Below are 57,671 nucleotides of genomic sequence, written 5' to 3' on the forward strand. Positions count from 1 at the left end.
GGCGTCGCCGTCGACAACGAGCAGGGTCGAGAGCTCGACCGTGTCGCCAACCTTGGCGGTGGGAATCTTGTCAACCTCAACGATGTCGCCGACAGCAACCTTGTGCTGGCGACCACCGCTGCGCACGATGGCGTACACGCGGATCTCTCTCTCACTCGGAACGGATCCCCTGAAGCCAGCCGTTCGCGCAGGCCGAGGCCCGCGACGGTCCGGAAGGATGAGCGGCCTCCCCCGGGGACGGATCCACCGGGAGGGATGTGCTCAGGGGTAGACGCATGGAAACACGCCGAGGGGCAAGGCTACGGGGCCGTGTCCGGGGGGTCAAACCGGCCCCGTCTCCCCTGTCGTGACCGGTGTCCGGTCGGCACCCCGGGAGCGGGCTCCCGCTCCCTCGCGGTACACCGCGGGGGAGGGACGCGGCGCGGAGATCGTATGCTCTGCGGGCAAATCAGCTCTCCGGAAGGCGCCGCACATGAACTACAGGGTCCAGCCCACCGCCCAGGTCGACGAGTCGGCCGAGATCGGTGACGGCAGCAGCGTCTGGGAGCTCGCTCAGATCCGCGAGGGGGCACGGCTCGGCGTGGGCTGCGTGGTGGGCCGCGGCGCCTACGTCGGAACGGGCGTGCGGATCGGCGACAACGTCAAGCTGCAGAACTACGCCCTGGTGTACGAGCCGGCCGAGCTCGGCGACGGCGTCTTCGTCGGCCCCGCGGTGGTCCTCACCAACGACCACAACCCTCGCTCCGTGGACCCCGACGGCAAGCAGAAGCGCGGCGGCGACTGGGAGGCCGTGGGTGTGAAGGTCGCCGAGGGTGCCTCTCTCGGGGCACGGTCCGTCTGCGTCGCGCCGGTACGGATCGGGCGCTGGGCCATGGTCGCGGCAGGTGCCGTCGTGACGAAGGACGTGCCGGACTTCGGGCTGGTCGTAGGCGTGCCAGCCCGCCGGATCGGCTGGGTGGGCCGGTCCGGGGTGAAGCTCGTCGAGCGTGCGGACGAGCCGGGGGTCTGGGAATGTCCGCAGACGGGCACGCTGCACGACGAGACCGACGGCATCCTCACAGAACGCGCCGCCGGGACACTCTGAACCGCGGACGCCCGGGAGGCCCCGGGAAAGCCTGCCCCGGGCCCCCGCGGCCGGGAGCAGCCCGTCGGGACGGCTTCCGGACCACAGCACGCAGGAAGGCCCCACCTTCGACGCGGGCGGGGCCTTCCTGCTGCACCGCGAAAGGGGTCAGCCGCCGATGACGACGCGGCGGACGCCCGCCCAGTTGGCCGGGTCCGTCGTACGACGGCCGTCGACCAGGACGCGGACGTCCGGCAGGTCGGCGGCGGCCAGCTCGCGGTACTCGGCGTGGTCGGCCTGCAGGATCGCGGCGGTGACGGTCTGGCCCTCGTGCGGCACGAGGCCGTGTGCGGTCAGCTCGTCGGCCGTGTACATCGGGTCGGAGACGAACGGCACCGCGCCGCGCGCCTTCAACGCCTCGACCACACCGAACACCCCGGAGAAGGCGGTCTCCTTGACGCCACCGCGGTAGGCGGCGCCCAGCACCAGCACTCCGACACCGTCCAGGTCGCCGTAGGCGGCGGCCAACAGGTCGACGGCGTACTCGGGCATCGCGGCGTTCGCCTCACGGGCCGAGCGCACGACGGTGGCCTCCGGGTCGTTCCACAGGTACATCCGCGGGTAGATCGGGATGCAGTGGCCGCCGACGGCGATACCGGGCTGGTGGATGTGGCTGTACGGCTGGCTGTTGCAGGCCTCGATGACCTTCTTGACGTCGATGTCGTTCTTGTCGGCGAACCGGGCGAACTGGTTGGCCAGACCGATGTTGACGTCGCGGTAGGTGGTCTCGGCGAGCTTGGCGAGCTCGGAGGCCTCCGCCGTGCCGAGGTCCCAGACGCCGTTCGGACGCGGCAGGTCCTCGCGGTCGTCGAAGTCGAGCACGGACTCGTAGAACTCCACACCGCGCTGCGCGGACGCCTCGTCGATGCCGCCCACGAGCTTGGGGTAGCGGCGCAGGTCCGCGAAGACACGGCCGGTCAGTACCCGCTCCGGGGAGAAGACGAGGTGGAAGTCCACGCCCGGGGTGAGGCCGGAGCCCTCGGCGAGCATCGGCGCCCAGCGCGTACGGGTGGTGCCGACGGGCAGCGTGGTCTCGTAGCTGACGAGGGTGCCCGGCTTGAGGCCCGCGGCGATCGCCCTCGTCGCGGAGTCCATCCAGCCGAAGTCCGGCGTGCCCTCGGCGTCCACGAACAGCGGGACGACGACCACGACGGCGTCGGACGCGGCGACGGCGGCCGTCGTGTCGGTCGTCGCGGAGAGGAGGCCCGCGCCCACGGTCTCCTTGAGCTTGACGTCCAGGTCGTGCTCGCCGGGGAACGGCTCGGTGGCCGCGTTGACCAGCTCGACGACCTTGTCGTTGACGTCCGCGCCGATGACCTTGTGGCCCTTGGCTGCGAACTGCACGGCGAGCGGAAGGCCGATCTTGCCGAGCGCGACTACACAGATGTTCATCGGGTTACTTTCCTCTTCAGCCTGGACAGCATGTGGCGCAGCCGCTTGCCCGCACCGGGTTTGATCTCCCACAGAGGGGCCGTCGTGATCACGAGCCGGCCCTTGGGGTTCTGGTTCGCCGACACCCTGTACGGGACGGCCTGCCGCCAGCGGCGGGCCAGGGGCAGTGGTCTGCCGCCGGTCTTCACCGGGATCTCGTACGTCGAGCCCGCCACGTCCACATACACGCGGACGCCGAGCTTCGACTTCGTGGCCTGGACCGGGATCCGGCTACGCACTACCGTCGCCCGGCCGTCCTCGGACACGGCACGGGTGAGCTCTCCCTCGAGGAGGGGGGGCTCCTGCTCCGCCGGCAGCCGGCGTGCGCCGGCCTTGTCCGCGCTCTTCGGCATGGCGCCCTTGGCCAGGCGCACGGTCAGCGATCCGGTGTCGCCGAGGACGCCGATCCGTGCCATGAGAACCAGGTGCAGGTCGTCGCCGGTCTGGTCCCACTCCGCGGCGACCAGTGACGTCCCTTGGGCCAGGCGTCCGGGCACGGCCTCGCCGACCAGCTCGTAGCATCGGTCGGGAAGGCCGAGGGCCTCGTCACGGAAGCCGGGGTACAGCGCGAAGGCCCGGCCGTTCTCGAGGTGGAAGGGTGGGGCGCCCTGCTCGGCCTCCTCGGTGACAGCCCGGATCAGCTCGTCCACGGCACCCGCCCGTGCGAGACAGATCCGCACCCGGCGCTTGACGTCCAGAGAGTCCTTGAGCTCGTCGGTGAGGTACTCGTCGGCGAGCGCGGCGATTCCTTCGCAGACCTCGCGCCGGGTGTCGGCGTCCAAGGCGGGGAAGTCGTCCTGGACGAGCTTCGCCAGCTCCCAGGTGAAGTGCCGCTTGAACAGCGCGTCCCGGTCGGGGCCCGCCTCCACGAGGGAGGCGGCGTGCTTCATGATCGCGGCGGTGCAGCGCAGCCGGGACAGATGGTTGGCCCGGTAGGTGATGTTGCTCGCGTCGCCGCGCTTCACCGCGTAGTAGAAGGTGTAGTCCGAAAGCACCGAGATCTTCCGGGCCCTCACGCACGCCTCGATGGTGAAGGGCTGGTCGCTTCCGACCGGCAGGTCCTCGGGGAACCGCAGCCGGTGCTCCTCGACCAGCGAGCGGCGGAAGAGCTTGGTGTTCGCCAGGGTGAACGGCAGGCTCGAACGGAAGAGGCTGACGTCCGGGTCGTTCTTCTTGTACAGCTTCTGGTGCACGTAACGGCCGTTGGTGCCGACCATCTTGCCGACGACCACGTCGGACTCGTGCTCGTCCGCGTAGGCCACCATCCGCTCCAGGGCTTCCTCACCCAGGTAGTCGTCGGAACCGATGAAGTACACGAACCGGCCGGTGGCCACGTCCAAGGCCCTGTTGCTGGGCGCTGCGGGACCGCCCGAGTTGGCCTGGTGGATGACCTTGACCGTGCCGGGGTAACGCTCGGCGAACCGGTCGAGCTCGGCGCTGCTCCCGTCCGTCGATCCGTCGTCGACCGCCACGATCTCCAGGCGGTCGAGGCCGATGCTCTGGCGCACGAGGGAGTTCAGGCACTCCGTCAGATACGGCATCGTGTTGTAGACGGCCACGACGACTGTGGCATCGGGTCCTCCGGTCATGCCACCACCTGAGCAACTGGCACGGCGGCCTTGCTGCGGGTACCGCCGCCGAGTACGCGGGTGTAGACGCCGTCGAGCACCTCCGCCTGCGCCTCCCAGGTCCACTCGTCGAGCAGTCCGTCGGAGTCGTAGACGTCGCGGTACTTCTTCGGGTCGGCGAGCACGGCCGCGACCGCGCGGACGTAGTCCGCGACGTCCTCCGCCGTGAACACCTCGCCCTGGCCGGTCTGCGCGACCATGTCGCCCATCGTCTTGACGTCGCTGACGACGAACGGGAGACGGGCGTGCGAGTACTCGAAGAACTTCGTGATCAGGGCGATCTCGTGGTTCGGCCAGTGGTGGATCGGGATGACACCCGCGTCCGCCGTGGCCAGGAACGGGACGACCTGGTAGTGCGGCACGTACGGGAGGATGTGCAGCCGGTCCGAGACACCGAGCTCCACGGCCCGCGCGGTCAGCTGGCTCATGTAGTCCGACGTAGGCCGCAGAACGACGAACGCGACGTGCGTCCCGGGCAGCTGCGGCAGCGACTCGACCATGATGTCGAGCCCGCGCTGCGGGGCGGCGGCACCGCTGTAGACGGTGAGCGGTACGTCCGGCCCGATCCCGCACAGTTCACGCAGGTCCGGCACGGGTTCGGCGGCCTGCTCGGGCGAGATCTCCGCGTCGGGCGCGTTCAGCACGACCTCCGGCTTGGCCTTCAGGCCGTGCCGTTCCGCGAGCATCTCGGCGAGGGTCTCGGAGACCGTCGTCACGGCGTCGGCGTACTGCGAGAACTCACGCTCGTAGGCGCACTGCGCGACATGCCACCGCGGGTGCGAGTTCCACGGCTTGATGCCTGGCAGGAACTCATGGGCGTCCCAGACGAGCTTGACGGAGCGGCCCCTGGCCTCCGCCCGCAGCTTCGCCCGCGCGCCCACACCGAGCATGCGGAAGTCGTTGGCGTGGATCAGATCGGGCTGCAGGGAGTCGATGACCTTCCCGTACGCGAGCTCCATGTCCCAGAGTGCCGGGTCGAGCCGGCGCCAGGCCCGGTCGCCCATGGTGCGCAGCCAGAAGGCGGTGGTGAAGCGGTCGAGCGGGGACTGCATGTCCTTGCGACGCTGCTCCAGGGAGTTCGTCTGCTTGACCCGCAGGCCGACCCACTTGCTCATGACGCGCGACACGAGCCGCGAGGGCATCAGCTTGAGCCTGCCGACGGCGGAGCCCTGCCGTCCCGCCTGGATGAGCTGGATGTTCAGCTCGCTCCGCCAGGCCTTCATCCGCTGCTTGCGGTACGCGGCCAGCGGACCCGGCTTGTAGGCGAGCGGCGACCTCAGCACAGCGCGACGGTACTCGTGCCGCCTGCGGTGCATGGGGGTCGGGACGTGGAGCAGCCGCACCTCGGCGTCACCGAGCTGCCAGGACTGTTCCTTCTTCGTCGGGGACTTGCCCAGCAGGACGACGTCCCAGCCGGCCGCGGCCGCGGAACGTGCCTCCTTCTGGACGCGCGAGTCCCCGTTCACGCCGTTGTCGACCAGCATGACGATCTTGCCACGGGAGCCGCGCTGCGCCCCCGCCACCGAACTCTCAACCGCCATGATGAGCGGGCTCTCCTGTCTCAAGAACAATCGTTCGGCCACTCCGGGCCGATTCCAGAACCGAAGCCGCCACCTCAACGGTACGCAGCCCCTGGCGCAGTGTGCAGATGTCCGCCGACTCGCCCCGCACGGCGTCCCGGAAGAGCTCGTGCTCGACGAGCAACGGCTCGCGCTTCGGGATCGCGTAGCGGACCATGTCGCCCTCGGAGACACCGCGGAACGCGCGCAGCGCCTCCCACTCGGTGGTCACCGCCGCGTTCGAGTGGAACGTGAGGTCGGCGGTGAGCGTGTCTGCGATGAAGCAGCCGCGCTCGCCGGTGACCGAGGTGAAGCGCTCCTTGAGCGGGCTCAGCCAGTTGACCAGGTGGTTGACCATGGTGCCGTCGGAGAGCTGGCCCACCGCGGAGACCATGTCCTCGTGCGGGCGGCCGGACTTCGACACGGTGTGGGCCGCGATCGAGGTGTACGTCTGGCCGGTCACCCAGCCCGTCAGGTCGATGTCGTGCGTGGCGAGGTCCTTGACCACGCCGACGTCCGCGATCCGGTGCGGGAACGGGCCCTGCCGGCGGGTGACGACCTGGAAGACGTCACCGAGCTCGCCGGCCTCCAGGCGGCTGCGCAGCGAGAGCAGGGCCGGGTTGCAGCGCTCGATGTGGCCGACGCCGGCCACCAGGCCGCGCGACTCGAAGGCCTCCACGAGGCGGCGGGCGCCCTCGACGGTGTCGGCCAGCGGCTTCTCGATCAGGGCGCAGACACCGGCGTCGGCCAGCTGCAGGCCGACCGTCTCGTGCAGCGCGGTCGGGCAGGCCACGACCGCGTAGTCGACGCCGAGGGCGATGAGCTCCTCGACGGTCGACAGGACGGGGGCGCCCTGCGCCCAGCCGTTCTTGTCGCCCATCGGGTCGACGACGCCGACCAGGGTCACACCTTCGAGTCCGGCGAGCACACGGGCGTGGTGGCGCCCCATGGAACCGAGGCCGACGAGTCCGGCCCGCAGTACGGCGGCGGTCACAGGTTCTCCCCCAGTGCGTTCACGGCGTCGGCGATACGTGCCAACTCACCCTCGCTGAGCGACGGGTGGACGGGCAGCGAGACGACCTCGGCGGCGGCGCTCTCGGTCTCGGGCAGGTCCCAGGTGCGGCCGGCCTTCTGGTCCGGCCCCCAGTAGGGCTTGAGCCGGTGGATCGGGGTCGGGTAGTAGACGGCGTTGCCGACGCCCGCCTCGGTGAGCTTCGCCATCGCGGCGTCGCGGTCGCCCCGCACCCGGATCGTGTACTGGTGGTAGACGTGGTGGGCACCCTCGGCGACCGGCGGCGTCGTCACGCTCGGCGCGATGATGTGCGCGTCGAGGAACGCGGCGTTGGCGCGGCGCTGCTCGGTCCAGCCGCCGAGCTTGGCCAGCTGTACGCGGCCGACGGCTGCGGACACGTCCGTCATGCGCATGTTGGCGCCGACGATCTCGTTGGCGTACCGCTGCTCCATGCCCTGGTTGCGCAGGAGCCGCAGGGTGCGGGCGAGCTCGGCGTCGGCCGTGGTGACCATGCCGCCCTCGAGGGAGTGCATGTTCTTGGTGGGGTAGAAGCTGAACGTTCCGCCTGCGCCGAACGCGCCGACCGGGGTGCCGTTCAGGGCCGCGGCGTGCGCCTGGCAGGCGTCCTCGACGACCGCGAGTCCGTGCTTCTCGGCGATGGGCATGAGCTTGTCCATGGCCGCCGGGTGACCGTAGAGGTGCACCGGCATGATCGCGGCGGTGCGCGGCGTGACGGCGGCCTCGACGGCGGCCGGGTCCAGGCCGTAGCTGCCGGGCTCGATGTCGGCGAACACCACGTCGGCACCGACGAGGCGGACCGCGTTGGCGGAGGCCGCGAAGGAGAAGGACGGGACGATCACCTCGTCGCCCGGGCCGATACCGAGGGCGAGAAGCAGCAGGTGCAGCGCGGAGGTACCGGAGTTGACGGCGACGCAGTGGCGGCCGTCGACCAGCTCGGAGAAGCCCTCCTCGAAGGCCGCGACCTCAGGGCCCTGCACCACACGACCGCTGCGCAGCACGCGTACCGCGGCCTCGATCTCTTCTTCACCGATGACCGGGCGGGCAGCAGGAATCGGCTGCTCGTTGATGCTCGTCATGGACGTCCTCCTTGAACACCGCAAGAGCTCTTAACAGGCAGAGGTCCGGGGCGCGGGACGTCTCACGAGGCCGCGCATAACCCCACCGGCGGAATGCCGACGCCCTACCGAGGAATCTGGGCCCGGTCTGTCCTGAACCGGGTCGGTCACCGACCGTAGTTTCCATCCAGGAACCTCACAGTCAGCGACCGCCGTCACATTATCAGGGATTTCTCAGGTGATTTCGGGGCCGTTAACCCGCTAGTGCATCAGTTCTGAAACAAAGCACGTGTCCCGCTCCGAATGGTTCGGAGCGGGACACGGATCGATGAACAACCGGTGAAGAATCGGTCAGCCGGCCGACGGCCCCGACGTGTCGGACGAAGCCGAAGCCGTCACGGAAGGCGACGACTGCTCGGCCGCGACGGTCTTCTTCGCCGCTGCCTTCTTCGTGGTCGTCTTCTTCGCGGTGGTCTTCTTCGCGACCGTCTTGGCGGCGGTCTTCTTGGTGGCCGCGGTGGCCGCCTTCTTGGCCGTGGCCTTCTTCGCGGTCTTGCGGGCGGCCGTCTTCCTGACCGGTGCCTCCGCCTCGGGAGCCGCGTCGTCCGCCGCCGGGGCGTCGGGCGTGTCGGAGTCGGTGGCCGGCTCGGTCGCGGGGGTGCCCGTGACCACGACGACCGCTGCCTCGTCCGCACCGGCCGGCGAGCCCGCCGGAGCGGTGGCCTTGCGGGTCGCCCGGCGCCGGGCCCGCGGCGGAGCGGCCGGAGCCGGCTCCTCCACCGGAGCTGCCGGAGCCGCCGGGGCCTCGGCCGCCGGAGCCTCCACGACCGGGTCCTCGACCGCGACGGGCTCCGCCGCGGGCCGGGCCGGCTGCACCGGGGGCGTCACGTCGGCCGCCTTGGGCGAGCCCGCCGGGGCGGTCGCCTTCCGGGTGGCCCGGCGGCGCGTACGTGCCGGGGGCGCGGCCTCGGCCTCGGGGGCCGGAGCGGCCTCCGGGGTCTCGACGGCCGCCTCGGTCCGCGGCTCCTCGGCCACGACCGGCTCCGCCTCGGCGACCGGGGCGGGCTCGGCCGCGCGCTCCGGAGCGGGTGCGGTGACCGGAGCCACCGCGGCGGCCTGCGGTGCGCCTGCCGGGGCCGTCGCCTTGCGGGTCGCGCGCCGGCGGCCACGGCCACGGGTCGCCGCGGCCTCGGCCTCGGCCGCGCTGCTGTACAGCTCCTCGTCCACGGCGAACTCCGGCTCGGGCAGCGCGACCGGGGCGGCGGCCTCGGCAGCCACCTCGGCCTCGCTCTCGGCCGGGTGCTCGGCGTGCTCGTGGTCCTCGACGTGCTGGTCGTGCTCGTGCTCCTGGCCCGAGCCGCCGCGTCCGCGCTTCTTGGAGCGCTTGCCGCCGCCACCACCGGTGGTCGTCGGCTGCTCCATGTGGACGATCACACCGCGCCCGTTGCAGTGGACACAGGTCTCGGAGAAGGACTCCAGCAGGCCCTGGCCCACCCGCTTGCGGGTCATCTGGACCAGGCCCAGCGAGGTGACCTCGGCGACCTGGTGCTTCGTACGGTCCCGGCCCAGGCACTCCAGCAGTCGCCGCAGCACCAGGTCCCGGTTGGACTCCAGCACCATGTCGATGAAGTCGACGACGACGATGCCACCGAGGTCGCGCAGCCGGAGCTGGCGCACGATCTCCTCGGCCGCCTCCAGGTTGTTCTTGGTGACGGTCTCCTCGAGGTTGCCGCCCTGGCCGGTGAACTTGCCGGTGTTGACGTCGACGACGACCATCGCCTCGGTCTTGTCGATCACCAGCGAGCCGCCGCTCGGCAGATAGACCTTCCGGTCCAGCGCCTTCATCAGCTGCTCGTCGATCCGGTACGTCGCGAAGACGTCGACCTCGGAGGTCCAGCGCGACAGCCGGTCGGTGAGGTCCGGTGCCACGTGCGAGACGTAGCCGTAGATCGTCTCCCAGGCGTCGTCACCGCTGACGATGACCTTCGAGAAGTCCTCGTTGAAGATGTCGCGGACGACCCTGACGGTCATGTCCGGCTCGCCGTAGAGCAGCGTCGGCGCGTTGGAGCTGCCGCTGTTCCTGGACTTCTTCTGGATCTCTTCCCACTGGCCCTGCAGCCGCTCGACGTCGCGGCGCAGCTCGTCCTCGCTCGCGCCCTCGGCGGCGGTGCGCACGATGACGCCCGCGTCCTCGGGGACGATCTTCTTGAGGATGGTCTTCAGCCGGGCGCGCTCGGTGTCGGGGAGCTTGCGGCTGATGCCGGTCATCGAGCCTTCGGGCACGTAGACCAGGTAGCGGCCGGGCAGCGAGACCTGGCTGGTCAGGCGGGCGCCCTTGTGGCCGATCGGGTCCTTCGTCACCTGGACGAGGACGGACTGGCCGGACTTCAGCGCGGTCTCGATACGGCGCGGCCCGTGGGCCATGCCGAGCGCCTCGAAGTTCACCTCACCGGCGTACAGGACGGCGTTGCGGCCCTTGCCGATGTCGACGAAGGCGGCCTCCATGGACGGCAGTACGTTCTGCACCTTGCCCAGGTAGACGTTGCCGACGTAGCTGGTGGCCTGCTCCTTGTTGACGTAGTGCTCGACGAGCACGTTGTCCTCGAGGACGCCGATCTGGGTGCGCTCGCCGCTCTGGCGGACGACCATGACCCGCTCGACGGCCTCGCGGCGCGCCAGGAACTCGGCCTCGGTGATGATCGGGACGCGGCGGCGGCCCTGCTCGCGGCCTTCGCGGCGGCGCTGCTTCTTGGCCTCCATGCGGGTCGAGCCCTTGATGGACTGGACCTCGTCGAAGCCGGTGCCGGGCTCACGCTCGGCCTCCTTGCGGCGCGGCTCGCGGACCTTGACGACCGTACGCTCCGGGTCGTCGGTGCCCGTGGCGGCTTCCTCGCCCGAGGCGTCCCCGCTGCGACGGCGGCGGCGACGGCGGCGACGGCTGCTGCTGGACCCGGAGGCGGCGGACTCGTGGTCGTCCTCGTCCTCGTCGTCCTGGTCCTGCTCGCCCTCGGAACGGTCCGCGGTGTCGTCGTGCTGCTCGGCGTCGTCCGCGTCGTTGGTCTCACCGCGGCGGCGGCGACGGCCGCCGCGACGGCGGCGGCGGGAGGAGGGACGGTCCCCGTACTCGTCCGTGTCGTCGCCCTCGTGCTCGGCGTCCGTCTCGGAGTCGGCCTCCGCCTCGTGCTCGTCCTCGACGGGCTGCTCGGCGGCGGGAAGGGTGACGGGCGTCGCGGCCGGCTCGGTCTCGACGGCCTCGCCACGACGGCGGCGGCGGCGGCGCGAACCGCCCTGCGGTGCCTCGGCGGCCTCGGGCTCGACGGCATCGGCCTCGGCGACGGGCCCGGGTTCGGCGGCCTGCCGGCTCACGGCCTTGCGCGGGGCGCGCTCGGGGGCCTTCGGCTCCTCGAACTCGTCGTTCTCCTCGTACTGCGATCCGGATCCGGCGGCGGCAGCGGCAGCGGCCGCGGTCTCCGGGGTCTGGAACATCGGCTCGGCGAAGACCGGCGCCTGGAAGACGGCCACGGCGGGGCGCGCGGCGCGGCGGCCCTTGCGGACCGGCTCCTCGACCTTGCCGGTGAACTCCGGGCGGCCCGCGGCGGCGGTGGCACGGCGGCGCTGGCGGCCGCGCGGCGCGGCCTCCTCGACCTCTTCGGTCTCCGCGGCCAGTTCCTCGGCGACGGCGACGGGGAGGCTCTCGCCGGTCTCGGCGGCCTCCTGCTCGGCGATCTCCTCGACGGGCTGCGGGGCACCGGCCGGGGCGGTCGCCTTGCGGGTGGCGCGACGACGTCCACGGGGCGCCTCGGCGGCGGGCACCTCCGCGGCCGGCTCGGCGGCGGTCGTGGTCTCGGCCACGGCCGGGGCTTCGACGGCCTGCGCGGCCTGCGGCGCACCGGCGGGAGCCGAGGCGCGGCGGCGGGCACGGCCGCGCGGAGCGGCGACGGGCTCGACGGCTTCCTCGGCCTCAGTGGTCTCGGCGGCCACAGGGGACTCCGCGACCTCAGGGGCTTCGGCGGGCTCGGCGGCAGCGGCGGGCTCGGCGGCCTCCACCGGCTGCGGGGCACCCGCCGGGGCGGTCGCCTTGCGGGTGGCGCGACGACGTCCACGGGGGGCCTCGGCGACGGGGGCCTCGACGACCTCTCCCGTGGCCGCGGGGCTCTCGGCGGGCACCGTCTCGGCAGCAGGTTCGGCGACTGCCTCGGCGGCCTGCGGCGCACCGGCCGGGGCCGTCGCCTTACGGACCGCACGACGACGCGCACGGACCGGCGGAGCGGCCTCTTCCGTAGCCGCCTCCCCCGTCGCGGTCTCATCCGTGGCCGCGGGGACCTCGGCGGGCGCCGCCACGGCGACCGGCTCGGGCACGGCCTCGGCGGCCTGCGGCGCACCGGCCGGAGCCGTCGCCTTACGGACCGCACGACGACGCGCACGGACCGGCGGGGCCGCCTCGACGGCCTCGGCAGGGGCCTGGGCGCTCTCGGCCTGTACGGCCGGCGCGGCCTCGGTGGCCTCGCCCGGCGCGCCGGTCGGCGGCCCTGCGGGGCGGGAGGCGGCGCGGCGCCTGCGGCGCGGCGGCAGCTTGTCGCCAGGGGTGTTGTCTTCGGTGTTTCCGGCGGTGCCGGACTCGATCTGCTCGGGCATGCGGGCGGTTCTCCCGTCGTGCTCCCGGGCGCCGCGTCTGATTCCGGTCCGGCTCGGTTCGCTCTATGTGGGCGATACCGCCGTCCGGGGCGCGGGCGCCGCACGGGAACTGATGTCTGGCTCGCCGGTTCCGTACGCGTTGACGTACGGCCTGGCGAAAGTCTTATGGGGCGGTGCGCGGCCCGACCCAGGTGGCTCCCGAGTCAGAGGGCTGCGCTACAACGACCGCCTTACGCGGAACCTGCACCTTCCGGCGCCGTCGCGACGGCGGGCCGGTCGGCCGTGGTAATCACAGCCGGGGCCGCGTCGCGGTCAGGCGCGAGCGGGTCGGTCACCGTGCCGGACTCCTCGTCGAAGAGCCCCTGCGCCAGCCTGGTCACCGCTGCGGGGACCGGCGGCGCCAGGTCGGCCACAGCTCGGAGACCGGACAGGACGTCGTCGGGTCGCACGGCAGGTGTCACGTGCCGAACAACCAGCCGCAGTATCGCACAGGGCCTGTCCCCGGACCTATCGGGCTGTGGATCAAGGGCCTGCAGGTCGACGACGGCGGCACGGCTGTCGAAGCTCCGCATGCCGTTCTTCGCGCGGCGCTGGACCTCGACGGTCTCGGCGCCCAGGAATGCGGTGACGGCCTTCTCGGCGTCCTCGACGGTGACACCGTCCAGCCGCATCTCCCAGACGGAGGCGGTCAGCCGGTCGGCGAGACCCGGGGTACGGGCCTCCACCGCGTCGATGATGTCGAGGCCGTCCGGCATCGACGCGTCGAGCAGCTCGCACAGTGTTGCCGGATCCCGCGCCTCGGTGAGGGCGATCTCCAGGAACTCGGCCTCGCTTCCCGTCCCCGTGGGGGCGGCGTTGGCGTACGACACCTTCGGGTGCGGGGTGAAGCCGGCCGAGTAGGCCATGGGCACTTCGGAGCGGCGCAGCGCCCGCTCGAAGGCTCGCTGGAAGTCACGGTGACTGGTGAACCGGAGGCGGCCCCGCTTGGTGTAGCGCAGTCGGATGCGCTGCACCGCCGGTGCGGGCGGCGGGCCTTCGGGCTGTCGCTTGCCCAGTGGTTCTTCTCCTCGGTGCGGGGCGGCCGCGGTGGCGTACCGTCCACGAAGTACAGGGTGCCCCGGGGTGCCGCTCCGGCTCACCCCCGACCGCCGGTTTTGTGGGCGAGCGGGGAGATCTCTGGTGCGGGCGCCGCGCTGGGGACAGTCGTTGTCCTACCCAGGGTACGCGCAGCGGACCCTTCGAGTTCCCGCGCCTCTTCGACCTGCGGCGGTCCCACCAGCGCGCGCCATGCGTCCCGGCGCGCCGTGCGCACGGCGGCGCGGGCCGCGCCCACCGCTCTCCGGGCCGCGCGCCCCGCCTCCAGGACGGCCCGTCCGGTGGGCACCCAGACCGTGTCGCGTACGAAGTGGCCGACGGGCGTGCACACGGCGTGGTAGGCCCAGGTGACCGGCGCGCCGACCAAATACCAGCCCCCGACCGGTGGCGGCGATCCCGCGCCCCAGCCCGAGGAGTGCCCACAGGAAGCCGTGGCCGGCCGGGGTGAGCGCGCGCCGGTACGTCCAGGCGACGGGCAGCACGACCAGGTAGGTGACGAGCAGGTCGAGGGCGGCCCCGGACGGCTTGAGGACGTGACGCCACAGTACGACGGCCGGCCACACCAGCAGGACGGTGAACAGCCCGACGACCGCGGCGGCACCGGCCCGGCCGATCGGGACGAGCACCCTGCGGTAGGCCCACCGCAGACCGTGTCCGGCCGGCGTGAGGACGGCGCCGTACAGCCACACGAGCGGGCCGACGAGGCCGTGGCGCACGACCGGGACGAGGACGTGACGCCACAGTGCGGTCCAGGGCCGCACGAGGACGGCGTGGGCGAGCAGGGCGAGGGCCCGCCCGGCCGGTGCGAACACGGTGTCGTACAGCCACTCCAGGGCGCGTCCCAGCGGACGCAGCAGGGCCCGGTCCAGGATCCGCAGCCCCGCGACGGTGAGGTCCCGGACCATCCGTACGGGCAGGACGAGGACGAGCACGACGATCCGCACCGGGATCCTGATGAGGGTGGTCAGGCAGCCCTCCCCGCCTTCGTACGGCTCGGGTGTCCGGCGTGTGTCCTGGTCCATGCCGTACGGGACGCGAAGGCCCGGCCGGGGGTTTCCCCGGCCGGGCCTTCGTCACCGGGCTGTCACCCGGACGGTCCCTCGTCGCTACTTGACCACGGTGAGCGGCAGGAGCTTCTTGCCGGTCGGGCCGATCTGGATGTCCAGGTCGAGCTGCGGGCACACGCCGCAGTCGAAGCAGGGGGTCCAGCGGCAGTCCTCGACCTCGGTCTCGTCGAGCGAGTCCTGCCAGTCGTCCCAGAGCCAGTCCTTGTCGAGGCCGGAGTCCAGGTGGTCCCAGGGCAGGACCTCCTCGTACGTCCGCTCGCGGGTGGTGTACCAGTCGACGTCCACGCCGAACTCCGGCAGCGTCTTCTCGGCGCTCTTCATCCAGAGGTCGTAGCTGAAGTGCTCGCGCCAGCCGTCGAAGCGGCCGCCCGCCTCGTACACCGCGCGGATGACGGAGCCGACCCGGCGGTCACCGCGCGAGAGCAGGCCCTCGACGATGCCGGGCTTGCCGTCGTGGTAGCGGAAGCCGATGGACCGGCCGTACTTCTTGTCGCCGCGGATCTTGTCGCGGAGCTTGGCGAGCCGGGCGTCGGTCTCCTCGACGCCGAGCTGCGGGGCCCACTGGAACGGGGTGTGCGGCTTGGGCACGAAGCCGCCGATGGAGACGGTGCAGCGGATGTCGTTCTGGCCGGACACCTCGCGGCCCTTGGCGATGACGTTGACCGCCATGTCGCCGATCTGGAGGACGTCCTCGTCGGTCTCGGTGGGCAGGCCGCACATGAAGTACAGCTTCACCTGGCGCCAGCCGTTGCCGTACGCGGTGGCGACCGTACGGATCAGGTCCTCCTCCGAGACCATCTTGTTGATGACCTTGCGCATGCGCTCGGAGCCGCCCTCGGGGGCGAAGGTGAGGCCGGACCTGCGGCCGTTGCGGGTCAGCTCGTTGGCCAGGTCGACGTTGAACGCGTCGACGCGGGTGGAGGGCAGCGAGAGGCCGATCTTGTCCTCGGTGTACCGGTCGGCGAGGCCCTTGGCGATCTCACCGATCTCGGTGTGGTCCGCGGAGGAGAGCGAGAGGAGGCCGACCTCCTCGAAGCCGGTGGCCTTGAGGCCCTTCTCGACCATCTCGCCGATGCCGGTGATGCTTCGCTCCCGCACGGGGCGCGTGATCATGCCGGCCTGGCAGAAACGGCAGCCGCGGGTGCAGCCGCGGAAGATCTCGACGGACATCCGCTCGTGGACGGTCTCGGCGAGGGGCACGAGGGGCTGCTTCGGGTACGGCCATTCGTCGAGGTCCATGACGGTGTGCTTGGACACCCGCCACGGCACACCGGACTTCTTGGGCACGACGCGGCCGATGCGGCCGTCGGGCAGGTACTCGACGTCGTAGAAGCCGGGGACGTAGACGCCCCCGGTCTTCGCGAGGCGGAAGAGCACCTCCTCGCGGCCACCGGGCCGGCCCTCGGCCTTCCAGGCGCGGACGATCTCGGTGATCTCCAGGACGGCCTGCTCGCCGTCGCCGATGACCGCGCAGTCGATGAAGTCCGCGATCGGCTCGGGGTTGAAGGCGGCGTGGCCTCCCGCGAGCACGATCGGGTGATCGACGGTGCGGTCCTTGGACTCCAGCGGGATGCCCGCGAGGTCCAGGGCGGTGAGCATGTTGGTGTAGCCCAGCTCGGTGGAGAAGCTCAGCCCGAACACGTCGAACGCGCCGACGGGTCGGTGGCTGTCCACGGTGAACTGCGGCACCTCGTGCTCGCGCATCAGCTCTTCGAGGTCCGGCCAGACGCTGTACGTGCGCTCGGCGAGGACGCCTTCGCGCTCGTTGAGCACCTCGTACAGGATCATGACGCCCTGGTTGGGAAGTCCGACCTCGTAGGCGTCCGGGTACATGAGTGCCCAGCGGACGTCGCATTCGTCCCACGGCTTGACGGTGGAGTTGAGCTCACCGCCGACGTACTGGATGGGCTTCTGCACATGCGGGAGCAGAGCTTCGAGCTGTGGGAAGACCGACTCGGCAGACATCTGGGGACCTATCTGAGCTGGCAGGGGTGACCATCCAGGTTACCCCGGTGCTCAGCCCTTCAGAGCCGCGCGCAGCGCGGGGTCCGACGCCTCGGCCCACACCTCGGGCAGTTCGCGTTCCCTGTCGGCCGCCGCGGCCTCCTCCTGCCCGTACAGGAGTCCCCAGGTGAAGGCGGACTCCCCCGCCCCGTGGGCCTGGACCGCAAGGGCGCGCAGGGCGTCGCGGGTGACCACGCTGTCCTGGTGGTCACCGAGGACCTTCTGCACCGCCTTGATCCTCTTGGCGAACCTCTTGGCGGGCTTGCCCAGCGCGGGCCCTGCGGCCTCTCCCGCGTACCGGACGCGCTTCGCGGCCTTGCGGGCCTCGTGCATGGCGAGGTCCCGGTCGTGGCCCGGACGCTGCTCCAGTGCGTGGCCGACGCGGGTGGCGAGGCGTTCGTAGTCCTTGAGCACGGCGCGGGGCAGGGCGTTCTCCGGATCCCTGGCGGCGTCGGGCCCGAGGGGCGGGTCGGCCAGGAGGGCGTCGAGGGAGTCCAGGAGTGCCAGGTAGCGGTCCGTGTCGAGCGCGGAGAGGACCCGACGCCGTGCCTCGGCCCTCCCGGACACGGAGGTGAGCGTCAGCCGGGCGCTCACAGGGCCGAGGACCAGGGTGTCCGGCAGCCCGGCAACGTCGGAGCGGAGCCGCGTCTCGAGGACTTCCTGGTCCCGGCCGACCCCGAGCTCACCCGCGAGCCACTTCAGCTCGCCGCGGAGCGGGTCGGTGGCGGCACGGTCGAGGATCCTGCGGTACGTCCTGAACGCGCTGCGGAGCCGACGGGTGGCGACCCGCATGCGGTGCACGGAGTCGGGCAGGTCCCGGCGTACGGCGGGGTCGAGCTCGATGACGGCGGCGACCTGGCGGCGTACGTAGGCGAGTACGTGGTCGCCCGCGTCCTGCGGGGACAGCCTCTTCCTCACCCGCCGCGGCTTCTCCGGTTCCGTCTCGGCCAGCGCCCTGGCCAGCTTGGAGGGTGCCGCCGAGGGCCGTACACCTGCCTTGCGCAGTCGGCGCTCGACGGCGTCGAGGACGGCCGGGTCGCCGTCGTCGGCCAGCTCGACCTCCAGCTCGGCCCAGGCCGAGGTGGTGCCGTGGCCCTCTTCGGTGAGCCGCTCGGCGAGAACCTCGTCGATGCTCAGCTCGGCGAGCAGGGTGCCGTTCTCGTCGAGGAGATGGTGGATGTCACGTGCGGAGAGGATGCGGATGACGGGGGTCACCGGCGTGTTCCGCACACGGGAACGGAGGAGTCCCGCGAGGTCGGGCGGCAGTGCGTCGGCGAGCGGGGCCCGGATCTCGTCGCGGATGCCGGCGGAGACGGGGATCTTCAGGTGCCACCCGGCGTCGCCACCGCCGGTACGACGGCGCAGCGTGAGGGAGTCGGCGGCCAGCCGGAAGTCCTCGGTGTCGTAGTAGACGGCGTCGAGTTCCGTCAGGCCACGGTGCACGACGGACGAGACACCGGCCGCACGGGTCAGGTCCGGCAACCGGGTTTCGGGAGTCGCTTCGTACTTTCGCTCGACCTCACGCTTCGCGTCCGCCATAGGACGAATGTATCCGCGATCGGCACGATCATGCCGGGTCGGACGAATCGCTCAGGCTGTTATCGGTCTCTGCACCCGGATCGACTGGAGCAGTCCGACGGCCACCCACACGGCGAACATCGACGATCCTCCGTACGACACGAACGGCAGCGGAAGGCCCGCCACCGGCATGATGCCGAGTGTCATCCCGATGTTCTCGAAGGACTGGAACGCGAACCAGGCGATGATCCCGGCGGCCACGACCGTCCCGTAGAGCTCCGTCGTCTCGCGGGCGATCCGGCAGGCGCGCCACAGGACGACGCCGAGCAGGACGATGATGAGCCCCGCGCCGAGGAAGCCGAGCTCCTCGCCCGCGACCGTGAAGACGAAGTCGGTCTGCTGTTCGGGCACGAACTGCCCGGTGGTCTGGGAACCCTCGAAGAGTCCCGTCCCGGTGAGTCCGCCGGAGCCGATCGCGATACGGGCCTGGTTGGTGTTGTAGCCGACGCCCGCCGGGTCCAGCGCCGGGTTGGCGAAGGCGGCGAAGCGGGCGATCTGGTAGTCGTCGAGCAGACCGAGCTGCCAGATCGCGACGGCGCCCGTCGTGCCCGCGCCGAGCAGTCCGAAGACCCAGCGGTTGGACGCGCCGGACGCGAGGAGGACGCCGAGCACGATGACCACCATGACCATGACCGAGCCGAGGTCGGGCATCAGCATGACGACCGCCATCGGGATGACCGCCAGGCCGAGTGCCTTGGCGACGGTCCGGTGGTCCGGGTGCAGCTGGTCTCCGGCGTCGACGCGGGCCGCGAGCAGCATCGCCATGCCCAGGATGATCGTGATCTTGGTGAACTCGGAGGGCTGGAGGGAGAAGCCGGCACCGAGCTTGATCCAGGCGTGCGCCCCGTTGACGGTGGCGCCGAGCGGGGTGAGCACCGCGAGGACGAGCAGGACCGAGAGGCCGTACAGGACCGGGACGGCTCCGCGCAGGGTGCGGTGCCCGAGCCAGATGGTGCCGATCATCAGAGCGAGGCCGATGCCGGTGTTGAGGGCGTGCCGGAACAGGAAGTAGTACGGGTCGCCCTGGGTGAGCGAGTCACGGCCGCGGGTCGCCGACCAGACCAGGAGCGAGCCGATGAAGGACAGCGCGAGTGCCGAGCCGAGCAGCGGCCAGTCCAGCCGCCGGACGACGGAGTCGCGGGCGGTGAGCTTGGCCCACGAGGAGCGCTCGGGGGCGTAGCGCGAGACGGAGAAGCCTGCCATCAGTCCCGCCTCCCCGGGGCTCCGGCGAGACCGGCCGCGAGTGCCTGGGTGCCGTCCTGGGCCGGGGGCTCGGGGGTGTACGGCTTGATCTTCGGGGACACGATGGAGCCGTCCCGCTGGATCTTCGGCAGGTTCTTCTGGGGCTTGGGCAGCAGGGCCTTCGACAGGTCCTGCTTGCCGGCGGCGTCGAGCCCGTAGAGCGCGTTGTAGATGTTGCGCACGGCGGGGCCGGACGCGCCGGAGCCCGTACCGCCCTGGGAGATCGTCATGACGATCGAGTAGTCCTCGGTGTACGTGGCGAACCACGAGGTCGTCTGCTTGCCGTAGACCTCGGCCGTGCCCGTCTTGGCGTGCATCGGGATCTTGTCCTGGGGCCATCCGCCGAATCGCCAGGCGGCGCTGCCCCGGGTCGCGACTCCCGCGAGGGCTTCGTCTATCTTGTCGCGGGTGTCTCCCTCGAAGGGCAGCTTGCCGTGCGCCTGGGGCTTGATCTCCTGGACGGTCTTACCGTCGCCGCTGACGATGGCCTTGCCGACGGTCGGGTCGTAGAGCGTGCCGCCGTTGGAGATCGCGGAGTAGATGGTCGCCATCTGGATCGGGGTGACGAGCGTGTCGCCCTGGCCGATCGAGTAGTTGACGGAGTCACCGGCGCGCATCTTGTAGCCCTCGAGGCAGCCTTCGTACGCGATCATCTCGACGTAGGTGCCGTCCTTCTTGCCCTGCTTGCACCACGCCGTCTTGTTGGCGTCGTAGAAGTCCTGCTTCCACTGGCGGTCGGGGACGCGGCCGGGGACCTCGTTGGGGAGGTCGATGCCGGTCTCCTTGCCGAGGCCGAACTGGTGGGCGGTCTTGTAGAACCAGTCGTTGGCGTTCTTCTTCGGGACGTTGCCGCCGTCCCGCTGCCACTCCTTGTGCGCCAGGCCGTAGTAGACGGTGTCGCAGGAGACCTCCAGGGCGCGGCCGAGGCTGATGCTGCCGTAGCCCTGGGACTCGAAGTTCTTGAAGGTCTGGCCGCCGATGGAGTACGAGCTGGGGCACGGGTAGTTGCCGTCGAAGTCGTATCCGGCGTTGACCGCCGCGGTCGAGGAGATGACCTTGAAGATGGACCCGGGGGCGGCGGTGCCCTGGATGGCGCGGTTCAGCAGCGGGAAGTTGGACTTCTTGCCGGTGAGCTTCGCGTAGTCCTTGGCGGAGATCCCGCCGATCCAGGCGTTGGGGTCGTACGTCGGCAGGGACGCCATCGAGACGATGCGGCCGGTCTTGGTCTCCATGACGACGACGGCGCCGGAGTCGGCCTTGTACAGCTCGTTGGTGTTGCGGTCCATCTCCTTGCGGGCCGTCTCCATCGCCTTGTTGAGCTCGTACTCGGCGACGGCCTGGACGCGGGCGTCGATGGAGGTGACGACACTGGCGCCGGGCTCGGCCTCGTCGTTCTTCGCCTCGCCGATGACGCGGCCGAGGTTGTCGACCTCGTAGCGGGTGACGCCCGCCTTCCCGCGCAGTTCCTTGTCGTACGTGCGTTCCAGTCCGGAGCGGCCGACCTGGTCGGAGCGCAGGTAGGGCGACTCGGTGTCCTGGGCCTTGGTGACCTCTTCGTCGGTGACCGGCGAGAGGTAGCCGAGCACCTGCGCGGTGTTGGCCTTGCCGGGCGCGGCGTAGCGGCGTACGGCGGTGGGCTCGGCGGTGATGCCGGGGAAGTCCTCGGCGCGCTCGCGGATCTGCAGGGCCTGCTGGGTGGTGGCCTCGTCGGTGACGGGGATCGGCTGGTAGGGCGAGCCGTTCCAGCAGGGCTGCGGGGTCTTGGAGTCGCAGAGCCGGACCTTGTCCAGGACGTCCTTGGGCTTCATGTCCAGGACGCCGGCGAGCCGGGTGAGGACACCGACGCCGTCGTCCTTCATCTTCATCAGCTCGGTGCGGCTGGCGGAGACGACGAGCCGGGTCTCGTTGTCGGCGAGGGGTACGCCGCGCGCGTCGAGGATGGCTCCCCGGACGGCGGGCTGCACGACCTGCTGGACGTGGTTGTTCTTGGCCTCGTCGGTGTACTCCTGGCCGTTGCGGATCTGGAGGTACCAGAGCCGGCCGCCGAGCGTCAGGAGGAGGGAGAAGACGAGGACCTGGATGACGACGAGACGGATCTGGACCCGCTGGGTGCGGCCCGTCTCGGGAATGTTGCTCACGGGGCGCCCCCGGCGGTGTTCCGGTGCTGGTCCAGCCTCACAGTCGCTTGACCCCCTTGATCCTTCCTGCGCGCGCGGCACGGTTGCGGGCGGCCTTGACGCGCAGCCCGCCTCGCTGGCTGCCGATCCGCAGCCCGGTTCCCGAGGCCAGCCAGCCCGCGGCGACGTCGCCGCCGGAGCTCTCGGCGATCGGATCGTTCTCGGTACGTCTGGCGAGCGCCATGATCAGCGGGACGGTGAACGGCGCGAGGAGCAGGTCGTAGACGACCGCGGTGAACAGCAGGCTGCCCAGACCCACATGGCGGGCGGCCGTGTCGCCGACGAGGGCGCCGACGCCCGCGTACAGCAGGGTCGATCCGATCGCCGCGGCGACGACGACCGACATCGGGGCGAAGGCCGACTTGAGCCGGCCGTTCTCGGGCCTGGCCAGTCCGGCGAGGTAGCCGATGAGGCAGAGCACCAGGGCGTAGCGCCCGGCGGCGTGGTCGGCGGGCGGTGCCAGGTCGGCGAGGAGGCCCGCGCCGAAGCCGATGAGCGCACCGCTGACGGGCCCGTACACGAAGGCGAGTCCGAGGACGACCAGGAGCAGCAGGTCGGGCGTGGCGCCGGGGAGCTGCAGGCGGGCGAGTACGGAGACCTGGACGACGAGGGCGACCACGACCAGGGCGACGGCGAGCAGCGTCCGGTTGAAGCGCATGGGGATCAGCTCTATTCCTGCTCGTTCGCCGCGTCACCGGCGGCGGTGTTTCCGGAAGAGTCCGCGTCGGCGTTCCCGGAGGCGTCCGATCCGGGCTTCTCGTTGATGTTGCCGACGACCTTGCCGCTGCCGTCTACGAGGTCGCCGTTGGGCTGGACGGTGACGGTGACGGTCGGGGTGGGCTTGGGCTTCTCCGGCTTCTCGGGCTGCTTCGGCAGCACCATGTCGCGGGGGTCCTCACGGGGCGCCTGGACGACGATGCCGACGATGTCGAGCTTGGTGAAGCCGACGAACGGGCGGACGTAGACCGTCCGGGTCAGGTCACCGCCGGACGGGTCGACCCGGACCACCTCGCCGACCGGGACGCCGGGGACGAAGGGCTTGTCCCGGCTGGAGCCGAAGGTGACGAGCCGGTCGCCCTTCTTCACGTCGGCCTTGCCGTTGAGGAACTGGACCGACAGCGGCCGGGAGCCCTGCCCGGTGGCGAAGCCGAGCTCGTCGGTCTTCTCCATGCGGGTGCCGACGGTGAAGTCGGGGTCGTTGGCGAGCAGGACGGTCGCGGTGTCGGGGCCGACGGTGGTCACCCGCCCGACGAGTCCCTCCCCGTTCAGTACGGTCATGTCGCGCTTGAGGCCGTCGTTCGCCCCCGCGTCGATCGTGATCGTCCAGGAGAACCCCTGGGCCGCTCCTATGGCGATGACCTCGGCGGCCTTGATGCCGTACTGGCCGGCTCCGGCGCTCTTGAGCATGGTGTCGAGCTGACGGACCTTGCTGCTGTTGCGGTCGTCGCTGCCGAGCCTGGTCTTGAGCTCGGCGTTCTCGTGTTCCAGGGCTGCGATCCGGTCGTGCCGTTCGTCGGAGTCCCGGACGGCGCCGATGGCGTTGCCCACCGGGTCCACCGCCGCTGCTACGCCGTTCTCGACCGGTCCGAAGACCGTGGCGGCGGCCTGCCGGGCGCCGTCCACCGGCGACTCCTCGCCACCGCGGATGTCCACCGTGATCAAAGCGAACGCGATGGCGATCAGCAGCACCAGGAGCAGCCGGCTCTCTCGTGTGTCCCTCACGTGCGGCGGCCGTGCCTTCCTCGTCGGAATATTCGTGCCTGTATGTCAACGTTCCGCCGCACGGGGCGGCAGTGCCCGTACGGCGGAACGTCGGGTCCTACCGTCGGGGCTGGGCGTCCAGCACCTGCTGGAGCGCCTCGAACTCCTCGACGCACTTGCCGGATCCGAGGGCCACCGAGTCCAGCGGGTCCTCGGCGATGTGGATGGGCATGCCCGTCTCGTGTCGCAGCCGCTCGTCGAGTCCGCGCAGGAGCGCGCCGCCGCCCGTGAGGACGATGCCGCGGTCCATGATGTCGCCCGAGAGCTCCGGCGGGCACTTGTCGAGCGTCGTCTTCACGGCGTCGACGATCGCGTTGACCGGTTCCTCGATGGCCTTGCGGACCTCGGCGGCGGAGATGACCACGGTCTTGGGCAGGCCGGAGACCAGGTCGCGTCCGCGGATCTCGGTGTGTTCGTCCTTCTTGAGGTCGAAGGCCGAGCCGATCGTGATCTTGATCTGTTCGGCGGTGCGCTCACCGAGGAGGAGTGAGTACTCCTTCTTGATGTGCTGGATGATCGCGTTGTCCAGCTCGTCACCGGCGACCCGGATCGACTGGGCGGTGACGATTCCGCCGAGCGAGATCACGGCGACCTCGGTGGTGCCGCCACCGATGTCGACGACCATGTTGCCGGTGGCCTCGTGGACCGGCAGGCCCGAGCCGATGGCCGCGGCCATGGGCTCCTCGATGATGTGCACCTGGCGCGCGCCGGCCTGCGTCGACGCCTCGATGACGGCGCGTCGCTCGACCCCTGTGATGCCGGAGGGCACGCAGACGACGACCCGCGGGCGGGCCAGGTAGCGACGCTTGTGGATCTTGAGGATGAAGTAGCGGAGCATGCGCTCCGTGATCTCGAAGTCGGCGATCACGCCGTCCTTGAGCGGCCGCACGGCAACGATGTTGCCCGGCGTACGGCCGATCATCTTCTTGGCCTCGGAGCCGACCGCCAGGATGCCGCCGGTGTTGGTGTTGATGGCCACGACGGACGGCTCGTTCAGGACGATGCCGCGCCCCCTGACGTACACCAGCGTGTTGGCAGTCCCGAGGTCGATAGCCATGTCACGGCCGATGAACGACATTGAGTTCCCCTTGTTCCCCATGAGGATGCGTCGGGCCTTCCCAGGAAGCGAAGAATGGCTTGTTCTAGGTAGGCGAGGTTGGCGCTGCGGGCGTGGAAGCTTCCATCGTAGTGCCGTATGCACGGACACAGCGCGAGGGTCCTTCGCCATTGTGAGCGGAACGGCTGCCCGTTTCACCCATGGTGACGTTACGTCGGAGGGATGCGTTCCCGCGATCCCTGACCCTATGCCGAAGGGCGACCGAATTACTTCGGTCGCCCCAGGTCATGAGCGCTGATTGGCCGAGCCGAAGTCAGGAAAGTCCGGGAAAGAACAGCTTGAGTTCTCGCTCCGCGGACTCCTCGGAGTCCGAGGCGTGGATGAGGTTCTCGCGGGTGACCGTACCGAAGTCGCCACGGATCGAGCCGGGCGCGGCGGCGATCGGGTCGGTGGGGCCGGCGAGGGCGCGGACGCCCTCGATGACCCGCTCGCCCTCGGCCACGAGGGCGACGACGGGGCCGGATGCCATGAACTCCACGAGCGGCTCGTAGAACGGGCGGCCCTTGTGCTCGCCGTAGTGCTGCTCCAGGGTCTCCTGGTCGAGCGTGCGCAGCTCCAGCGCGGTGATCGTCCAGCCGGCCTTGCGCTCGATGCGGCCGACGATCTCGCCGATCAGCCCACGCCTGACGGCGTCCGGCTTGAGAAGGACGAGGGTGCGCTGAGTCATGTGCGGCTCCTTGCAGACTTCGGGTGCGGTGAGGGTGAGATTACAGGGACAGGCGTACGGCTCATCGGCCGGGTTTACGCTGCGTCATCCTCCGGCCGGAGCCTGTGCGTTCTCCTGTGCCTCGGCCTGCGCCGCCCACCGTGCCTTCGCCGCGTCGATCACCCGGCCGTAGTGGACCGAGGCCCACCACAGCGCGGCGAAGACCACACCGAGGATGAACATCATCGGGACGAAGAAGCCGCTCAGCACCAGCGCGATCTGGAACGCCCAGCCGAGCTGCACACCGCCGGGCCGGGTGATCACACCGCAGAGCAGGACGGACAGCAGCATGCCGATGCCGCACACCGTCCAGACGGTGGCCGTGGACAGGTCGTCGGACTTCATGGCGACGAGTCCGGCGAAGCCGATCACGAAGAACTCACCGATCAGCGTCGATGCACAGAGCGTACGCACAGGTCAGTGCCTTCCCAGAAGCAGCCGGGCCTCGCCGACCGTGATCACGGATCCGGTCACCAGGACTCCGGCGCCCGCGTACTCGGCCTCTTCCTCGGCGAGCGTGATCGCCGCCTCCAGCGCGTCGTCGAGGCGCGGCTCGACCTGCACGCGGTCGTTGCCGAAGACCTCGACGGCGACCGCGGCCAGCGCGTCCGCGTCCATGGCGCGCGCGCTGGAGTTCTGGGTGACGACGACCTCGGCGAAGATCGGCTCGAACGCTTCGAGGAGTCCTCGGACGTCCTTGCCCTCGCTGGCGCCGACGACCCCGATGAGCCGGGAGAAGCTGAACGCCTCGGAGATCCCCTCGGAGGCCGCGCGGGCGCCCGCGGGGTTGTGGGCCGCGTCCAGGACGACGGTCGGGCTGGACCGCACGACTTCGAGCCGGCCGGGTGAGAGCACCGCGAGGAAGGCCTTGCGGACGGCGTCGATGTCGAGGCTGCGGGCCTGCTCGGCGCCGATGCCGAAGAACGCCTCGACGGCGGAGAGCGCCACCGCGGCGTTGTGCGCCTGGTGGGCCCCGTAGAGCGGAAGGAAGATGTTCTCGTACTCGCCGCCGAGGCCGCGCAGCGTCAGCAGCTGGCCGCCGACCGCGACCTCGCGGGAGACGACGCCGAATTCCATGCCCTCGCGGGCCACCGTGGCGTCCACCTCGACGGCCTTCTTCAGCATGACCTGTGCGGCGTCGACCGGCTGCTGGGCCAGGATCACCGTCGCGCCCTGCTTGATCACTCCGGACTTCTCGCCCGCGATCTCGGCGGGGGTGGAGCCGAGGCGGTCGGTGTGGTCCAGCGAGATGGGGGTGACGACGGCGACCGAGGCGTCAATGACGTTCGTCGCGTCCCAGGTGCCGCCCATCCCGACCTCGACGACCGCGACGTCGACCGGCGCGTCGGCGAAGGCGGCGTACGCCATGCCCGTCAGCACCTCGAAGAACGAGAGCCGGTAGGGCTGCTGCGCGTCGACCATCTCGACGTACGGCTTGATGTCGTTGTACGTGTCGATGAAGCGCTCGGCCTCGATCGGGGTGCCGTCCAGGCTGATCCGCTCGGTGATCGACTGGACGTGCGGGGAGGTGTAGCGGCCGGTGCGCAGCTCGAAGGCGTTGAGCAGGGCCTCGATCATGCGGGCCGTGCTGGTCTTGCCGTTCGTCCCCGTGATGTGGATCGAGGGGTAGGCGCGCTGCGGCTCGCCGAGCACGTCCATCAGCGCCGCGATGCGGGTCACGGACGGCTCGAGCTTGGTCTCGCCCCAGCGGCCGGCGAGCTCCTGTTCCACGGCGCGCAGCGCCCGGTCGGTCTCGGGGTCGGTGGGGCGTGCGGGTACCGCGTCGCCCTGGGGCGGTCCCGACTGGGTGCGCAGCGTGCGGCTCCCGGCCTCGATCACCGCCAGGTCGGGGTCGCGCTGGGTCGCTTCGTCGACGATCTCCTCGAAGGTGTCGTCGGACTCTGACGCGTCGTGCCGGTCTGAAGGGCGGGGCTCACTCACAGGGCCAGTCTACGGATGGCCACCGGCATCCCGCGCAGCGCCCGGTGCGGCGCCGCGTACGGGTGTCCCGTGCGGGCACGTCGGAGCCCTGCCCGCACGGACGGCCGGACATGGCGAAGCCCCCGTGCCCCCGGTCGGTCGGGGGTACGGGGGCTTCGCCCTCAGATCATCAGCTCTGCGGCAGGTTCGCCAGCTGAGCGGTGATCCGCTCGATGTCCGCCTCGGCCTTCGCGAGCCGGGCACGGATCTTGTCGACCACGTTGTCCGGAGCCTTGGCCAGGAAGGCCTCGTTGCCGAGCTTCCCGTTGGCCTGCGCCTTCTCCTTGTCGGCAGCGCCGAGGTCCTTGGTCAGGCGCTTGCGCTCGGCCTCGACGTCGATCGTGCCCGACAGGTCGAGGGCGACCGTGGCCCCGGCGACGGGCAGGGTCGCCGTGGCGTGGAAACCCTCGCCCGCGGGCTGCAGACGCAGCAGCTGCCGGATGGCCGCCTCGTGCGGGGCGAGTGCCGTGCCCGTGACGTCCAGCTCGGCCGGGACCTTCTGGCCGGGCTGCAGGCCCTGGTCCGAGCGGAAGCGGCGGACCTCGGTGACGACCTGCTGGACGAGCTCGATCTCCTTCTCGGCCGCGTCGTCACGGAAGCCGCTGTCCCGGGGCCAGTCGGCGACGACGACCGACTCCTGGCCGGTGAGCGTGGTCCAGAGCGTCTCGGTGACGAACGGGACGATCGGGTGCAGGAGCCGCAGCGTGACGTCCAGGACCTCGCCGAGGACCCGGGCGGACACCTTCGCCTGCTCGCCGCCCGCGAAGAACGTCGTCTTGGACAGCTCGACGTACCAGTCGAAGACCTCGTCCCACGCGAAGTGGTAGAGCGCGTCGCTGAGCTTGGCGAACTGGAAGTCCTCGTAGAAGGCGTCCGCGTCGGCGACGGTCCTGTTCAGCCGGGACAGGATCCACCGGTCGGTGGCCGAGAGCTGCTCGACGGGCGGGAGGTCGCCCTCCACCGTCGCGCCGTTCATCATCGCGAACCGGGTGGCGTTCCAGATCTTGTTGGCGAAGTTGCGGGAGGCCTGGACCCAGTCCTCGCCGATCGGGACGTCGGTACCGGGGTTGGCGCCCCTGGCGAGGGTGAAGCGGACGGCGTCGGAGCCGTACGTGTCCATCCAGTCCAGCGGGTCCACGACGTTGCCGAAGGACTTCGACATCTTCTTGCCGCGCTCGTCGCGGACCAGGCCGGTGAGCGCGATCGTCTTGAACGGGACCTCGCCGTCCATGACGTACAGGCCGAACATCATCATCCGGGCGACCCAGAAGAAGATGATGTCGTGGCCGGTGAGCAGGACGTCGGTCGGATAGAACTTCTTGAGGTCCGGCGTCTGTTCGGGCCAGCCGAGCGTGGAGAACGGCCACAGGCCGGAGGAGAACCAGGTGTCCAGGACGTCCGTGTCCTGGGTCCAGCCCTCACCGCTCGGCGGCTGCTCGTCGGGACCGACGCAGACGACCTCGCCCTCGGGGCCGTACCAGACGGGGATGCGGTGACCCCACCAGAGCTGGCGCGAGATGCACCAGTCGCGGAGGTTGTCGACCCAGTCGAAGTACCGCTGCTCCATCTCCTTGGGGTGGATCGCGACCCGGCCGTCACGCACCGCGTCACCGGCGGCGGCGGCGAGGGTCTCGACCTTGACCCACCACTGGAGGGAGAGCCGGGGCTCGACCGTCGTGCGGCACCGGGAGCAGTGGCCGACGGAGTGGACGTACGGGCGCTTCTCGGCGACGATCCGGCCCTGCGAGCGCAGCGCGCCGACGATCGTGGCGCGGGCCTCGAAACGGTCGAGTCCCTCGAAGGGGCCGGGGACGGTGATGACACCCCGCTCGTCCATGACGGTCATCGACTCCAGGCCGTGGCGCCGGCCGATCGCGAAGTCGTTCGGGTCGTGGGCCGGGGTCACCTTGACGGCGCCGGTACCGAACTCGGGGTCGACGTGGTGGTCGGCGACGACCGGGATCGTGCGGTCGGTGAGCGGCAGCTTGATCCGCCTGCCGACGAGGTGGGCGTACCGCTCGTCGTCGGGGTGGACCGCGACGGCGGTGTCACCGAGCATCGTCTCGGCGCGGGTGGTGGCGACGACCAGGGTCTCGTCGCCCTCGCCGTACCGGATGGAGACCAGTTCGCCGTCGTCGTCCTGGTAGTCGACCTCGATGTCGGAGATGGCCGTCAGACAGCGCGGGCACCAGTTGATGATGCGCTCGGCGCGGTAGATCAGCTCGTCGTCGTACATCTTCTTGAAGACGGTCTGGACGGCGGCGGAGAGCCCCTCGTCCATGGTGAAGCGCTCACGGGACCAGTCGACGCCGTCACCGAGGCGACGCATCTGCCCGAGGATCTTGCCGCCGTACTCCTCCTTCCACTGCCAGACGCGCTCGACGAACTCCTCGCGCCCCAGGTCGTGTCGGGACCTGCCCTCCTCGCCGAGCTGCTGCTCGACCTTGTTCTGGGTGGCGATCCCGGCGTGGTCCATGCCGGGCAGCCACAGTGCCTCGTAGCCCTGCATCCGCTTGCGGCGGGTGAGGGCGTCCATCAGCGTGTGCTGGAAGGCGTGTCCCAGGTGGAGCGAACCGGTGACGTTCGGCGGGGGGATGACGATCGTGTACGGAGGCTTCTCGCTCTCCGGGTCGGCCGTGAAGTAACCGCGCTCCACCCAGCGCTCGTACAGCTTCCCCTCTACCTCGGCCGGCGCGTACTGGGTCGGCAGTTCGGGGGTGCTGGCTGGCTGCTGCGAAGGGTTCTCGGTCACGCGCCACAGTTTAGGCCCGTCACAGTCGTGCACTGAAACCGGTTTGTTCAGTAACGGTGTGCTGCCCGACACCCCATGTCAGGGCCGCTTCCGTCAGGATGTTCGCAACGCACAAGCATTATGGAGGGGACAGCCCAATGAGCTACAACCAGCCGGGCCCGTACGGCAGCCAGCCGCCGCAGGGCCAGCCCGGTCCGTACGGCCAGCAGCCGGGCCCGTACGGCGGCCAGCCGCCGCAGGGTCCGCCGCAGGGCCAGCCCGGGTACGGCTACCCGCAGCAGGCCCCTCAGGGCGTCCCGCCGCAGCAGCCCCCTCAGCAGCCGGGCTACGGCTACCCGCAGGGGCAGCAGCCGGGCCCCTACGGCCAGCAGCCGCCCACGCCTCCGTACGGCGGCCAGCAGCCCTACGCCGGGCAGCCCCCGGCCGCGCCGAAGAAGAAGACGGGCCTGATCATCGGCGCGGCCGTGGTCGCGCTGGCGGTCGTCGCGGGCGGGGTGTACTTCCTCACCTCGGGTGGCAGCAGCAACAGCGACGTGGCCGACTCCACCAAGGGCTACAAGCTGACGCCGGCCGCCTCGGTGGACGACTACAAGAAGGACCCGTCCACTTCGGCACCTTCGGGTCCGATGACCGGCAAGGAGAAGACCGACGCCGAGGCCGCCGGGATCAAGAACCCGTCGGAGGCGGGCGCTCAGTACGTGAGCGGTGACATGGCGACGAACCCGCTCACCACGAAGATGCTCATCCTCGTCGGCGCCTGGGGCGAGATCGACGACCCTGCCTCGACCATCGACGGCTTCTTCAAGAACGCCGAGCAGAAGGCGATGAAGGACGAGGACTCGAAGGGCTCGCTGGTCGGCAGCCCCAAGAACGTCACCCCGTCCGGCTTCGAAGGCGCCCTGATGAAGTGCCAGAACATGAAGATCATCAACGAGGACGCCGACGGTACGGCGGCGAAGGGCCCCAAGGAAATGATCATGCCGGTCTGCGTCTGGGCCGACTACAGCACGGTCGGTGCCGTGATCGGCTTCGACATCGGTGGCGCCATGACGAACAAGCCCATGTCCCAGGACGAGACGGCGGCCCTCGCCGCCAAGCTCTACAACACCTCGCGCACCAAGATCTGATCAGCCGCGCCGCACAGGCGAAGGGGCGCCCGGCCACCGGCCGGGCGCCCCTTCGGCGTACGTGTCGTCGTCGCCGCCGCTACGCGGACTTCTCGTGGCGGCCGCCGTCGTCGTTCTTGCCGATCGTGCGCGGCTCGCGCGGGACCAGTGTCGGGTTGACGTGGTTGCGGACGACGTCCGGGGTGATGACCACGCGGGCCACGTCCTTGCGGGACGGGACCTCGTACATCACGGACTGGAGGACTTCCTCCATGATGGCGCGCAGACCGCGCGCGCCCGTCTGGCGCAGGATCGCCTGGTCGGCGATGGCCTCCAGGGCCTCGCGCTCGAAGTCCAGCTCCACACCGTCGAGTTCGAACAGCCGTTGGTACTGCTTCACCAGGGCGTTACGCGGCTCGACGAGGATCTGGAGCAGTGCCTCGCGGTCCAGGTTGTGGACCGAGGTCAGCACGGGGAGGCGGCCGATGAACTCGGGGATCATCCCGAACTTCACCAGGTCCTCCGGCATGACCTCCTGGAACTGGTCGCTCGCCTGGATCTCCAGCTTCGAACGGATCGTCGCGCCGAAGCCGATGCCCTTGGCCCCGGCCCGCGACTCGATGATCTTCTCCAGACCGGAGAAGGCTCCGCCCACGATGAACAGCACGTTCGTCGTGTCGATCTGGATGAACTCCTGGTGCGGGTGCTTCCGGCCGCCCTGCGGCGGTACGGAGGCGGTGGTGCCCTCCAGGATCTTCAGCAGGGCCTGCTGGACGCCCTCGCCGGAGACATCGCGGGTGATCGACGGGTTCTCGCTCTTGCGGGCGACCTTGTCGATCTCGTCGATGTAGATGATCCCGGTCTCGGCCTTCTTGACGTCGTAGTCCGCGGCCTGGATCAGCTTCAGCAGGATGTTCTCGACGTCCTCGCCGACATAGCCGGCCTCCGTCAGCGCCGTCGCGTCGGCGATGGCGAACGGGACGTTGAGCATGCGGGCCAGCGTCTGCGCGAGGAGCGTCTTGCCGGAGCCCGTGGGGCCCAGCAGCAGGATGTTGGACTTGGCGAGCTCGATCGCGTCGTCACGATTCGCGCCGCCGCCGTTCTCCCCGGCCTGGACCCGCTTGTAGTGGTTGTACACCGCGACCGAGAGGGCCTTCTTCGCGGGCTCCTGCCCGACGACGTACCCCCCGAGGAACTCGTAGATCTCGCGCGGCTTGGGGAGCTCCTCCCACCGGACCTCGGAGGTCTCCGCGAGCTCCTCCTCGATGATCTCGTTGCAGAGATCGATGCACTCGTCGCAGATGTACACACCGGGTCCCGCGATGAGCTTCTTCACCTGCTTCTGGCTCTTTCCGCAGAACGAGCACTTGAGCAGGTCGCCGCCATCACCGATGCGTGCCACGAGGTGCTTCCCCTTCGCCTGGGAGCAGCCTGGTTCAGCGGCTCCTGGTGCCTCTATCCGACGGTACCTTGCCTGGCCCCCCGTTCGGGCCCCCCTTGGCACGGTTCACACGGCCGGGGCCGGGTGACCCTGCCGTACCAAGGGGTAAAGGCCGACGTCAGGCGGCCGCTCCGGCCGCGCTCTTACGCGTCGCGACGATCTGGTCGACCAGACCGTAGGCGAGGGCGTCGTCGGCGGTCAGGATCTTGTCGCGCTCGATGTCGTCGCGGATCTTCTCGATCGGCGTGGTGGAGTGCTTGGCCAGCAGCTCCTCCAGCTGGGCCCGCATCCGCAGGATCTCGTTGGCCGCGATCTCCAGGTCGGAGAGCTGCTCACGGCCGGTCTGCGAGGACGGCTGGTGGATCAGGACGCGGGCGTTCGGCAGCGCCAGACGCTTGCCCGGCGTGCCCGCGGCGAGCAGCACGGCCGCGGCGGAGGCCGCCTGGCCCATGCAGACCGTCTGGATGTCCGGCTTCACGAACTGCATCGTGTCGTAGATCGCCGTGAGCGCGGTGAACGAGCCGCCGGGGCTGTTGATGTAGATCGAGATGTCCCGGTCCGGGTCCATCGACTCCAGGCACAGCAGCTGCGCCATGACGTCATTGGCGGAGGCGTCGTCGATCTGCACACCGAGGAAGATCACGCGCTCCTCGAAGAGCTTCGCGTACGGGTCGTACTCGCGCACGCCCTGCGAGGTGCGCTCCACGAAGCGCGGGACGATGTAGCGGTTGTCCACCTGCGGGCCGGTGTAGAGGCCGTTTGCGGACGCGCCGGGGAAGTTGTTCATGTGGGTGTTCACCATCCTGGTGGCGTTCTGTGGCTGGGTGTCTCGGCGTACGAGAGAAAGCGGTGCGGTGCGGCGCGATCCGGTGCTGACCGGGTCAGGCGCCGGTGCCGCCGCCGCCCGGAACGCCCGATGCGACCGTGATGATCTCGTCGATGAGGCCGTAGTCCTTGGCCTCCTCCGCGGTGTACCAGCGGTCGCGGTCGCCGTCGCGGATGATCGTCTCCACCGTCTGGCCGGAGTGGCGGGCGGTGATCTCCGCCATCCGCTGCTTGGTGCGCAGCAGGTACTGGGCCTGGATCTTGATGTCCGAGGCCGTACCGCCGATACCGGCAGAACCCTGGTGCATGAGGATGTCGGTGTTCGGGAGCGCGAAGCGCTTGCCGGCGGCGCCGCCGGTGAGCAGGAACTGGCCCATCGAGGCCGCCATGCCCATGCCGATGGTGACCACGTCGTTCGGGATGTACTGCATGGTGTCGTAGACCGCCATGCCTGCCGTCACCGAGCCGCCGGGGCTGTTGATGTAGAGGTAGATGTCCTTGTCCGGGTCGGCGGCAAGGAGCAGAAGCTGTGCGGTGATCTTGTTGGCGATGTCATCGTCGACCTGCTGACCGAGGAAGATGATGCGCTCGCCGAGCAGTCGGCTGTAGACCTGGTCACCGAGGCCTCCACCGAGGGACGGCTCTCCGGCGGCGTAGGGCATCAGATTCGTCACGTATCCACCTGCTCGTCTCTGACGGCTCCGGCCGTCTCAGCGTCTTCGTACCGGGTGGGCCGGGACTCCCCGACCCTTCCTCTTCATGGACCCTAACGCGCAGGTGGGACAACGCCATCCCGCTTCCCCAACTGTTCGCTGGGAGCGCAAGGTCAGCAGTCCGCACAAGGGGTTCCGGGGCGTTTGCCGATACGACGACGGGCTCCGGACGCGATACGTCCGGAGCCCGTCGTGCGAATCGGATCAGCCGATCGGAACGAGGCTCAGGCCTCGGTCTTCTCGTCGGCCTTCTTCTCGTCGGTGGCGGCCTCGGCGGCGGCCTCCGTGGTGCCCTCGGCGGCCTCGGCGGCCTCGTCCTCGTCGTCCTCGAGCTCGACGACCTCACCGTTGGTGTCGACGACCTTGGCGGCCTCGACGACCACGGCGAGCGCCTTGCCGCGGGCGACCTCGCCGACGAGCATCGGCACCTGGCCGCCTTCGACGACGGCCTGGGCGAACTGGTCGGGGCTCATGCCGGAGGAGGCGGCGCGCCGCATGAGGTGCTCGGTGAGCTCCTCCTGGTTGACGTTGAGCTTCTCCTTGTTGACGAGCTCGTCAAGGATGAACTGGGTCTTGATGCCCTTGACGGCCTGCTCGGAGGTCTCGGCCTCGAACTCCTCGAGCGTCTTGCCCTGGATCTCCAGGTACTTCTCGAGGTCGAGACCCATCTGGCCGAGCTGGTGGTGCTCGAGGTTGTGCTTGCGGGTCTGGACCTCGTCCGCGAGGAGCTTCTCGGGGATCGGGACCTCGGCCAGCTTCAGGAGCTCGTCCAGGACGCGCTCCTGGGCCTGCGTGGCCTGGTCGTACTGCTTGGTGTTCTCGAGGCGCTTGCGGCTGTCCTCGCGGAGCTCGGCGAGCGTGTCGAACTCGCTCGCCATCTGCGCGAAGTCGTCGTCCAGCTCGGGCAGTTCGCGGGAGGCGACGGCGGTGACCTTGACGGTGACCTCCGCTGCCTTGCCCTCGGCGGAGCCGCCCTTCAGCTCGGAGGTGAAGGTGGCCTCGCCACCGGCCTCCAGGCCGGTCACGGCCTCGTCGATGCCCTCGAGGAGCTCGCCGGAACCGATGGTGTACGAGACACCCGCGGCCACGCCGTCCTCCAGGACCTCTCCGTCGACCTTGGCCTCCAGGTCGATCGTCACGACGTCGCCGTCGGCGGCGGCGCGCTCGACCGGGTTGGTGGAGGCGAAGCGCTCGCGCAGCTGCTCCACGGCCTTGTCGACGTCCTCTTCGGTGACCTCGAGTGCGTCCACGGTGACCTCGATGCCGGAGTAGTCCGGGATCTCGATCTCGGGACGGACGTCCACCTCGGCGGTGAAGGCCAGCAGCTCGCCGTCCTTGAGTTCGGTGATGTCAACCTCGGGCTGGCCCAGAACGTTGAGCTCACCCTCGTTGACAGCCTCGGTGTAGAACTTCGGAAGGGCGTCGTTGACGGCCTCCTCCAGCACAGCACCACGGCCGAACCGCTGGTCGATGACGCGGTTGGGGATCTTGCCCTTACGGAAGCCCTTCACCGTGACCTGCTGGTTGATCTTCTTGTACGCCGCGTCGAGGCTGTCCTTGAGCTCCTCGAAGGGCACCTCGATGCTGAGCCGAACCCGGGTCGGGTTCAGGGTCTCCACGGCGCTCTTCACGGTTCGGTCTCCTTGGTGGCTGACTTCTTGGGGTTCTGCTGGGCCGCCGAGAGGCGGCTTCGCGGATCGAGCCCGGTACATCAGACACACGGGCACGCAATTTGCATAGTAACGGCAAGCGGGATGACTCCCACAACGCGATCTTGCCTGAGGATCCTGCTGGTGGTCGGGGTGGCCGGATTCGAACCGACGACCTTCCGCTCCCAAAGCGGACGCGCTACCAAGCTGCGCCACACCCCGTCGGTGCGACACGTAGGGTACATGCCGGCAAGCGGTGCGTCGGACGCTTTTCGGGACGGGCCTCGAAGGCGGTCACCCGGGCGCACGCCGATACGGGTGTGCGCGCAGCGTCCATGACCCGCTACGATGCTGTTCGTGCCGCGGTCCACCGGACCTGTGGCGCGTCGCTTGCGGGCGTAGCTCAATGGTAGAGCCCTAGTCTTCCAAACTAGCTACGCGGGTTCGATTCCCGTCGCCCGCTCCATACGGAAGCCCGGTTCGACAGTCACTCGTCGGACCGGGCTCTTCGCGTTCACCGGCCGCCTCGCACGCGGGCCGCCGGACCCCCGGGCCTGACGGGACTCCCTGGGCCTGACGGGCGGGCACCGACGCGCGCCGGGCGGACCGGGCGCCGCCCCCGCGGTCAGAAGCTGATCTGGTTGATCGTCTCGGCTATCGAGTTCATGAACCTGTTGATCGACGGCGCCATGCCCGTCGACGCCAGGAAGAAGCCGAAGAGCACGGCGACGACCGCCGGCCCGCCCTTGAGGGACCCGCCGCGGATGAGCACCACCAGGATGATCCCCAGCATCAGCACCACAGACAGTGAAATGGCCACACTGATCACACCCTTGGTCGGTCCGCCTTGCCGGCCCGGCGGCGTGCGGCCGAGCACACCCCCGTTGCGACCATCGTGCCACCAACTCCCCCGTGGGTGCTGCCGGGTGACGAACCGGACTGACCGGATCGCGCCATACTCGCGCCCGCGCGCGCCGGGGCGCCCCGGGGTGCGAGGGGCGCCCCGCCCGGCCGCCACGCCCTCTCCCGTAATTCTGTGAACCTGCTGTGCGCGAAGCAGTTCGAATATCGGCCACCGTGATCGTTTCCATATCCCCACACTTCATTCACAGCGCTTTGCCAGGAGTTCGTGCGACGTAATTCACTCTCGCCAACCAGGTGCCGATATGCCCTGTTCAAGGTGGATGAATCACCATGAAACAGTCATTTGTCGACGGTTTCATTTCCGAGTCAGCGGGAACACGCGATATCTCCTGAGAGTTTTACGCTTGCTGATCGACGGGTCTAAGGTGCCGTAGATGTTCAGAGCTCCGAGCGCAATTCAGAGGGCCTCGATCCCCACGGAGACCCGGGAGTCGGGGCCCGGACACGAGGAGGCCCGGACGGCGGCCGGGACCTCCTCCCTCGCCGTCTCCACCCGCTCCGCGGCTCCCGGCCGCCTCGACGCCCCCACCCGCTCCGCCTCCCCCGGCGGATCGGGGGCAGCCGCTCCCCGAAAGCCGCGTGACGCCTACTTCGACAATGTGAAGTACCTCGCGATCGTGCTGGTAGCGGTGGCGCACGCCTGGGAACCGGTGATGGACGGCAGCCGCACCACGCGGGCGCTGTACATGGTCGTGTACACGTTCCACATGCCGGCGTTCATCCTCATCTCCGGCTACTTCTCACGGTCGTTCGACATGAGCCGGGCCAAGGTGAAGCGCCTGGTGACCGGGGTCGCCGTGCCCTACGTGCTGTTCGAGACCGCGTATTCGCTGTTCAAGCGGTACGCCGGCGGCGCGGACGACACACCGGTCACCCTGCTCGACCCGTTGTTCCTCACCTGGTTCCTGATCGCCCTGTTCATCTGGCGGGTCACCACACCGCTGTGGCGGTCGCTGCGCCATCCGCTGGCGGTCGCGCTGGGCATCTCGGTGCTCGCCTCGGTGACTCCGGGCATCGGCGACGACCTGGACCTGCAACGCGTCCTGCAGTTCCTGCCGTTCTTCGTGCTCGGCCTCCTGCTGAAGCCCGAGCACTTCCATGCGGTGCGGCGGCGCGAGGTGCGCGTGCTGTCCCTGCCGCTGCTCGCGGGAGCCCTGCTGTTCGCCTACTGGGCCGCCCCGCGCATGCAGTTGGGCTGGCTCTACCGCAGCAGCAGCGCTCAGGAGCTGAACGCCCCGTGGTGGTCCGGCGCCGTGATGTCCCTGGCGATGTTCGGGTGCGCGCTGGCGCTCACCATCGCCTTCCTGGCCTGGGTGCCGCGCCGCCGCATGTGGTTCACCGTGCTGGGCGCGGGGACCATCTGCGGCTATCTGCTGCACGGCTTCCTGATCAAGGGGGCCGGGTACTTCGGTCTGTTCGACCACTACGAGTGGCTCTCGGGACCCGCCGGACTCGTGGTCGTCTCCCTCGTCGCGGCCGCCGCGGTGACCGCGCTCTGCACCCCGCCGGTCCGGCGTGCGCTGCGCTTCGCCACCGAGCCGGACATGAACTGGGCGTTCCGCCGGGACGCCACCGGACGCTGACCCTGTCCGGATCGTTACGGTGCCGCCCGGCTCGCGGGCGGCACCGGATCAGCCCGACCCGGGGTTGGCTTGATCCCGCCGCTCGGAGGCCGCTTTGCCGCCGGGGAGCCCCAACAACCCACGTACCTGCGCATATTTCTCGGTCAGTCGGGTACGGGTGGCCGGTTCCAGGACCGCGAGACGGTCCGGGTCGGCGTTGTGGGCAAGGTCCGACTCCTTGATCAGCAGCGCGCCGGGCGTGGCGAGAATCCGCCCGGTGTACGCGACCAGGTCCTCGCCGTCCCGCTTGGTGACGGCCAGGACCATTTCTTTCACCTCCCACGGCAGCGGGGCCTCGTCCAGCCACTGCCGGGAGAGCGCGTCGTCCTCGACCGCGTCATGGAGCCACGCGGCGGCGATCTGGGCCTCGCTGCCGCCACGGTCGCGCACGCCCCCGGCGACCGCGGCCAGGTGCTCGGCGTACGGGCGACCCGCCTTGTCCGTCTGGGTTCGATGGGCCTCGCGGGCGATCGTCTCGACCTGGGCCAGGGTCAGATACGGGGTCGGCATGGGCCGACTGTACGCCGCGAAGAGCGGTTCTCCGAGGGTCCATAGTTGCAGTGTCAATCATTCGGTAAACTAATTACTGACGAATCCTTGACGCGCTCTTGACCAAACGAAGGATCAGGCTCATCGGACACGCAGACACGCTCATCGCCATGGGGGGCGCCTTCCTGGCGGCCGCCGTCCTCGCCCGCGCCGGTGGCCGCATCGGGCTGCCGACCATCCCCCTCTTCATCCTGGCCGGGATCCTGCTCGGCCCGCACACCCCCGGGGTCGTCCTCGTCGAGGACCCCCACGAGCTGGAGATGCTCTCCGCGCTCGGCCTGGTGCTGCTGCTCTTCTACCTGGGGCTGGAGTTCAGCCTCGACGACCTCAAGGCCGGCGGCCGGAAGATGGCGCTCGCGGGCACCGTCTACCTGATCCTCAATGTCGGTGCCGGTCTGGGCTTCGGCCTCGTGCTGGGCTGGGGCCTCGCCGAAGCACTGGTGCTGGCCGGTGTGCTCGGCATCTCGTCCTCCGCGATCGTCACCAAGATCCTGGTCGACCTGAAGCGCCTCGAAAGTCCCGAGACCAAGACGATTCTCGGCATCATCGTCGTGGACGACGTCTTCCTGGCCCTCTACCTGGCCGCCCTGCAGCCGATCCTGTCCAAGTCGGACGGTCTGGGCGCGGCCCTGATGGACGGCGCCAAAGCGTTCGGCTTCCTGCTGCTGCTCGCCCTCGTCGCCCGCTTCGGCACCAAGGTCATCAGCCGGCTGATCAACACCCGGGACGACGAGCTCCTCGTCATCTCCTTCCTCGGCACCGCGGTCTTCGTCGCCGGCGTCTCCGACCTGTTCGGCGTCGCGGACGCGATCGGCGCCTTCATGGTCGGCCTGATGCTCGGCAGCACGACCTCGGGGGATCGCATCCGCTCGCTGGTCCACCCACTCCGGGACGCCTTCGGCGCGATCTTCTTCTTCGCGTTCGGACTGTCCATCAACCCCGGGGACCTGCCGAGCGTGATGTGGCCGGTGCTGGCCGCCGTGGTGCTCACCATCGCGATGAACATGCTCTCCGGCATCTTCTCCGCACGGGTGTACGGCTTCGGCTCCTTGTACGCGGCGAACATCTCCACGACCCTGACGGCCCGGGGCGAGTTCGCGCTGATCCTCGCCACCATGGCTGCGGGCGCCGGGCTGGACGAACGCCTCTCCCCGTTCATCGCCGGATACGTGCTCGTCCTCGCGGTCCTCGCACCACTGGCCGCCGGACGGTCGCACTGGCTCGCCCGGATCCTGCCCGGAGGGCGGGCGGAGGCCGAGGAGCGGGAGAAGGTGTCGGTCCCGGCGTGACGACTTCCGGCTCGGGTACGGGGCGGACGTCCCGTGCCCTCCACCGGGGATCTTCACGTTCGAGTGACGCGGGGGCCGCAGTTTGACGTGTGTACCGTTTGGGATGCTTCCGTACGGTTCAGGCGCGACGGGACAGCAGCAGCAGCGCGCGGTCGTCGTTGACGTCCTTCGCGCAGGCCTCGATGAGGTGCCAGGCCGCGCCCTCGAACCCCGTGGCGACATAGCGGTCGGCCTCGCCGGTGAGCCGGTCGATGCCTTCGGCCATGTCCCGGTCGGACGCCTCCACCAGACCGTCCGTGAACAGCATCAGCACGTCGCCGGGCGCCAACGAGCCCTTCACCGCGTCGAACTGGGCCCCGTCGTACACACCGAGCAGCGGCCCCTCGGCGGCCTTCTCCTCCCACTGGCCGCTCCCTGCGTGGAGTTGCAGGGCGGGCGGGTGTCCGGCCGAGAGGAGCTCGTAGTCGCCCGACTCCAGGTCCAGGACCAGGTGGATGGAGGTGGCGAAACCCTCGTCCCAGTCCTGGCGGAGCAGGTAACCGTTGGCCGCGGGGAGGAAGCCGTGCGGCGGCAGCGAGCCCAGGAGGCCGCCGAAGGCGCCGGAGAGGAGCAGGGCGCGTGAGCCCGCGTCCATGCCCTTGCCGGAGACGTCGGTGAGTACGGCTTCCAGGGTGCGGCCTCCGTTGGTGCGGGCCGCGACGACGAAGTCGCCGGAGAAGGACTGGCCGCCCGCCGGCCGGAGCGCCATCTCGCGGTGCCAGCCCTGGGGCAGGAGGGGCAGGGCGCTCTGGACGCGGATCCGCTCGCGCAGGTCGAAGAGCATCGTGCCGCCGCGGCGCCACGGCACCCCGACCCGCGCGCGGAACTGGGCGAGGACCAGCCCGAAGAAGCCGCAGGCGGCGACGACCAGGACGGTGCCCGGGGTGACCCGGGCGGGCCCGTCCGCGTAGGGGCCGAGCGCGATGGACTCCACGATCAGGGCCGCGGCCGCGGTCGCGTAGAGACTGAGCAGGCTGGCCGGCCTCAGCAGCAGGCCGCCCGCGACGATCGGCAGGGCCAGGGCCGTGGGTGAGCACCAGACCGGGTTGATCAGGGTGGTGCAGGTGATCGCCGGAATGATGAGCAGCAGTCCGGCGAAGGCTATCCAGTCGGACCCGTCACCACGGAAGTAGTCGACCCCGGACCTGCGCAGCGCGATGCGCGCCCGGTGCACCGATCTTCGCCACCGGGCCGGGTACGCGTCTACTCCTGTGCGACGAGCCATTGTCGGGACCCTATCCACCCGGAGGGCTCTGGTGCAGGGGGACCCCTGTGACAATGTGTTCGAAATTGGGTCGCCCTTATGACTTACCCCGGGTAGCCATGGCATATGACGACGGAACAGCTCGCGTACCGGGTCGCCGGACGGGCTGCTTCAGGACAGGTTCGGTCAGGCTCGCTGGCAGGCGGGGCACCAGAAGAGGTTGCGGGCCGCGAGGTCCGCCGTGCGGATCGCGGTGCCGCAGATGTGGCAGGCCTGACGGGCCCGGCGGTAGACGTAGACCTCACCCCCGTGGTCGTCGACGCGTGGGGGCCGGCCCATCGCCTCGGGCAGGTGCGCGGGGCGGACCGTGTCGATCCGGTTGTTCCGTACGCCCTCGCGCATCAGCGCGCGGAGGTCGGCCCAGACCGCGTCCCACTCCCTCCGCGTCAGGTCCCTGCCGAGGCGGTACGGGTCGATGCCGTGCCGGAAGAGGACCTCCGCGCGGTAGACGTTGCCGACGCCCGAGACGACCTTCTGGTCCATCAGCAGGGCGGCCACCGTGACGCGGCTGCGGGAGATCCGCTGCCAGGACCGCTCGCCGTCCGCGTCGGCGCGCAGCGGATCCGGGCCGAGCCGGTCGTGTATCGCGCGCTTCTCCGGGCCGGTGATCAGCGCGCAGGTGGTGGGCCCGCGCAGATCGGCGTGGTGGGCGTCGTTGACCAGGCGGAGCCGGACCGTGTCGGTGGGCGGCGGTGCCGGCGCCGTACCGAAGCCGAGCTTGCCGAACAGGCCCAGGTGGATGTGGACCCAGGCCGATCCCTCGAAGCCCAGGAAGAGGTGCTTGCCGTGGGCGTCCACGCCGGTGAGGGTGCGGCCGTCCAGCAGTGCCGCACTGTCGGAGAACTTCCCCTGCGGGCTGCTCACCCGCACCGGGCCGCCCGCGAACCGCTCGCGGTGGTCCGCGGCGAGACGGTGGATCGTATGCCCCTCGGGCACGGCGGAACTCCTCGGTGAACCGACCGTGCCGCCGGGCGGGACCCGGCGGCACGGGAAAGCGGGTGGTGCGGGCTTTTCAGCCCCGCTGCGGGTGGTGGGCCGGGATCGGAGGGAGTTCGCCGGTGCTCTCGTACGCCGACAGCATCTCGATGCGGCGGGTGTGCCGCTCCTCGCCCGAGTACGGGGTGGCCAGGAAGATCTCGACGAACCTGGTGCACTCCTCCAGCGTGTGCATCCGGCCGCCGACGGCGACCACGTTGGCGTCGTTGTGCTCGCGGCCGAGCGCGGCCGTCTGCTCGCTCCAGGCGAGTGCGGCGCGGACGCCCTTGACCTTGTTCGCGGCGATCTGCTCGCCGTTCCCTGAACCGCCGATGACGATGCCGAGGCTGTCCTTGTCCGCGGCCGTCCGCTCGGCGGCACGGAGGCAGAACGGCGGGTAGTCGTCCTGGGCGTCATAGATGTGGGGACCACAGTCGACTGCCTCGTGGCCGTGGGCCGTGAGCCATGTGACGAGGTGGTTCTTCAGTTCGAAGCCAGCATGATCGGAGCCGAGGTACACGCGCATGGTGCGAAGTGTGGCATGAACGGACCGGGGTAACCGTCAGCGGGGTCGGGGCCCACCGGGCGGTCCGGCGGCTCAGGTCCGGGTGCCTGTGTGCAACGCCACGTGGGCAACGATCGGGTCAAAGAAACGGAACAAGGGGTTCCGTTCTTGCCTTCGGCCGGGCTTGAATGCGTGGCCTTGCCTCCGCACCACCCCCGCGGAAGCAGGACCGGCACACATGATCAGAAAACGTAAGGATTCGATCCATGACGTCGCAGCCGACGCTGGCCGACCCGGGCCGACAGCCCGGTGAGCCGGACAAGCCGCACTCCCCGGACGGGCTACAGGCCGGTCTGAAGAACCGCCATCTCTCGATGATCGCCATCGGCGGGGTGATCGGCGCGGGCCTCTTCGTCGGCTCCGGCGCCGGTATCGCCGCCGCGGGTCCGGCCATTCTCCTGTCGTACGCGCTGGTCGGCCTCATGGTCGTCTTCGTCATGCGGATGCTCGGCGAGATGGCCGTCGCCCGGCCGAGCTCCGGCTCCTTCTCCGCCTACGCGGACCAGGCCCTGGGCCGCTGGGCGGGCTTCTCCATCGGCTGGCTGTACTGGTTCTTCTGGGTCGTGGTGCTCGCCGTCGAGGCCACGGCGGGTGCCAAGATCCTGGAGGGCTGGATCCCGGGCGTGCCGCAGTGGGCCTGGGCGCTGATCGTCATGGTGGTGCTGACGGCGACCAACCTGGTCTCGGTCGGCTCGTACGGTGAGTTCGAGTTCTGGTTCGCCGGGATCAAGGTCGTGGCCATCGGCGCCTTCGTCGTCGTGGGTCTGCTCGCCGTCTTCGGCCTGCTGCCGGGCTCGGACAACCCGGGATCGGGCCTCGCCCACCTCACGGACACCGGAGGATTCTTCCCCGAAGGGCCGGGCGCCGTCCTCACCGGTGTGCTGATGGTCGTCTTCTCCTTCATGGGCAGCGAGATCGTGACCCTGGCTGCCGGTGAGTCGGAGGACCCGCAGCGCGCCGTGTCCAAGGCGACCAACAGCGTGATCTGGCGTATCGCCATCTTCTACCTGGGATCGATCTTCGTCGTCCTGACGCTGCTGCCGTGGAACGACCCGTCGATCGTCAAGGACGGCTCGTACGTGGCCGCGCTGAACGCCATCGGCATCCCGCACGCCGGCCAGGTCATGGACGTCATCGTCCTGACGGCCGTGCTGTCCTGCCTCAACTCCGGCCTCTACACGGCCTCCCGCATGGCCTTCTCGCTCGGCCGGCGCGGCGACGCACCGAAGGCCTTCGCCCGGGTGAACAAGCGGGGCGTGCCGCAGGCGGCGATCCTCTCGTCCGTCGTGTTCGGTTTCGTGGCGGTCTTCTTCAACTACCGGTGGCCGGACACGGTGTTCCAGTTCCTGCTGAACTCCTCCGGTGCGGTGGCCCTGTTCGTGTGGCTGGTCATCTGCTTCACCCAGCTGCGGATGCGCGGCATCATCCTGCGTGAGTCGCCCGAGAAGCTGGTCGTACGGATGTGGCTCTTCCCGTACCTGACCTGGGCGACGATCGCGATGATCTCGTTCGTGCTGGTCTACATGCTGACCGACGACACCGGACGCGAGCAGGTGCTGCTCTCGCTGCTGGTCGCGGTGCTGGTGGTGGCCGTCTCGCTGGTGCGCGAGTCGCGCGGCCGGAAGGCGTCGGCGCCGGTCGAGTGACGGGTGCGCATACCTGACGGCAGGTGTCAGGTATACCCGGGAGGCTCTCCCTCGCCACGCGGTCCAGCGAGCGAACGGAGAGCCTTCCCATGTCGGACGCCGAACCCGATGCCCTGCCCGATCCCGAACCCGATGCCCTGCCCGGCGCCCCCGCGTCCGGCGCCCCCAGCGGATTCCAGACCGGCTTCACCCTCGACCCGGCCGTCCAGGTGGACGCCGCCGGGGCCGCGGACGTGCGGGCCGCCGTGCGGGACGCGGCCGCGGACGGCCTGTCCGTCACCGTCCACGCCACCGGGCACGGGCTGGCCGGCGCGGTCGAGGGCGGGATGCTGATCCGTACCCGGCTGATGGACTCCGTGGAGATCGACCCCGGGCGGCGCACGGCCCGTATCGCGGCGGGTGTCACCTGGGGCCGGGTGATCGAGGCGGCGGCCCCCTACGGACTCGCCCCGCTCAACGGTTCGTCCCCGGGCGTCGGTGCCGTCTCCTACACGCTCGGCGGCGGACTGGGCATCCTGGCCCGGGAGTTCGGCTACGCGGCCGACCACGTCCGCTCCCTCGACGTGGTGACCGCCGACGGCGTCCTGCGCCATGTCACCCCGGCCACCGAGCCCGGTCTCTTCTGGGGGCTGCGCGGCGGCGGGCACCGGCTGGGTGTGGTGACGGAGCTGGAGATCGGCCTGGTGGCCGTGGAGCGGCTGTACGGCGGCTCGCTCGCCTTCGACGGGGACGCGGCCCCGGAGGTGCTGCGCCGCTATCTGGAGTGGACGCGTAGAGTGCCGGACGCCTGCACGTCCTCGGTGTCCGCCCTGCGGTTCCCCGCCCTGCCCCAGGTGCCCGAGCCGTTCAGGGGCAGGTACGTGGTCTCCGTGCGGGTCGCGTACACGGGCGGCGCGGCGGAAGGCGAGGCCCTGGTGGCGCCGCTGCGGGCGATCGGGCCGGCGCTCGCAGACTCGCTGCGGGAGATGCCGTACGCCGAGAGCCACACCATCCACAGCGACCCGCCGTTCCCGCACGCCTACTACGGCGACGGCCTGATGCTCCGCGAGCTGGACGCCCGGTCCGCCGCGCGGGTGCTGGAGCTGACCGGGCCGAAGGCGCCGATGATGACGGTGGTCCAGCTCAACCACCTGGGCGGGGCGCCGGCCGTGCCGCCCGCCAAGGACAGCGCGGTGCCCCACCGGGAGGCGGGCTTCCTGCTGCGGCTGCTGTCACCGCTGGACGGTACGGACGTCTCCGCGGTACGGGCGCTCTACGCGGAGGTGGCCGCGGGACCCGCGCCGTACATCCTGGGCCGTGCGCTGAACTTCTCCTTCGGCGGCGGGGACCGCACGGAGGGCTTCCACGGGCCCGGGACACGCGAGAGGCTCGCCGGTCTGGTGTCGCGTCACGACCCGGCGAGCCTCTTCGGCGGCGCGTACGGCGTCAGCCGCGGCGCCCGAGGAGCTTCCAGGAGGCGGGCAGGGCGCCCATGGCCAGCGCGGCCTTGAGCGCGTCGCCGATCAGGAACGGCACCAGGCCGGCCGCGACCGCGGCGCTCATCGACATCCCGGTGGAGAGCGCCAGGTACGGCACGCCGACCGCGTAGATGATCACGGAGCCGACGGCCATCGTCCCAGCGGTCCGCAGCACGGAGCGGTCGCCGCCGCGCCGGGCGAGGCCGCCGACGACCGTGGCGGCGAGCAGCATGCCCAGGACGTAGCCGAACGAGGCGCCGCCCGCGCCGGAGCTGCCCTCGGAGAACCACGGCATGCCGGCCATGCCGACGAGCGCGTACAGGGCCAGGGAGAGGAAGCCGCGCCGGGCGCCGAGAGCGGTGCCGATGAGCAGCGCGGCGAAGGTCTGGCCGGTGACGGGCACCGGGGAGCCGGGCACGGGCACGGCGATCTGGGCCGCGATGCCGGTGAGGACGGCGCCGCCGGCGACCAGGGCCGTGTCCACGGCGTAGCGGTGCCGGGCGGCGGGCAGCAGGTCGGCGAGGACCGCTCCGGAACGGACGGGGGCGGCAGCAGTGCTCATCGGGGACTCCGCGGGTGAGGGCAGCAGGACGGGTGGGGACGGACTGAGGGTGACGTTAGCCGACGGAATATCGCTCGATCACCATCAGCCGCCCACAAAGCGGCGGTTGAGGGGTTAGTGGGGTTCACACAAAGAGCGTCGCGCAATCACTCGTCGGCGTGATGCTTGTCACGGTGGTGAGGATGGTGGCAGCTCTGCGCGTGGTCCGGGACCGGCGGGCGTGAGACTGTAGGTTCCCCATAAATGATCCGAGAGTGACTCGCAGCTCATGCACGACGTGCCCCCCACGCACCCCGCCGTTTCCCCCGAGCCCCTGGCCCACGGCCTGAAGCAGCGGCATCTGACCATGCTCGGGCTGGGCGGGGTGATCGGTGCCGGGCTGTTCGTCGGTTCGGGTGCCGGGATCGCGGTCGCCGGACCCGCCATCGTCGTCTCGTACCTGATCGCGGGCACGCTCGCGATGCTGGTGATGCGGATGCTCGGCGAGATGTCGGCGGCGATGCCCGCGTCCGGTTCCTTCTCCGTGCACGCGGAGCGCGCCCTGGGCCGCTGGGCCGGATTCAGTGTGGGCTGGCTCTACTGGTTCCTGCTGGTGGTGGTCCTCGCCGTGGAGGCGACGGCCGCCGCGCAGATCGCCCATGCCTGGGTGCCGGCGGTGGAGCCGTGGGTCTGGGTGCTGGTGTTCATGGTGGTGTTCACGGCGGCCAACCTGACGGCGGTGCGGAACTTCGGCGAGTTCGAGTTCTGGTTCGCCGCGCTCAAGGTGACCGCGATCGTGGTCTTCCTGGTGCTGGGGGCACTGGCCGTCTTCGGCCTCCTGCCGGACACCGGCGCGGTGGGGATGACCAACCTGACCGGGTACGGCGGCTTCCTGCCGAACGGCTGGGCCGGGGTCGTGTCCGGAGTGCTCACGGTGGTGTTCGCGTTCGGCGGGCTCGAGGTCCTGACGATCGCGGCGGCGGAGACCGAGGATCCCGCGCGTGCGGTGGGGCGTGCGGTGCGCAGCGCGGTGGTGCGCATCCTCTTCTTCTACGTCGGCTCGATGCTGGTGATCGTGACCGTGCTTCCGTGGACCGCGCAGCGGGCGGGGCTCAGCCCTTACGTGAAGGTGCTGGACGCGATCGGGGTGCCGTCGGCCGGGCAGATCATGAACATCGTGGTGTTCGTGGCACTGCTCTCGGCGCTCAACGCCAACCTGTACGGGTCGTCCCGGATGATCTTCTCGCTCGCCGGGCGCGGCGAGGCACCCCGCGGGCTGCTCAGGGTCTCGGGAGGCGGTGGTGGCGGGGTGCCGTGGCGGGCGGTGCTGGCCTCGGTGGCCTTCGGCTTCGTCTCCGTGCTGCTCAATCTGAAGTGGCCCGACACGGTGTTCCTCTACCTGCTCAACTCGGTCGGCGCGGTCCTGCTGTTCGTCTGGGGCCTGATCGCCGCCTCGCAGTTGCGGCTGCGCCGCAGGCTGGAGCGCGAGGCACCGGGCGCGCTCGCCCTGCGGATGTGGTGCTTCCCCTATCTGACCTGGCTGACGCTGGCTGCGCTGCCGGCCGTCCTGCTGCTGATGCTCACCGATGACGCGGCCCGCCCCCAGGTGCTGTGGTCGGCGGGGGCCACCGGGCTGGTGCTGCTCGTCGCGGCCGTACGGGAGTGGCGCGCCCGCCGCTCCTGAGGTGCCGTACGCCGGCCGTGGCGGTACCCGGATGTGCACGACGTGTGAGTCCGGTGACCGTATAGCGGACACCCGTTCCCTGTCGGCGGCGTGCGCGCTCAGACTGTGGACCGACCTCCGTCCCGACCAGTGAACAGAGCCAGTCCATGTCCCGGACCTCCGCGCCGCCCCCCACGGACGCCGCCCCCACCGCCGACTCCGCGCTCACGCACGGCCTCAAGCAGCGCCATCTGTCGATGATCGCCCTCGGGGGTGTCATCGGGGCCGGGCTGTTCGTCGGCTCGGGCGCCGGGATCGCGGCCGCCGGGCCTTCGATCGTCCTCGCGTACGGCATCTCCGGTCTGCTGGTCATGTTCGTGATGCGGATGCTCGGCGAGATGTCGGCCGCCAACCCGGCGTCGGGTTCCTTCTCCGTGCACGCCGAGCGGGCGATCGGCCCGTGGGCGGGCTTCACCGCGGGGTGGGCGTTCTGGGTGCTGCTCTGTGTGGCCGTCGGCCTGGAGGGCATCGGGGCCGCGAAGATCGTCACGGGCTGGCTGCCCGGAACCCCGGAGTGGGCCTGGGTCGCCCTGTTCATGGTGATCTTCCTCGGCACGAATCTGGCCGCCGTGAAGAACTTCGGCGAGTTCGAGTTCTGGTTCGCCGCGCTGAAGGTCGTCGCGATCACGCTCTTCCTGGTGCTCGGCGTGCTCGCGGTCCTCGGTGTGCTGCCCGGCACGGACTCCCCCGGCGGCTCGAACCTCACCGGGGAGGGCGGCCTCCTGCCGAACGGCTCCGAGGGGTTCATCATCGGACTCCTCGCCTCCGTCTTCGCGTACGGCGGTCTGGAGACCGTCACCATCGCCGCGGCCGAGTCCGAGGACCCCGTGCGGGGCGTGGCCAAGGCGGTGCGCACGGCGATGTGGCGGATCGCGGTCTTCTACGTCGGCTCGATGGCGGTCATCGTCACCCTCGTCCCGTGGGACGACCCGGAGGTCGCCGAGGTCGGCCCGTTCTACGCGGCCCTCGACCAGCTCGGCATCGCCGGCGCCGCGGAGATCATGAACGTGGTCATCCTGGCCGCCCTGCTCTCCGCGATGAACGCCAACATCTACGGCGCCTCGCGCATGGCCTGCTCCCTCGTGGCGCGCGGCCAGGGCCCGAAGCGCATCGGCACGATCTCCTCCGGTGTGCCGCGCAACGCCGTGCTCGTCTCCTCCGTCTTCGGCTTCCTGTGCGTGCTGCTCAGCTACTGGCGTCCCGACGACGTCTTCCCGTGGCTGCTCAACATGATCGGCGCGGTGATCCTGGTCGTCTGGGTCTTCATCGCCGTCTCCCAGCTGATCCTGCGCAGCCGGCTGGAGCGCGAATCGCCCGAGAAGCTCGTCGTACGGATGTGGCTCTTCCCGGTCCTGACGATCGTGGCGCTGCTCGCCATGGCAGGGATCTTCCTACTGATGCTGCGTCAACCCGACACCCGTGACCAGCTGTTGGCGACCGGTGCCCTGACCGCGGTGCTGATCTTGACCGGTCTGGTCCGGCAGAAGCGTGCGGGGCGCGGCCCGCGCGCCTGAAATTCACGTGCTCACCGCACGGGTCTTCTGGGAGAGTGCCGGGATGAGTCCCGTCCCCGCCGATCCCACCGTGCTGCACCCGATGCCCGGCCAGCCCCGGGTGGTGCAGCTGAAGCCCCTGGTCACCTCGGCGCTCATCGAGGTCGGCGAGTACTCGTACTACGACGACCCCGATGACGCGACCGCGTTCGAGACCCGCAACGTGCTGTACCACTACGGTCCGGAGAAGCTCGTCATCGGCAGGTTCTGCGCGCTGGGGACCGGGGTGCGGTTCATCATGAACGGCGCCAACCACCGGATGGACGGCCCGTCGACGTTCCCCTTCCCCACCCTGGGCGGCTCCTGGGCCGACCACTTCGACCTGCTGGCCGGTCTGCCGGGCCGGGGCGACACCGTGGTGGGCCACGACGTGTGGTTCGGCCACAGTTCGACGGTGATGCCGGGCGTACGGATCGGGAACGGCGCGATCGTCGCCGCGGGCGCCGTGGTGACCCGTGACGTCCCGGACTACACGATCGTCGGCGGCAATCCGGCGACGCCGATCCGCACCCGGTACGAGGACGCGGACATCGCCCGGCTGCTCGCCGTCGCCTGGTGGCACTGGCCCGCCGAGCACATCACCGAGCACATCCGGACGATCATGTCCGGCACCGTCGACGAGCTGGAGGCGGCCACGCCCGGGAGCCCCGCTCAGCCGGCCGGCTGAGCCCCGACGAGCACCTCGCCCGGCTCCGTACGGGCCCTCGGCACCCCGCCGTAGGCCCTAGCCCGTACACGATGCCGCAAGCCGCTGTCCGCCCTGCCGTAACCCCTCGTGGCTTTCGTGGGTCTCCCACCCGAGCCACGAGGAGACAGCATGTCCCAGCACCCGAGGCGCCGTTCGGTTCTCCTGGCCACGGCCGCCGTTTCGGCGGCCTCCGCCGCCCCGGCCGTCGCGGCCACGTCCGGCGGCACGCGCCGGTCCCACGGTCCGCTCGTCATCGGCCACCGGGGAGCGGCCGGCTGGCGGCCCGAACACACCGCTTCCGCCTACACGTTCGCGGTGCGCGCCGGGGCCGACTGGATAGAGCCCGACCTCGTCCCGACGAAGGACCACGTCCTGGTCGTGCGCCACGAGAACGAGATCTCGGGTACGACGGACGTGGCCCGGCACCCGGAGTTCGCCGGCCGGCGCACCACGAAGACGGTGGACGGCCGTTCCGTCACCGGCTGGTTCACCGAGGACTTCACCCTCGCCGAGCTGAGGACGCTGCGCGCCGTGGAGCGGCTGCCCCTGGTCCGCAACCGCAACACGGTCTTCGACGGGCGCGAGCGGGTCATGACCTTCCAGGAGGTCGTGGACCTCGCCCGGGCGCTGTCGAAGGAGCACGGCCGCCGGATCGTGGTGTTCCCCGAGACGAAGCACCCGACGTACTTCCGCTCGATCGGCCTGCCGCTCGAACCGGAGCTGGTCCGGGTCGTCCGCCGCAACCGGCTCACCGCCCGCGACTGCGTCGTCCAGTCGTTCGAGCCGTCCAGCCTCCACCGGGTCGCGGAGGCACGGCTCGGGCTCCCGCTCTGGCAGGCGCTGGGCACCAGCGGCGGACCGTACGGCCATCCGGTCACCTACAAGGAGATGTCGACGCCGGCCGGGCTGCGCGAGATCGCCTCGTACGCCGACTGGATCGGGCCCGACAAGTCGTCGCTCGTGCCGCCGCTCACCCTGCTGGCCGACGCGCACGCGGCGGGGCTGAAGGTCGGCGCGTACACCTTCCGGGCCGAGAACCAGTACCTCCCCGCCGCGTACCGCAGGGGCACCGCGCCGGCCGAATTCGGTGACGCCTTCGCGGAGTACGCCTTCCACTTCGGCCAGGGGGTGGACGCGGTCGTCACGGACTTCCCGGACCTGGCGGCGACGGCGCGCGACGGGCTGCGGTCCTAGGTCGGGAGGCTGATCACTTCCGGGCCCTCCTCCTGCTAGCCTGCAATTGCGAACAACTTGCAATAACAACAAGTCAGCAGTTGGAGGGTTCGAACCCATGGCCACGTACACGCTTCCGGAACTCCCGTACGACTACGCGGCGCTCGAACCGGTCATCAACCCGCAGATCGTCGAGCTCCACCACGACAAGCACCACGCGGCGTACGTCAAGGGTGCGAACGACACCCTGGAGCAGCTGGAAGAGGCCCGCGACAAGGAGGCCTGGGGTGCGATCAACGGTCTCCAGAAGAACCTCGCATTCCATCTCTCCGGCCACATCCTGCATTCGATCTACTGGCACAACATGACCGGCGACGGCGGCGGCGAGCCCCTCGCGGCGGACGGAGTGGGGGATCTGGCCGATGCGATCACCGAGTCCTTCGGCTCGTACGCCGGCTTCAAGTCGCAGCTGACGAAGGCCGCGGCGACCACGCAGGGTTCCGGCTGGGGCGTCCTGGCGTACGAGCCGGTCAGCGGCCGGCTGATCGTCGAGCAGGTCTACGACCACCAGGGCAACGTCGGCCAGGGCTCGGTCCCGGTGCTGGTCTTCGACGCCTGGGAGCACGCGTTCTACCTGCAGTACAAGAACCAGAAGGTCGACTTCATCGAGGCGATGTGGCGCGTCGTCAACTGGCAGGACGTGGCGAAGCGGTACGCCGCGGCCAAGGAGCGCGCGGACGTGCTCCTGCTCGCCCCCTGACGGTCCACGGGCGTCCTGCCTCGTGATCGTCTTCTCAGCGCTTCACCCGGCAGGCGGATCAACGGAGAACCCCCGCGAGGACATGACTCGCGGGGGTTCTCCCATGCCGGACGGCGCGGGGTCCTCCTGTGCCGGGGCGGCTCCTCAGACGCGGAAGACGGAGCCGATGAACTCCGTGAGCAGCCGTTCCTTGAGCGCTTGCGGCAGCGCGTCCAGCAGGACGAGCACGGGAGCCGTCCTGCGGGGCAGTCCGGCGCCCGCACCGAGGCCGGCGAGGACGGCGGCGGCCTCGTCCGGTCCGAGGGTCCGCGGGTCCAGCCCGGCGGCGAGTTCGGCGAGTCCCGCGTCCACCGTCACCGGTTCCAGGGTGCGGGCCTTCGCCAGGGCGGCCATGAGGTCGTCGAGCAGGGCGTCGACCTGACCGACCGTGGCCGGGGTGAGTGTGAGGTGGAGGTTGGGCGGCAGGCCGTCGAAGGAGAGCTGCGGCTGGAGGTACCAGCCGAGCTCGCGCATCTCGTCGGCGAGATGGAGGAGCAGGCTGAGTTCGGGGGCGCCGTCGTCGTCCCGGGCGACAGTGAACGCGACGAGTCCGACGGCCGGTTCGCCCAGCACCCGCACGCCCTCGACCGCCCGCAGTCCGGCCAGCAGCCGGTCCGAGGCGTCGGCGACCCGGCCCGCGAGTGCGGTGTAGCCCTCCTCCCCTACGTGCTGGAGCACCGCCCAGGCCTGGGCGAGGAGGCCGCCGGACTTGGTGCCCTGCACGGTCGGGTTGACGACGGGGTAGCCGGGCCAGCCGGCGTGCGCGAAGTACTGGTGGCGGCGGAGCTCGGCGTCCCGGTAGAGGACCACGGAGGCGCCCTTGTCGGCGTACGCGTACTTGTGCAGGTCCACCGAGAGCGAGGTGACACCGGGCACGGACAGGTCGAAGGGCCGCACCTCGCGGCCCGCCCGCCGCAGGTCTGGCATGCGCCAGATCATGAACGACAGTTCGAGCGGTCGGCAAGACGTCGCCGGGCCGGAATCCTGGACGCGGCACGCCGCGGGCCCCCCGGAGTGGTGGGAACCCGCGGCGTGCGTACGGGGCGGGTCAGTCGAAGACGGGGCCCTGCGTACGGGTCCGCTTGATCTCGTAGAAGCCGGGGATGGACGCCACGAGCAGCGTGCCGTCCCACAGCTTCGCCGCGTCCTCGCCCTTCGGGGCGGGGGTGACGACCGGTCCGAAGAAGGCGATCTGCTCACCGTCGGGGCCAGGTACGGCGATGACCGGGGTGCCGACGTCCTGGCCGACCTTGTCGATGCCCTCCTGGTGGGAGGCGCGCAGCTGGGTGTCGTACGCGTCGGAGTCGGCGTAGTCCGCGAGTTCCACCGGCAGGCCGACGTCCTCCAGCGAGGCCACGACGGCCTCGCGGGTGGGGCCCTCGCCCTTGTTGTGGAAGCGGGTTCCCATGGCCGTGTACAGGGGGCCGACGACCTCGTCGCCGTGCTTCTCGCGGGCGGCGACCACGACCCGGACCGGGCCCCACGCCTTGGTGGCCAGCATGTCCCGGTACTCCTCGGGCAGCTCGTCCAGCCTGTCCTCGTTGAGGACGGCCAGGCTCATCACGTGCCAGCGGACCTCCACGTCACGGACCTTCTCCACCTCCAGCATCCAGCGGGAGGTCATCCAGGCCCAGGGACAGAGCGGGTCGAACCAGAAGTCCGCCGGGGTCCTGCCGTTCGACGTGCTGTTCTCGGGCATATCTCTCCTCATGAGGTCGTCTCGCACCTGGGGTCGGAACGCCGCGGGGCGCTCCCGCCATTCCCGCGCACGGGCGCCGGCGGCCGCATGGGAGGATCCAAGGCGTTCGAATAAGACATAAATGAGTCACAAAGGAGTGCTCCGTGCCCGGTGAGAACCTGTCCCGCGACGAGGCCCGTGCGAGGGCCGAGCTGCTGACCGTCGACGGATACGAGGTCGCTCTCGACCTGCGTTCCGCCGTCGGTGAGTCCGACGGGGAGGCGCCGCGCACCTTCCGCTCGGTGACCACGATCCGCTTCCGTGCCGCGCGCGCGGGGGCCTCGACCTTCGCCGACCTGCTGGCCCCGGCCGTGACCGCGGTGACGCTGAACGGGAGGGCGCTGGACCCGGCGGCCGTCTTCGACGGCACCCGGATCGCGCTGGACGGGCTCGCCGCGGGCGAGAACGTCCTGGTGGTCGACGCGCGGTGCGCGTACAGCCGGACCGGCGAGGGCATGCACCGCTTCGTCGACCCGGAGGACGGCGAGGTCTACCTCTACACGCAGTACGAACCCGCCGACGCCCGGCGCGTGTACGCGAACTTCGAGCAGCCCGACCTGAAGGCGCCGTACCGCTTCGAGGTGACGGCCCCCGACGGCTGGACGGTCCGGTCCAACGGCGCGGAGGAGTTCCACGAGGGCGAGGTGTGGCGGTTCGCGGAGACGAAGCCCATCTCGACGTACATCACGGCGGTCGTCGCCGGTCCGTACCACTGCGAGAGCGATCTCTACACCCGTACGCTCGACGACGGTTCGAAGCTGGAGATCCCGCTGGGCGCGATGTGCCGCAAGGGGCTCGCGCGGCACTTCGACGCGGACGACATCTTCCTGATCACCAAGCAGGGCCTGGACTTCTTCCACGACCACTTCGACTACCCGTACCCCTTCGGGAAGTACGACCAGGCGTTCGTGCCCGAGTACAACCTCGGGGCCATGGAGAACCCGGGTCTCGTCACCTTCCGCGAGGAGTACGTCTATCGCGGCAAGGTCACCTCGGCCTCCTACGAGCGGCGCGCCAACGTCATCCTGCACGAGATGGCGCACATGTGGTTCGGCGACCTGGTCACCATGACGTGGTGGGACGACCTGTGGCTGAAGGAGTCCTTCGCGGACTTCATGGGGTCGTTCTCGATGGTGGAGGCCACCCGCTTCACCAACGGCTGGATCACCTTCGCCAACAACCGCAAGGCCTGGGCGTACCGCGCCGACCAGCTGCCGTCCACGCACCCGATCACGGCCGACATCCGTGACCTGGAGGACGCCAAGCTGAACTTCGACGGCATCACGTACGCCAAGGGCGCGTCGGTGCTGAAGCAGCTGGTGGCGTACGTGGGCCGGGACGCGTTCCTGGAGGGCGCGCGCCGCTACTTCAAGCAGCACGCGTACGGCAACACCCGGCTGGGCGACCTGCTCTCGGTGCTGGCGGAGACGTCCGGGCGCGACATGACGGCCTGGTCGCGCTCCTGGCTGCAGACCGCGGGCGTCAACGTCCTGGCTCCGGCCGTGGACTACGACGCGGCGGGCCGGATCGCGGAGCTCGCGGTGGTCCAGGAGGCGGCTGCCTCCCACCCGGAGCTGCGTCCGCACCGGGTCGCGGTCGGCCTGTACCGGCTCTCCCCGGAGGGCGAACTGGTGCGGTACGCCCGCGCCGAGGCGGACGTCGCCGGTGAGCGCACGGTGATCGGTGAGCTGGCGGGCGCCGAGAAGCCGGATCTGGTCCTGGTCAACGACGACGACCTCACGTACTGCAAGGTCCGCTTCGACGAGGGGTCCCTCGCCACCCTGCGCGAGCACCTGGGCGACATCACCGACCCGCTGGCCCGGGCGCTGTGCTGGTCCGCGCTGTGGAACCTGACCCGGGACGCAGCTCTCCCGGCCCGCGACTTCGTCTCCCTGGTGCTGGCGTTCGCCGGCCGGGAGTCGGACATCGGGGTGCTCCAGATGCTGCACGCCTGGACGGAGTCGGCGCTCACGCACTACGCCGCGCCGGCGTGGCGCGAGGAGGGCGGCCGGGTGCTGGCCGAGGGCGCGCTGCGGGAGCTGCGTCTCGCGGAGCCGGGCAGTCAGCACCAGCTGACCTGGGCGCGGTTCTTCGCGTCGGTCGCCACCTCGGACGCGGACCTCCGGCTGCTGGGCGCTCTGCTCGACGGCTCGGACGTGATCGAGGGCCTGGACGTCGACCAGGAGCTGCGGTGGGCTTTCCTGTCCCCGCTGGCCGCGCACGGGGTGGCCGACGAGTCGGCCGTCGCCGCCGAACTGGCCCGTGACGACACGGCGTCCGGCAAGCGCCATCAGGTGCGGTGCCTGGCCTCGCGCCCCTCGGCGGCGGTCAAGGCGCAGGCCTGGGCGGCGGTCGTGGAGTCGGACAAGCTGTCCAACGCGCTCGTCGGGGCGACGATCTCGGGCTTCACGCAGTCCTCGCAGCGGGAGCTGCTGGCGCCGTACACGGCCTCGTACTTCGAGGCGATCGAGCGGGTGTGGGACGAGCGGTCCATCCAGATCGGCATGGACGTGGTCAAGGGGCTGTTCCCGGGGCTGCAGGACGATCCCGCGACGCTCGCGGCGACGGACGCCTGGCTGACCTCGCGTCCGGACGCGGCCCCGGCGCTGCGGCGGCTGGTCCTGGAGGCGCGGGACGATCTGGCCCGGGTCCTGCGCGGCCAGGAGCGCGACGCGGCGGTCTGACCCGGCCGGCGCCCGCCGCACCGTGCGCCTCGTACATCCGTGCGGGGAGCACGGTGCGCAATCCCCTGCGTGACCACTCTTTTCGGCATTCGAACTGTCGTACTTTAGGGCGGTGTTGTCCCGGAATGTCGACGGGTGTGTAACACGGGTCAGCGACACGTGCCCCTGCGGGAACCTCCGGGGCATGACCCAGAACACGCCGCTGTCCCCCCGCACCCTCCACGAGGTGCGCCCCCGCGTATGGTCCACGGCGCAGTTGCGCGCCCGGGGCGTGACCGCGGCGCACACCGCGGCGCAGTGCCTGCCCGGCGGCCCGTGGCAGCAGTTGCTCCCCGGCGTGTACCTGCTGGACCCGGGCCCGCCCACAGGTCAGGAACGGGTGCACGGCGCCCTGTTGTACGCCGGACGCCCGCCGGCCTCCGCGCGCCGGACCGGGCCCGTCCGGTCCGGGCCGGGTTACGGCGAGGCGATGGTGACCGGGCTCGCCGCACTGGCCCTGTACGGCTTCGAGGCCGCCCCGCCGGTGATCGCCCCGCACCGGATCGACGTGCTGGTGCCGCGCACACGGCGGCTGCGCTCCACCCGGTTCGTCCAGGTGACGCGGGCCGCCACGCTGCCCCGCCCGGAGCGCCGGCTGGGGGTGCCGCTGGCCCCGGTGGAGCGGGCCCTCGCCGACGCGGTGTCCGCCCTCACGGACGCCCTCAGGGACGCCCCCACGGTGCGCCGGATCCTGACGGAGGCGGTGCGCGGCGGGCACTGCGAGCC

44 protein-coding genes, 2 tRNA genes and 1 pseudogene (2 of these 47 running past the window's edge) are annotated in these 57,671 nt (G+C 70.4%); 14 read left to right on the forward strand and 33 right to left on the reverse strand.

Translation table 11 applies throughout. The annotated features are described in order from the left end of the window. A protein-coding gene (gene rplU / locus ACFWVP_RS01820; RefSeq protein WP_018551604.1) for a 50S ribosomal protein L21 crosses the window boundary here: on the reverse strand, positions 1–138 show its 5' end (the start). It extends 183 nt beyond the left edge of the window; only the first 138 of its 321 coding nucleotides appear in the window; the start codon lies at positions 136–138; its stop codon lies off the left edge, out of view. A 334-nt stretch (positions 139–472) separates the two neighbouring features. On the opposite strand from rplU, the gene ACFWVP_RS01825 reads away from it, so the two are divergent. Continuing rightward, positions 473–1,084, forward strand: coding sequence for an acyltransferase (locus tag ACFWVP_RS01825; RefSeq protein WP_384492953.1), 612 nt, complete (start codon positions 473–475; stop codon positions 1,082–1,084). Between the two features lie 147 nt (positions 1,085–1,231). On the opposite strand, the gene ACFWVP_RS01830 is transcribed toward ACFWVP_RS01825, so the two are convergent. The 19 genes from ACFWVP_RS01830 to ACFWVP_RS01920 all read right to left on the reverse strand — a co-directional run bounded on the left by ACFWVP_RS01830 (position 1,232) and on the right by ACFWVP_RS01920 (position 29,943). Then, positions 1,232–2,515: a nucleotide sugar dehydrogenase gene (locus tag ACFWVP_RS01830; protein WP_384492954.1), complete on the reverse strand. Its 1,284-nt coding sequence runs from the start codon at positions 2,513–2,515 to the stop codon at positions 1,232–1,234. Further along, complete coding sequence (locus ACFWVP_RS01835) at positions 2,512–4,143, reverse strand: glycosyltransferase family 2 protein (protein ID WP_384492955.1); 1,632 nt, start codon at positions 4,141–4,143, stop codon at positions 2,512–2,514. Before ACFWVP_RS01835 ends, ACFWVP_RS01830 begins: the two co-directional genes overlap by 4 nt. Beyond that, on the reverse strand, positions 4,140–5,723 hold the full coding sequence (locus ACFWVP_RS01840) for a glycosyltransferase family 4 protein (protein ID WP_384492956.1): 1,584 nt from the start codon (positions 5,721–5,723) through the stop codon (positions 4,140–4,142). The genes ACFWVP_RS01835 and ACFWVP_RS01840 overlap by 4 nt, the downstream gene beginning before the upstream one ends. After that, complete coding sequence (locus ACFWVP_RS01845) at positions 5,713–6,735, reverse strand: Gfo/Idh/MocA family protein (protein WP_384492957.1); 1,023 nt, start codon at positions 6,733–6,735, stop codon at positions 5,713–5,715. The genes ACFWVP_RS01840 and ACFWVP_RS01845 overlap by 11 nt, the downstream gene beginning before the upstream one ends. Then, the gene (locus tag ACFWVP_RS01850) at positions 6,732–7,850 is read right to left on the reverse strand and encodes a DegT/DnrJ/EryC1/StrS family aminotransferase (RefSeq protein WP_384492958.1); all 1,119 of its coding nucleotides are present in this window, start codon (positions 7,848–7,850) and stop codon (positions 6,732–6,734) included. The genes ACFWVP_RS01845 and ACFWVP_RS01850 overlap by 4 nt, the downstream gene beginning before the upstream one ends. A 330-nt stretch (positions 7,851–8,180) precedes the next feature. After that, entirely contained in the window at positions 8,181–12,464 is a 4,284-nt protein-coding gene (locus tag ACFWVP_RS01855; RefSeq protein ID WP_384492959.1) for an Rne/Rng family ribonuclease, read from the reverse strand. A gap of 230 nt (positions 12,465–12,694) precedes the next feature. Then, positions 12,695–13,477: a TIGR03936 family radical SAM-associated protein gene (locus tag ACFWVP_RS01860; protein ID WP_384492960.1), complete on the reverse strand. Its 783-nt coding sequence runs from the start codon at positions 13,475–13,477 to the stop codon at positions 12,695–12,697. A 198-nt stretch (positions 13,478–13,675) separates the two neighbouring features. Continuing rightward, a complete protein-coding gene (locus ACFWVP_RS01865; protein WP_384492961.1) occupies positions 13,676–14,581 on the reverse strand; it encodes a hypothetical protein in 906 nt (301 codons plus the stop codon). A gap of 84 nt (positions 14,582–14,665) precedes the next feature. Beyond that, a complete protein-coding gene (locus tag ACFWVP_RS01870; protein WP_384492962.1) occupies positions 14,666–16,591 on the reverse strand; it encodes a TIGR03960 family B12-binding radical SAM protein in 1,926 nt (641 codons plus the stop codon). 51 nt (positions 16,592–16,642) lie between these two features. Next, entirely contained in the window at positions 16,643–18,169 is a 1,527-nt protein-coding gene (locus ACFWVP_RS01875) for a CHAD domain-containing protein (protein WP_384492963.1), read from the reverse strand. A gap of 51 nt (positions 18,170–18,220) precedes the next feature. Continuing rightward, the gene (gene rodA / locus ACFWVP_RS01880; protein ID WP_384492964.1) at positions 18,221–19,411 is read right to left on the reverse strand and encodes a rod shape-determining protein RodA; all 1,191 of its coding nucleotides are present in this window, start codon (positions 19,409–19,411) and stop codon (positions 18,221–18,223) included. Beyond that, positions 19,411–21,588, reverse strand: coding sequence for a penicillin-binding protein 2 (gene mrdA, locus ACFWVP_RS01885; protein ID WP_384492965.1), 2,178 nt, complete (start codon positions 21,586–21,588; stop codon positions 19,411–19,413). Before mrdA ends, rodA begins: the two co-directional genes overlap by 1 nt. A gap of 37 nt (positions 21,589–21,625) precedes the next feature. Further along, positions 21,626–22,285 carry a rod shape-determining protein MreD gene (gene mreD, locus ACFWVP_RS01890; protein ID WP_384492966.1) on the reverse strand — a complete coding sequence of 220 codons (660 nt, stop codon included), beginning with the start codon at positions 22,283–22,285 and terminating at the stop codon, positions 21,626–21,628. A gap of 11 nt (positions 22,286–22,296) precedes the next feature. Then, positions 22,297–23,349 carry a rod shape-determining protein MreC gene (mreC, locus tag ACFWVP_RS01895; protein WP_384492967.1) on the reverse strand — a complete coding sequence of 351 codons (1,053 nt, stop codon included), beginning with the start codon at positions 23,347–23,349 and terminating at the stop codon, positions 22,297–22,299. Between the two features lie 97 nt (positions 23,350–23,446). Next, positions 23,447–24,466 carry a rod shape-determining protein gene (locus tag ACFWVP_RS01900; RefSeq protein WP_384492968.1) on the reverse strand — a complete coding sequence of 340 codons (1,020 nt, stop codon included), beginning with the start codon at positions 24,464–24,466 and terminating at the stop codon, positions 23,447–23,449. 292 nt (positions 24,467–24,758) lie between these two features. After that, positions 24,759–25,172 carry a nucleoside-diphosphate kinase gene (ndk, locus tag ACFWVP_RS01905; RefSeq protein WP_033299402.1) on the reverse strand — a complete coding sequence of 138 codons (414 nt, stop codon included), beginning with the start codon at positions 25,170–25,172 and terminating at the stop codon, positions 24,759–24,761. Between the two features lie 84 nt (positions 25,173–25,256). Next, positions 25,257–25,625 carry a DUF4233 domain-containing protein gene (locus tag ACFWVP_RS01910; RefSeq protein WP_384492969.1) on the reverse strand — a complete coding sequence of 123 codons (369 nt, stop codon included), beginning with the start codon at positions 25,623–25,625 and terminating at the stop codon, positions 25,257–25,259. Positions 25,626–25,628: 3 nt separating this feature from the next. After that, entirely contained in the window at positions 25,629–27,152 is a 1,524-nt protein-coding gene (locus ACFWVP_RS01915; RefSeq protein WP_384492970.1) for a bifunctional folylpolyglutamate synthase/dihydrofolate synthase, read from the reverse strand. 169 nt (positions 27,153–27,321) lie between these two features. Beyond that, positions 27,322–29,943 (reverse strand): valine--tRNA ligase, encoded by a 2,622-nt coding sequence (locus tag ACFWVP_RS01920; protein ID WP_384492971.1) that lies wholly within the window; start codon positions 29,941–29,943, stop codon positions 27,322–27,324. Positions 29,944–30,080: 137 nt separating this feature from the next. Here ACFWVP_RS01920 and ACFWVP_RS01925 point away from each other — a divergent pair, with 137 nt between their 5' ends. Next, the gene (locus tag ACFWVP_RS01925; protein WP_384492972.1) at positions 30,081–31,070 is read left to right on the forward strand and encodes a hypothetical protein; all 990 of its coding nucleotides are present in this window, start codon (positions 30,081–30,083) and stop codon (positions 31,068–31,070) included. Positions 31,071–31,149: 79 nt separating this feature from the next. Here the strand turns inward: ACFWVP_RS01925 and clpX are convergent, their stop codons facing one another. The 5 genes from clpX to ACFWVP_RS01950 form a co-directional block, all read right to left on the reverse strand. Then, a complete protein-coding gene (clpX, locus tag ACFWVP_RS01930; RefSeq protein ID WP_384492973.1) occupies positions 31,150–32,451 on the reverse strand; it encodes an ATP-dependent Clp protease ATP-binding subunit ClpX in 1,302 nt (433 codons plus the stop codon). Between the two features lie 157 nt (positions 32,452–32,608). Continuing rightward, the gene (locus tag ACFWVP_RS01935; protein ID WP_306070064.1) at positions 32,609–33,292 is read right to left on the reverse strand and encodes an ATP-dependent Clp protease proteolytic subunit; all 684 of its coding nucleotides are present in this window, start codon (positions 33,290–33,292) and stop codon (positions 32,609–32,611) included. 79 nt (positions 33,293–33,371) lie between these two features. Continuing rightward, positions 33,372–33,977, reverse strand: a complete 606-nt coding sequence (locus ACFWVP_RS01940) for an ATP-dependent Clp protease proteolytic subunit (protein ID WP_384493014.1) — start codon at positions 33,975–33,977, stop codon at positions 33,372–33,374. A gap of 275 nt (positions 33,978–34,252) precedes the next feature. Next, positions 34,253–35,659 carry a trigger factor gene (gene tig, locus ACFWVP_RS01945; protein ID WP_384492974.1) on the reverse strand — a complete coding sequence of 469 codons (1,407 nt, stop codon included), beginning with the start codon at positions 35,657–35,659 and terminating at the stop codon, positions 34,253–34,255. Positions 35,660–35,822: 163 nt separating this feature from the next. Continuing rightward, positions 35,823–35,899: transfer RNA gene (locus ACFWVP_RS01950), tRNA-Pro, on the reverse strand. Between the two features lie 170 nt (positions 35,900–36,069). Between ACFWVP_RS01950 and ACFWVP_RS01955 the strand changes: the two genes are divergently transcribed. After that, positions 36,070–36,143: transfer RNA gene (locus ACFWVP_RS01955), tRNA-Gly, on the forward strand. A 159-nt stretch (positions 36,144–36,302) separates the two neighbouring features. Here ACFWVP_RS01955 and ACFWVP_RS01960 read toward each other — a convergent pair. Continuing rightward, entirely contained in the window at positions 36,303–36,497 is a 195-nt protein-coding gene (locus ACFWVP_RS01960) for a hypothetical protein (RefSeq protein ID WP_384492975.1), read from the reverse strand. 478 nt (positions 36,498–36,975) lie between these two features. Between ACFWVP_RS01960 and ACFWVP_RS01965 the strand changes: the two genes are divergently transcribed. Continuing rightward, positions 36,976–38,184, forward strand: coding sequence for an acyltransferase family protein (locus ACFWVP_RS01965; RefSeq protein WP_384492976.1), 1,209 nt, complete (start codon positions 36,976–36,978; stop codon positions 38,182–38,184). Positions 38,185–38,232: 48 nt separating this feature from the next. On the opposite strand, the gene ACFWVP_RS01970 is transcribed toward ACFWVP_RS01965, so the two are convergent. Continuing rightward, positions 38,233–38,733, reverse strand: coding sequence for an HD domain-containing protein (locus tag ACFWVP_RS01970; protein ID WP_384492977.1), 501 nt, complete (start codon positions 38,731–38,733; stop codon positions 38,233–38,235). A gap of 149 nt (positions 38,734–38,882) precedes the next feature. Between ACFWVP_RS01970 and ACFWVP_RS01975 the strand changes: the two genes are divergently transcribed. Next, complete coding sequence (locus tag ACFWVP_RS01975) at positions 38,883–40,061, forward strand: cation:proton antiporter (RefSeq protein ID WP_384492978.1); 1,179 nt, start codon at positions 38,883–38,885, stop codon at positions 40,059–40,061. 118 nt (positions 40,062–40,179) lie between these two features. On the opposite strand, the gene ACFWVP_RS01980 is transcribed toward ACFWVP_RS01975, so the two are convergent. From ACFWVP_RS01980 to ACFWVP_RS01990, 3 genes are all read right to left on the reverse strand, one after another. Further along, positions 40,180–41,325, reverse strand: a complete 1,146-nt coding sequence (locus ACFWVP_RS01980) for a PP2C family protein-serine/threonine phosphatase (RefSeq protein WP_384492979.1) — start codon at positions 41,323–41,325, stop codon at positions 40,180–40,182. Between the two features lie 165 nt (positions 41,326–41,490). Beyond that, a complete protein-coding gene (locus ACFWVP_RS01985) occupies positions 41,491–42,300 on the reverse strand; it encodes an Fpg/Nei family DNA glycosylase (protein WP_384492980.1) in 810 nt (269 codons plus the stop codon). 76 nt (positions 42,301–42,376) lie between these two features. Further along, positions 42,377–42,865 carry a ribose-5-phosphate isomerase gene (locus tag ACFWVP_RS01990; RefSeq protein WP_384492981.1) on the reverse strand — a complete coding sequence of 163 codons (489 nt, stop codon included), beginning with the start codon at positions 42,863–42,865 and terminating at the stop codon, positions 42,377–42,379. 245 nt (positions 42,866–43,110) lie between these two features. On the opposite strand from ACFWVP_RS01990, the gene ACFWVP_RS01995 reads away from it, so the two are divergent. Together ACFWVP_RS01995 and ACFWVP_RS02000 are read left to right on the forward strand one after the other, a co-directional pair. Next, entirely contained in the window at positions 43,111–44,550 is a 1,440-nt protein-coding gene (locus ACFWVP_RS01995; RefSeq protein WP_384492982.1) for an amino acid permease, read from the forward strand. Between the two features lie 89 nt (positions 44,551–44,639). Continuing rightward, entirely contained in the window at positions 44,640–46,040 is a 1,401-nt protein-coding gene (locus ACFWVP_RS02000; RefSeq protein WP_384492983.1) for an FAD-binding oxidoreductase, read from the forward strand. On the opposite strand, the gene ACFWVP_RS02005 is transcribed toward ACFWVP_RS02000, so the two are convergent. After that, positions 45,976–46,569, reverse strand: coding sequence for a biotin transporter BioY (locus ACFWVP_RS02005; RefSeq protein ID WP_384492984.1), 594 nt, complete (start codon positions 46,567–46,569; stop codon positions 45,976–45,978). The genes ACFWVP_RS02000 and ACFWVP_RS02005 overlap by 65 nt on opposite strands. Positions 46,570–46,837: 268 nt before the next feature. Between ACFWVP_RS02005 and ACFWVP_RS02010 the strand changes: the two genes are divergently transcribed. The 5 genes from ACFWVP_RS02010 to ACFWVP_RS02030 all read left to right on the forward strand — a co-directional run bounded on the left by ACFWVP_RS02010 (position 46,838) and on the right by ACFWVP_RS02030 (position 52,445). Beyond that, positions 46,838–48,232 carry an amino acid permease gene (locus ACFWVP_RS02010; RefSeq protein WP_384492985.1) on the forward strand — a complete coding sequence of 465 codons (1,395 nt, stop codon included), beginning with the start codon at positions 46,838–46,840 and terminating at the stop codon, positions 48,230–48,232. A gap of 146 nt (positions 48,233–48,378) precedes the next feature. Further along, a complete protein-coding gene (locus tag ACFWVP_RS02015) occupies positions 48,379–49,785 on the forward strand; it encodes an amino acid permease (RefSeq protein ID WP_384492986.1) in 1,407 nt (468 codons plus the stop codon). 43 nt (positions 49,786–49,828) lie between these two features. After that, positions 49,829–50,491, forward strand: a complete 663-nt coding sequence (locus ACFWVP_RS02020; RefSeq protein WP_384492987.1) for a CatB-related O-acetyltransferase — start codon at positions 49,829–49,831, stop codon at positions 50,489–50,491. Between the two features lie 150 nt (positions 50,492–50,641). Further along, entirely contained in the window at positions 50,642–51,706 is a 1,065-nt protein-coding gene (locus tag ACFWVP_RS02025; RefSeq protein WP_384492988.1) for a glycerophosphodiester phosphodiesterase family protein, read from the forward strand. Positions 51,707–51,803: 97 nt separating this feature from the next. Beyond that, positions 51,804–52,445 carry a superoxide dismutase gene (locus tag ACFWVP_RS02030; protein ID WP_384492989.1) on the forward strand — a complete coding sequence of 214 codons (642 nt, stop codon included), beginning with the start codon at positions 51,804–51,806 and terminating at the stop codon, positions 52,443–52,445. A gap of 144 nt (positions 52,446–52,589) precedes the next feature. On the opposite strand, the pseudogene ACFWVP_RS02035 reads toward ACFWVP_RS02030, so the two are convergent. Together ACFWVP_RS02035 and ACFWVP_RS02040 are read right to left on the reverse strand one after the other, a co-directional pair. Further along, positions 52,590–53,417, reverse strand: a pseudogene (locus ACFWVP_RS02035) (aspartate aminotransferase family protein); the annotation flags it as partial. Between the two features lie 115 nt (positions 53,418–53,532). Continuing rightward, positions 53,533–54,183, reverse strand: coding sequence for a DsbA family protein (locus ACFWVP_RS02040; RefSeq protein WP_384492990.1), 651 nt, complete (start codon positions 54,181–54,183; stop codon positions 53,533–53,535). Between the two features lie 143 nt (positions 54,184–54,326). Between ACFWVP_RS02040 and pepN the strand changes: the two genes are divergently transcribed. Both pepN and ACFWVP_RS02050 read left to right on the forward strand, forming a co-directional pair. Then, positions 54,327–56,906, forward strand: a complete 2,580-nt coding sequence (pepN, locus tag ACFWVP_RS02045) for an aminopeptidase N (RefSeq protein ID WP_384492991.1) — start codon at positions 54,327–54,329, stop codon at positions 56,904–56,906. A 184-nt stretch (positions 56,907–57,090) separates the two neighbouring features. Then, positions 57,091–57,671: the 5' portion of a hypothetical protein gene (locus ACFWVP_RS02050; RefSeq protein ID WP_384492992.1), read on the forward strand. Its footprint extends 460 nt past the window's final position; the window shows 581 of its 1,041 coding nt (coding positions 1–581); its start codon is at positions 57,091–57,093; the stop codon falls past the right edge of the window.

This window comes from Streptomyces sp. NPDC058637 (assembly GCF_042717325.1).
Classification (GTDB): Bacteria; Actinomycetota; Actinomycetes; order Streptomycetales; family Streptomycetaceae; genus Streptomyces.

What these genes read in the sequence shown, in the direction of transcription:
- ACFWVP_RS01825 (WP_384492953.1), top strand. Translation starts at nt 473, where the DNA reads ATGAACTACAGGGTCCAGCCCACCGCCCAGGTCGACGAGTCGGCCGAG.
- ACFWVP_RS01830 (WP_384492954.1), bottom strand. Translation starts at nt 2,515, where the DNA reads ATGAACATCTGTGTAGTCGCGCTCGGCAAGATCGGCCTTCCGCTCGCC.
- ACFWVP_RS01835 (WP_384492955.1), bottom strand. Translation starts at nt 4,143, where the DNA reads ATGACCGGAGGACCCGATGCCACAGTCGTCGTGGCCGTCTACAACACG.
- ACFWVP_RS01840 (WP_384492956.1), bottom strand. Translation starts at nt 5,723, where the DNA reads ATGGCGGTTGAGAGTTCGGTGGCGGGGGCGCAGCGCGGCTCCCGTGGC.
- ACFWVP_RS01850 (WP_384492958.1), bottom strand. Translation starts at nt 7,850, where the DNA reads ATGACGAGCATCAACGAGCAGCCGATTCCTGCTGCCCGCCCGGTCATC.
- ACFWVP_RS01855 (WP_384492959.1), bottom strand. Translation starts at nt 12,464, where the DNA reads ATGCCCGAGCAGATCGAGTCCGGCACCGCCGGAAACACCGAAGACAAC.
- ACFWVP_RS01865 (WP_384492961.1), bottom strand. Translation starts at nt 14,581, where the DNA reads ATGGACCAGGACACACGCCGGACACCCGAGCCGTACGAAGGCGGGGAG.
- ACFWVP_RS01870 (WP_384492962.1), bottom strand. Translation starts at nt 16,591, where the DNA reads ATGTCTGCCGAGTCGGTCTTCCCACAGCTCGAAGCTCTGCTCCCGCAT.
- ACFWVP_RS01875 (WP_384492963.1), bottom strand. Translation starts at nt 18,169, where the DNA reads ATGGCGGACGCGAAGCGTGAGGTCGAGCGAAAGTACGAAGCGACTCCC.
- rodA (WP_384492964.1), bottom strand. Translation starts at nt 19,411, where the DNA reads ATGGCAGGCTTCTCCGTCTCGCGCTACGCCCCCGAGCGCTCCTCGTGG.
- mreD (WP_384492966.1), bottom strand. Translation starts at nt 22,285, where the DNA reads ATGCGCTTCAACCGGACGCTGCTCGCCGTCGCCCTGGTCGTGGTCGCC.
- ACFWVP_RS01900 (WP_384492968.1), bottom strand. Translation starts at nt 24,466, where the DNA reads ATGTCGTTCATCGGCCGTGACATGGCTATCGACCTCGGGACTGCCAAC.
- ndk (WP_033299402.1), bottom strand. Translation starts at nt 25,172, where the DNA reads ATGACTCAGCGCACCCTCGTCCTTCTCAAGCCGGACGCCGTCAGGCGT.
- ACFWVP_RS01925 (WP_384492972.1), top strand. Translation starts at nt 30,081, where the DNA reads ATGAGCTACAACCAGCCGGGCCCGTACGGCAGCCAGCCGCCGCAGGGC.
- ACFWVP_RS01935 (WP_306070064.1), bottom strand. Translation starts at nt 33,292, where the DNA reads ATGGTGAACACCCACATGAACAACTTCCCCGGCGCGTCCGCAAACGGC.
- ACFWVP_RS01940 (WP_384493014.1), bottom strand. Translation starts at nt 33,977, where the DNA reads ATGCCCTACGCCGCCGGAGAGCCGTCCCTCGGTGGAGGCCTCGGTGAC.
- ACFWVP_RS01965 (WP_384492976.1), top strand. Translation starts at nt 36,976, where the DNA reads ATGTTCAGAGCTCCGAGCGCAATTCAGAGGGCCTCGATCCCCACGGAG.
- ACFWVP_RS01970 (WP_384492977.1), bottom strand. Translation starts at nt 38,733, where the DNA reads ATGCCGACCCCGTATCTGACCCTGGCCCAGGTCGAGACGATCGCCCGC.
- ACFWVP_RS01975 (WP_384492978.1), top strand. Translation starts at nt 38,883, where the DNA reads ATGGGGGGCGCCTTCCTGGCGGCCGCCGTCCTCGCCCGCGCCGGTGGC.
- ACFWVP_RS01980 (WP_384492979.1), bottom strand. Translation starts at nt 41,325, where the DNA reads ATGGCTCGTCGCACAGGAGTAGACGCGTACCCGGCCCGGTGGCGAAGA.
- ACFWVP_RS01990 (WP_384492981.1), bottom strand. Translation starts at nt 42,865, where the DNA reads ATGCGCGTGTACCTCGGCTCCGATCATGCTGGCTTCGAACTGAAGAAC.
- ACFWVP_RS01995 (WP_384492982.1), top strand. Translation starts at nt 43,111, where the DNA reads ATGACGTCGCAGCCGACGCTGGCCGACCCGGGCCGACAGCCCGGTGAG.
- ACFWVP_RS02000 (WP_384492983.1), top strand. Translation starts at nt 44,640, where the DNA reads ATGTCGGACGCCGAACCCGATGCCCTGCCCGATCCCGAACCCGATGCC.
- ACFWVP_RS02005 (WP_384492984.1), bottom strand. Translation starts at nt 46,569, where the DNA reads ATGAGCACTGCTGCCGCCCCCGTCCGTTCCGGAGCGGTCCTCGCCGAC.
- ACFWVP_RS02010 (WP_384492985.1), top strand. Translation starts at nt 46,838, where the DNA reads ATGCACGACGTGCCCCCCACGCACCCCGCCGTTTCCCCCGAGCCCCTG.
- ACFWVP_RS02015 (WP_384492986.1), top strand. Translation starts at nt 48,379, where the DNA reads ATGTCCCGGACCTCCGCGCCGCCCCCCACGGACGCCGCCCCCACCGCC.
- ACFWVP_RS02020 (WP_384492987.1), top strand. Translation starts at nt 49,829, where the DNA reads ATGAGTCCCGTCCCCGCCGATCCCACCGTGCTGCACCCGATGCCCGGC.
- ACFWVP_RS02025 (WP_384492988.1), top strand. Translation starts at nt 50,642, where the DNA reads ATGTCCCAGCACCCGAGGCGCCGTTCGGTTCTCCTGGCCACGGCCGCC.
- ACFWVP_RS02030 (WP_384492989.1), top strand. Translation starts at nt 51,804, where the DNA reads ATGGCCACGTACACGCTTCCGGAACTCCCGTACGACTACGCGGCGCTC.
- ACFWVP_RS02040 (WP_384492990.1), bottom strand. Translation starts at nt 54,183, where the DNA reads ATGCCCGAGAACAGCACGTCGAACGGCAGGACCCCGGCGGACTTCTGG.